Genomic DNA, 46661 nt, shown 5'->3' with positions numbered 1-46661 from the left:
CCACGTTCTTGCAGAACTGGATCGAACGACAGGATCAGCAAGAAATGGCAGCATGAGGACGACCGCTTGGAAGGCGGAAAACGTAGGGCACCTCAGTTTGGTTTGCTTGCCTTTCGCGGTCGCTTTGCCGAGCTCGGCGCGATAGGCAAGAACGTCCGCCTTGGAGATCTGGCCGACCTCCTTCTCCCCAAACTTAGGGATCAGCGCACGGTCGAGCTCCCGGCGGATCGTCGTGCGGTACGAGCGACGCCACTCCACCTCTTTCTCGGCGAACCAGGTCTCGGCGAAGTCCTTGAAGAGCGGCGTGCTCGGGACGCTGGGCGCTGTCGGCGACACCGCAACGCCGACAGCGGAGACCGTCTGTGGCGCTCCGATCGCCCCCGCAGGAGCTGGATCGAACTTGGCGGCGTTCTTGCTTCCGGGGAAGAAGCGACGGTAGTCGAAGGCGCCGGCGGCGATGTCGGCTTCGATACGGTCGAGCACCTTCTGCAAGCGCTTGCGGTTGGCTGCGGTGTCTTTCAGGGCGGTCTGCTCGCGGCAACGCTTACCTGCGTAATAAAAGTCGAGGATCAGGCAACCCGTCTCCTTCCTTATCTGGATGCTAGCCATGGCACACCTCACCGTTGGCCATAGGGATCGCGAAGCTGGAGCCCTCCACGCGCATATCCCGCTCAATGACCTCCCAGATGTAGAGGATCTTGCGGCCACCAAAGGGCCGGAAGTAATGGCGCCCCTCAAGCAGGACGCTGTCCTTCAAACGCTCGCGAATCGTCCTCGGGTCATACTTGATCTTCGCCGACAGCTCCTCGGTTGTAAGATAGGTGTGTTCCATGATCTTCTCCGTTAGATACACATTAAGTTCAAGTGATACTTAAACGCATCACTTAAAGCCTAGTATAGGCATGAAATGAAGCCTGTCAAGAGCTTCTGATAAAATTAAGCATCACATGCAGCCAGGAAGGCAGCGATGCTTAGATTTCGACTGAAGGAGCTGCTTGCGGAGAAGGAGTACCGCGAGGACCGGGTGATCACCCTGGTCGAGGTAGCTGAGGCGACCGGCATCCACCGTATGACCCTGTCGAAGATTGCGAACCGTCGCGGCTACAACCCAACGGCTGACGTCCTCGATCGCCTGTGCAGCTACTTCGGCTGCAGGATCGAGCAGTTGGTCGAGCACATCCCCGACAGCGTGGTCACGGAAGGCAAGAGTCAAACGGGGGCGAAGACGGAGTGACGTCACACTGGCTTGGTCACAGGGTGGTCACGGTTTGGTCACAGGGTGGTCACAAAGAACAATGGGCTAGGTCCGCGAAGACCTAACCCATTGAAAAATATGGCGCGCCCGAGACGATTCGAACGTCCGACCCCTGCCTTCGGAGGGCAGTACTCTATCCAGCTGAGCTACGGGCGCCAAGCTGTCCGGCGAAATCCAGAACAAGGCGGGGAAGGATAGCGGTGTTCGAGGGCAAAGTCCATGACACGATGCCACAATGGTTCTTACGTGGCTATAATTCGCACTTTAGATTCAGTCTTGCGTCACTCCTCGTCAAAGGATCCAAGCATGTCGAACCAACGCACACTGCGCCCCACCCGCTTCGCTCTGCCCGCCGTCGCGATCATCACCGCAGCCTTGGTGGCTGGCTGTGGGGATCAAGGCAAGATCGATCCGGAGCTGACCGCATCGCTGATCCAGCCGGTCGCGCGCGTGGAACTCAAGGTCGTCACGGTCGCGCCCGGCTCGCGTACCGGTGAGCAGATCGTCAAGTCCATCTGCGCAGGCTGTCACGACTCGGGCGCCGTGGGTGCACCGAAGACGGGTGATGCGGGCGAGTGGGCGCCCCGCCTGGCACTTGGCTATGACGCACTGACGGCGTCGGCCATCGCGGGCAAGGGTGCGATGCCCCCGCGTGGCGGCGGTAGCGATCTGACCGATACCGAGGTGGCACGTGCCGTGGCCTATCTGGCCAACCTGGCCGGTGCCGGCTACACCGAGCCGCCGGTCGAGCAGTAACCCCGCTGCGAATGCGCGGCGACGGACGAGGCAGCCTGCGGGCTGCCTTTTTCGTGCGCGCTCGCCGCACACGCTGCCGTCACGTGCTCCGCGTGCGCGACGCCACGCGGATCAGCCCTTGTCGCGGTTCTCGAACATCGCCATCAGGTTCGCCAGGCGCACCTTGCCCTCTTCCTTCGACACCGGCGCGGCGGTCTTGCGGTCGTTCATCTTGATGTCGTCGCCCATCTCGGCGATGAAGCGGCTCGGTTCGCAGGGGCGGAACTCCCGACCCGACTTGCGGCGCTCGCACCAGGTGATGTTGAGGCTGCGCTGCGCGCGCGTGATGCCGACGTACATCAGCCGGCGCTCTTCCTCGACCTTGTCCTCGTCGATGCTGCTCTGGTGCGGCAGCAGGCCTTCCTCCACGCCGACCAGGAACACGTGCGGGAACTCCAGCCCCTTCGAGGCGTGCAGCGTCGCCATCTGCACGCCGTCGAAATCCGGGTCTTCCTTGTCCAGCATCGACATCAGGGCGATGGTCTGGGTGAGTTCGATCAGGTTCTTGCCGTCCTCCTCGCCCTTGCGCCCCAGCCAGCCGACAAAGTCGCGCACGTTGTTCCACTTGGATTCGGCCTCGCGCGTGTCGCAGTGCTCGAACAGCCAGGCCTCATACTGGATGGCGGCCAGCAGGTCCTCCAGCAACTGCGCCGCCGGCTCGCGCGGGGCCCGGTACTGCAGGCGGTTGATGAAGCCGGCGAACTCCTGCACGCCGTGCAGCTGCTTGGCGTTCAGGTGCTGGGTCAGGCCCTCCTCGAACACCGCCGCGAACAGACTGATGTGACGACGGCCGGCGTAGGCGCCCAGCGCCTCGAGCGTGGTCGGCCCGACGCCGCGGCGCGGCGTGGTGATGGCGCGGATGAAGGCGAGGTCGTCGTCTTCATTCACCAGCAGGCGCAGGTAGGCGATCAGGTCGCGGATCTCGGCCTTGTCGAAGAAGCTCTGCCCGCCCGACATCACGTAGGGGATGCGGTTGTTGCGCAGCTGCTGCTCGATGATGCGCGCCTGGTGGTTGCCGCGGTACAGGATGGCGTAGTCCTTGAAGCGCGTGCGGTGCTCGAACTTGTGCGCGGCGATCTTGGTGGCCACCCACTCGGCCTCGTGCTCGGCGTCGCGGCAGTTGGTCACGACGATCTGGTCGCCCGTGCCGTGCTCCGACCACAGCCGCTTGTCGAACAGCTTCTCGTTGTTGGCGATGACGGTGTTGGCGGCTTCCAGGATGCGGCGCGAGGAGCGGTAGTTCTGCTCGAGCTTGATCACCTTGAGCTTGGGGTAGTCCTGCTGCAGCAGCTTCAGGTTCTCGACGTCCGCGCCGCGCCAGGCGTAGATCGCCTGGTCGTCGTCGCCCACCGCGGTGAAGGCGCCGCGCACGCCGGAGAGCAGCTTCAGCAGCCGGTACTGGGCGCGGTTGGTGTCCTGGTATTCGTCCACCAGCAGGTAGCGCAGCTTGTTCTGCCAGCGCTCGCGCACCTCGGGGTGCTCGTCGAACAGGCGCACCGGCAGCGAGATCAGGTCGTCGAAGTCCACCGCCTGGTAGGCGCGCAGGGTGCGCTCGTATTCCTTGTAGAGCTTGGCGGCGACCGAAGCGATTTCGCTGTCGGCGAGCTGCGCGGCCTCCTCGGGCGTGACCATCGCGTTCTTCCACGACGAGATCTGCCACTGCATCTGCTTGGCGATACCCTTGTCGCTGTCGCCGGCGACATCCGAGACGATCTGCACGGTGTCGGAGGCATCCAGGATCGAGAACTGCGGCTTCAAGCCGCAGTGCTTGGCCTCCTGGCGGATGATGCGCACCCCCAGCGCGTGGAAGGTGCACACCGTGAGCCCGCCCGGCACGCGCCCGCCCATGATGTGGGCGACGCGCTCCTGCATCTCCTTGGCGGCCTTGTTGGTGAAGGTGATCGCGGCGATGTTGTTGGCGCTGATGCCGCACTCGTTGATCAGGTGCGCGATCTTGTGCGTGATCACCCGCGTCTTGCCGCTGCCGGCGCCGGCCAGTACCAGGCAGGGGCCGTCGAGATAGCGGATCGCTTCGCGCTGGGGCGCGTTGAGGAGGGCGGACATCGTGAACTGGATCGCAGAAAAGCAAAGCCGCCCGGCCGGGCGGCGTGGACGTCGATTCTAGCCGATCGCGCGTCCGGGTCGGCGGACACGGGCCGGACCACGCCGAGGGCGGGGCGGCGTGCGCCCGGCCGGCGAGGCGCTCAAAGATGTTCCTTGCGCCGCAGCACCAGCGGACGGCCGTCGTGCGACTTCTTCACCAGCCAGGTAGCGAGCGCCGAGTCCATGTAGTCGGCGTGCCCGGGGAACCAGTCCATCAGCGCCTGCGCGAGCTCGCGGGCGATCGCCACCTCGCCCTTGGCGACGAGCTCCTGCACCTCGCGCACCGAGGCCATCACCTTGGCGTGCTCGTCGATGTGGCACTCGCCGCCGTTGGGGAAATCGGGCGCGGCCAGCCACTGGTCCTCCTGCGCGAAGTGCGCCTCGGCGTGGCGGGCGAAGGCGTCGAGCGCGGCGGGGATCTCCGCGTCGCTGGCGCGCAGCAGCGCATCCACGCAATCGACGAACTCGCGGTGAGTGTCGTCGATCGTGCGGTGCCCGAGCAGGAAACGGTCACTCCAGGTGAACACGGGCGGGTTGGTCATTGCGGTCTTACCTCGGCTTGAACAGGAGCAAAAAACGGGGCCGGGACCTTGGTCGCAGCGCCCTGATGAATCAAGTCTAGCAAGACCGGGCACCTTTGCAGACAGCGTCTGTCCGACAGCGCAAGGGTGACAAGCCTCGGTGGCTCGCTCAAAATCGCCCGCAAAGCGCCTGCCGCCGCGCACTTCAACCGTTCCGGACCTTGCCATGAAGCTCAAGATCGCCGCCGCCGTCGCGGTCCTCGTCCTCGCCGTCGCCGGCTTTTTCGTGTTCACCCAGAAGCCGGCCGCACCCGACGTGACCTTCTCCACGCTGCAGGGACAGAGCTTCCGCACCGCCGACCTGCGCGGCAAGGTGGTGCTGGTGAACTTCTGGGCCACCACCTGCACCAGCTGCATCAAGGAGATGCCGGCGCTGAAGGCGACCCAGGAGAGGTTCGAGGCGCGCGGCTACCGGACCGTGGCGGTGGCGATGGACTACGACCCGCCCGCCCAGGTCGCCGCCTTCGTCGAGCGCAGCGCGCTGCCCTTCACCTTCGTGCTCGACCGCGACGGCAGCATCGCGCGCGGCTTCGAGGGCGTGCGCCTGACGCCGACCAGCTACGTCCTCGACCGGCGCGGCCAGATCGTGCAGAAGATCCTCGGCGAGCCCGACTTCGACAAGCTGCACGGCCTGCTCGAGCAACTCCTCGCCGAACCCGCCTGACAGGAAAGCCCACGCTCCCCATGCCCATGATCCGCGCCACGCTGCACGCAGCTCTTTCGGCCAGTCTCCTGCTCGCCCTGCTCCCGCCTGCCCACGCCCAGCGCAGCGGCAACATCGGCGGCTGCGACATCCGCCGCGGCACCCTGTGCACCAACCTCAACCTCAACGGGGCGAACCTCGAAGGGGTGAACCTGGCCAACTCGCAGTTCACCCGCTCGGACCTGTCCGGCGCCAACCTGCGCGGCGCCACGCTGAACGAGGCGAACTTCTCCCAGGCCGAGATGGCGGGCGCGACGCTAGACGGCGCCTCGATGCTGCGCACCAACCTGCGCGGCGCACGCCTGACCGGCGCCAGCTTCAAGGAAGCCGACCTGCGCAACGCGATCCTGCAGAACGCCGACCTGCACGACGCCGACCTCTCCGCCGCCAAGCTCGGCGGCGCCGACCTCACCAACGCGCGCGCCGAGCGCAGCCGCTTCGACGGCGCCGAGCTCACCCGCAGCAACCTGCGCGCCGCCAAGCTCGCGGGCGCCTCCTTCGCGGGCGCCAACCTGCAGGGCGCCAACTTCACCCGCGCGCAGCTCAGCAACGCCGACCTCACCGGCGCCAACCTCGACCAGGCGATCTTCCTCAACGCGCAGACGGACGGCTGCAAGGGCTGCCCCTGATCGACCATGGGCGGCGGGCATGCGCCGGGGGAGGCCTGCCCGGCGTCGCCCGCGCCCGCCGCCATGTTCCAGCAGCGCGTGCTCGGGTCGCGCGGCGCGCCCTACTCGAGGCCGAACTGGAAGGTGCTGACCACGCGCAGGCGCTTGCCGATCGTGCGCGACGTGTCCATGTCGGAGTCGTCGTCGTCGGTGATGCGGATCGCGCCCTGGTTTGCGCTGCGCAGGGGGCCCAGGCGCGCGCCCGCATCGGCCGCGAACTTGCTGGCCAGTTCGCGCGCACTCAGGGTCGCCTCTTCGAGCAGGATCGGCTTGATGTCGTTGAAGCCGCGCAGCTGATAGCGCGGCGTGCCGTCACCACTGTCGCCACCGAGCTGGACGCCCGCCTCGACGAGTGGATCGACACGATTCGATGCCGCAGCCACGAGATCGACGCGGGCCGATTTCACCACCACCAGTCCCTGTCCGGTGAAGCGTAAGGCCACACGATCCGAGCCATACTCGCGCGCCAGCAGATCCTGCACCTGCACCGGGCGCACCTCGATCTCTTCATCGTTGAAACCCTGCTCGCGCAGAAAGGCGATCACCCGCTCGCGATCGGCAGTGAGCGCCTGCTGCACACGACCGAAGTCGTTCTCCGCGCGACGGAACGGAAGGGCCCACACGGCGAAGTCGCTCTTCACGTCGCGTTCGGCAAGCCCCTTCACGGTGAGGGTACGATCGGCCATCCGGAAGCGCTCGACCCCCTCCGCCACCTGCATCCCCGCAAAACCGATGCCGGCGGCAAGGATCAAAGCGGGAACGACCCCGATACGGCTCTCGGCCATGATCACACCACCCCGGCGCCGTGCGCCTGCTGGTCGGCCCAGTAGCTGGAGCGCACCATCGGGCCGCAGGCGGCGTTCTTGAAGCCCATCTTCAGCGCCTCGGTCTCGAACATCTTGAAGGTGTCCGGATGTACGTAGCGCAGCACCGGCAGGTGACCGCCCGAAGGCTGCAGGTACTGGCCGATGGTGAGCATCTCGACGTCGTGCGCGCGCAGGTCGCGCATGACCTCGAGGATCTCCTCGTCCGTCTCACCCAGACCCACCATGAGGCCGGACTTGGTTGCAACCTCGGGATGGCGGGCCTTGAACTGCTTGAGCAACTCGAGCGAATAGGCGTAGTCCGAGCCCGGGCGCGCCTGCTTGTACAGACGCGGCACGGTCTCGAGGTTGTGGTTCATCACGTCGGGCGGGGCGGCGTCGAAGATGTCGAGCGCGATCTCCATGCGGCCGCGGAAATCCGGCACCAGCACCTCGATGCAGGTCTTCGGCGACGCCGCGCGGGTCTCGCGGATGCACTCGACGAAGTGCTGGGCGCCGCCGTCGCGCAGGTCGTCACGATCCACCGAGGTGATCACCACGTAGTTCAGCCGCATCGCCGCGATCGTCTTGGCGAGATCGGTCGGCTCATCCGGGTTGAGCGGTTCGGGGCGGCCGTGGCCGACGTCGCAGAACGGACAGCGCCGGGTGCAGATGTCACCCATGATCATGAAGGTCGCCGTGCCCTTGCCAAAGCATTCGTGGATGTTCGGGCAGGAGGCCTCCTCGCACACGGTGTGCAGCTTGTGCTCGCGCAGCGTGGACTTGATCTCGTTGAAGCGCTCGGCCTCCATGCCCGCGCCGAGCTTGATACGGATCCAGTCGGGTTTCTTGAGGCGCTCGGCGGGTACGATCTTGATGGGGATGCGGGCGGTCTTGTCGGCGCCGCGCTGTTTGCGCGCTGGGGTTTCCATGGTCGCTGTTCTCTGTGGGTTCCGGGTGGGGAAGGGCGCTGTCGCGATTATGGCGCGCGGGCGGGCGTTGCGGCAGCCAGCCCGGCCGGATTCGAGGCATCTGCCGCGGAAAGGGGCGGCAGCAGGCGCTCAAGGTGGCCGAGCAGGCAGTCACCGACCTGATCCACGCTGGCGTCGATGCCGAAGTCCTTCATGCGAATCGTCCTGAGGCCTTCGTAGCCGCAGGGATTGATCCAGCCGAAGGGGGTCAGATCAGCGTCCACGTTGATCGCCAGACCGTGGTAGCTGCAGCCGTTCCTGACCCGCAGACCAAGTGCGGCGACCTTGTCGCCGTCGATGTAGACGCCGGGTGCGCCATCCTTGCGCTCGGCGGCAAGGCCGAAATCGGCCAGGGTGTCGATGATCGCCTGCTCCATCAGCTTGACCAGTTCACGCACCTTGAGCCGGCGCCGTGGCAGATCGATCAACAGGTAGGCCACGAGTTGGCCGGGCCCGTGATAGGTAATCTGGCCACCGCGGTCGATGCGCTCCAGCGGGATGCCGGCCGGATTCTGCAGCAGATGTTCCGGTTTGCCGGCCTGCCCGAGGGTGTAGACCGGCGGGTGCTGCAGCAGCCAGATCTCGTCGGCTGTGTCGTCCTGACGCCCAGCGGTGAACACCCGCATCGCCTCGAGCGCCGGCGCGTACTCCACCAGGCCGAGGCGTTTGACGATCACAGCACCACCTTGACCATCGGATGGGCGGTGAGCTCGCGGTACAGCGCATCGACCTGCCCCTGAGACAAGGCGCGGAAGGTGCAGGTCACCGCGAGGTAGTTGCCCTTGCTGGAAGGACGCATCTCGGCGCCAGCGGGCTCGAAGTCGGGCGCGTGACGCAGCACCACCTCGATCACCGCTTGGGCGAAGCCATCCACCCGCGCGCCCATCACCTTGATCGGGAAGTCGCAGGGGTATTCGATCAGCGTCTGGCGCGTCTGCGCGCCCGGTGTATCGGCCATGTCGATTCCCCGCGCTTACAGGCTCTTGAAGAACATCACGATCGCGTCCCACAGGCGGCCGAAGAAACCGGCCACCGGCACATCCTGCAGCGCCACGACCGGGTAGCGGCCGATCGCCTGCCCCTCGGCACTCAGGGTCAGCGTGCCGACCTCCTGGCCCTTCTCGATCGGTGCGACCAGCGGCTGGCGGCTCTCGAGGGTGGCCTGAATCTTGTCCGCGGACTCCTTGGGCAGAGACAGCGTGAAGTCGCTGGTGAAGCCCACCGGCAATTCGTTGAGCTTGCCCTTCCACACGCGGAACTGCGACAGGGCCTCATCGGCCGAGTACAGCTTCACCGTGTCGTAGAACTGAAAGCCGTAGTTCAGCAGCTTGAGCGACTCCTGCGCACGCACGGTATCGGAGGCGGCACCGAGCACCACCGAGATCAGCCGGCGCGGGCCGCGCTGGGCGGTCGACACCAGGCAGTAGCCCGCGCTGCTCGTGTGGCCGGTCTTCATGCCGTCCACCGTCGGATCCATGTACAGCAGACGGTTCCGGTTCGGCTGCTTGATCTCGTTGTAGGTGTACTCCTTGAGCGAATACAGGCTGTAGTACTCGGGAAAATCTCGGATGATCGCGGTCGCCAGACGCGCGAGATCATTGCCGGTGGTGTAGAGCTGCGGATCGGGCAAGCCAGTGGAATTGGAGAAGTTCGTATTGGTCATGCCAAGGCGCTGCGCCTCGCGGTTCATCAGCGCGACGAAGGCCTCCTCGCTGCCGGCGATGGTTTCGGCGAGCGCGACGCAGGCATCGTTGCCCGACTGCACGATGACGCCATGGATCAGTTGTTCGACCGTGACCGGTTTGTTGGGCTCGATGAACATGCGCGAGCCTTCCATGCGCCAGGCCCGCTCCGATACGGGCACCTGCTGATCGGGGCTCAGCGTGCCCGCCTTGAGCGCCGAGAAGGTGACGTAGGCGGTCATCAGCTTCGTCAGCGAGGCCGGCTCGATGCGGGCGTCGGCGTCCTTGCCGGCCAGCACCTGACCGGTGGCGTGATCGACCAGCACCCAGGCATTCGCAGCCAGCGCTGGCGGCGGCACCGACTGCGCAAGCGCAGCGAACGAGAAAAGCGACACGAATACGGCGATCAGGAAACGCATGAGAACAACCCGGGGAATTTGAAGAAGGGGAGCGCCCGATTATAGGCGCCGCCCCGAAGCAGACCAAAAAACGAAAGCCTTTGTTTCAACCCTTGCAGCCATCCGCGGCCTTCAGCGCACCACGACGAAGGGCTTGAGCTTGAGCATGGTGCCCATGCGCTCGGCTGCGTTGCGCGCCGCATCGACCGAGTCGTAGGGCCCCGCATGGAGGCGGAAACGCTCGCCGTCGGCGAGCAACTCGAAGCGCTCGGCCAGCGTGGAGGCCTGGCTCTGCACAGTGTCACGAAAACCCTCGGCATTCGCGTACGAGGAAAACGCCCCCAACTGCAGGAAGATGCCCGCGCTGGCCGATGCAATCGGAGGCGCCAGCCCCGCCGCTGCGCCGCACACCGCCGCGTCCGCACATTCGCCCACCGCTGCGCTCGCGATGCCCGGGGCCGGTTGCGCCGCCGCACGGGCCAGCGGCGCCAACGCGCGCGCGGCCGGAAGTTCCTCGCCCGCGGCGGCGGCAACCGCGCCTTCACCGGCACGCGCCGGCAGGGGCGGCACCGGGCGGGTGGCGATCATGGGTGCTTCGCCCGGCAGGATCTGCTCCACCTCGACCTCGGCGCTGCCGGTGTTGATGTAGCCGAGTTTGTGCGCGGCCGCATAGGACAGATCGATGACGCGCCCGCGCAGGAAGGGGCCGCGGTCGTTCACCCGCACGACCACCGAGCGCCCGTTGCCCAGGTGCGTCACACGTACGTAGCTCGGAATCGGCAGCGTGGGGTGCGCCGCGGTCATGCCGTACATGTCGTAGGGCTCGCCGCTGGAAGTCGGCTTGCCGTGGAAGCGCCGCCCGTACCAGCTTGCATGGCCGCGCTGGCGGAAGGCTCGCAGCTCGGTGACGGGCACGAAGCTCTGCCCCATGACGTGATAGGGCCGGTTGGCAAAACGGTGTAGCGGCTCGACCCGCGGCTCGGCATCCGGAATGTCATCCAGCCCGGCGGGAATCATGTCATCCGGACCATCGTCCTTGTAGTAGCCACCACCGCGCGGGGTGCTGACCCTGGGCGCAGGAGAGGTCGAGGGCGCTTCGGCGCGCGGCGCCTCGCGCGCAGGCTGGGAGCCGCAGCCTGTCAAAACGAACCCCGCGACCAGCGCCGCAAGCAGCGGCAGCCGGGCGAGGAAGCGCGAGCACGCGGACCTTCGCGGAGCAGCTATGGTACGGGCGCCAATGCCTGGCGCGGGAGGCGGGAGGTTGTGAATCACGTCGGACCTTCAGTTCTTGTCGGCAAAGCGGCTGCGCTGGATGCTCATGAGGATGCCGATCCCCAGACAAAGCGTGACGAGCGCAGTTCCCCCGTAGCTGATGAAGGGCAGCGGCACGCCCACCACCGGCAGGATGCCGCTCACCATGCCCATGTTAACGAAGGCGTAGGTGAAGAAGATCATCGTGATCGCACCCGCAAGCAGACGCGAGGCGTGCGTGGGTGCATTCGCGGCGATGTGAAAGCCGCGCAGCAACAGGATGACGTAGGCGACAAGCAGCGCCAGTGCGCCCACCAGACCGAACTCCTCGGCCAGCACCGCGAAGATGAAGTCTGTGTGGCGCTCGGGCAGGAAGGCGAGATGGGTCTGCGTGCCGTCCATCCAGCCCTTGCCGGTGAGCCCGCCAGAGCCGATCGCGATCGTGGACTGGATGATGTGGAAGCCCTTGCCGAGCGGGTCGCGGGTGGGGTCGAGCAGCGTGCATACGCGCTGCTTCTGATACTCGCGCAGCACCTGCCAATCGACCTCCGGCTCGCACAAGGTGTCGCCAAACGCGACGATGGAGCCGAGGCCGATCACGACGGCGACCACCAGTGGCACGATCAACTTCCACGACAGTCCGGCGAAGTAGATCACGTACAGCCCCGACGCAGCCACGAGCAGACTCGTGCCCAGATCCGGCTGAATCACGATCAAACCCACCGGCACCGCAAGCATCACGCCCGCAACAACGAAGTCAGAAAAGCGTGTCTGCCCCTCCCGCTTCTGGAAGAACCAGGCGAGCATCAGGGGCATTGCGATCTTCATCAGCTCGGAGGGCTGGATGCGGGCCACGCCAAGATCGAGCCAGCGCTGCGCCCCCTTGGACACCTCGCCAAAAAGCTCCACACCGAGCAACAGCAGCACGCCCAGCAGGTAGAGCGGCACGGCGAGCGCGAGCAAGCGCTGCGGCTTGAGCAAGGCGAGCACCCACATGCCCGCGAGCGCGACACCAAAGTGCATGAATTGGGCGTCGAGCCGCTCGGGGGACGCACTCTTCATCAACAGATGCGCGGCACCGAGCAGGACCGTGAGCAGCAGTATCAACCACGGATCGATCGGGCGGAAGAAGCTGCGCACCAACACCAGCGGGTTGAAGCGTTTCTCCATCAGCGTACACCCCTCGCCGCGGCCTGCACCGGCCGGATCTGCGCAGGAGCCGGAGGCGCTGCATGCGGAGCGCCCGCAGCCTCGCTCTCGACGCCATCCGTGCTCTCCACGCCCTCTGCGTCCTCTGCTGCCGGTGCATCGGCCTCACGGTGGAGCAGGTAATAGTCCAGCACCTGGCGTGCGATGGGCGCAGCCGATTGCGCACCGAAGCCGCCATTCTCCACCAGCACGGCAAGCGCGATCTGAGGGTTCTCTGCCGGCGCGTAGGCGACGAACCAGGAATGGTCGCGCAGGCGCTCGCGCACATTGTCCTTGTCATAGCGCTGACCACGCAGCGAGTACACCTGCGCCGTGCCGGTCTTGCCGCCCACACTGTAGGGGGCATCCTTGAATACGCGCTTGCCGGTACCGCTCTGGTTTACGTCCACCATGGCATCGAGCACGGCTTTCAGGTGCGCCTGCTGCAGCGGAATCTGGCGCAGCGGCTCAGGCTCGATCACACGCCGCTCACCCGTCTGCGAATCGACTACGTACTTGACCACGTGCGGACGGTACAGCCTGCCCTCGTTGACCAGCGCCGCGAGCGCATTGGCGAGCTGCAGCGGGGTATAGGCGTTGTAACCCTGGCCGATGCCAACGGAGATCGTCTCGCCCGCATACCAGCGCTGCTGCTCTGGCTTGCTGAAACGGCGCATCTTCCACTCCGGCGAGGGCAGCACACCACTGGCTTCGCCCGGAAGGTCGATGCCCGTTCGCTCACCGAAGCCGAAGGGCGCCATGAAGCTTGAAATGCCACCGATGCCGAGATCGGCTGCGAGTTGGTAGTAATAGGTATTGCACGACACGACGATGGACTTGTGCAGGTCGACCATGCCGTGCCCCCCGACCTTGTCGTCCATGAAACGATGACCGCCAAAAACGAAATGGCCGGGATCGGCGATCTCCTTGTCAGCCGTGATCTTGCCCAGCTCCAGTCCAGCCAGCGCCATGAAGGGCTTGAAGGTGGACCCGGGGGGGTAAGCGGAATAGATCGCACGATGCAGCATCGGATGGTCGGGGGACTCGTTAAGCGCCTTCCAGTCCTGCGTCGAAATGCCATCGACGAACAGGTTGGGATCGTAGGACGGCGTGGACACCAGTGCCAGTACCCCTCCGGTGGCCGGTTCGATGGCCACCAGCGCGCCACGGCGGCCGCCGAAGGCCTGTTCGGCAAGCTTTTGCAAGCCGATGTCCAGCGTCAGCTCCAGATCGTTGCCGGGCTTTGCCGGCGTATTCGACAGGGCGCGCACCGCCCGGCCACCTGCATTGACCTCGACCTGCTCCACCCCGGTCGTGCCATGCAGTTCGCTTTCATAGGACAACTCCAGCCCAGCCTTGCCGATATACAGGCTGCCACGGTAGTTCGCCGTCTCGCCCGTCTCGTCGATGCGCTCCACGTCGCGCTGGTTGATGCGTCCGATGTACCCGATCACATGGGCGGCTGCGGCGCCGTGCGGATAGTCGCGCAGCAGGCGCGCCTTCACATCCACCCCCGGCAAGCGGTAGCGCTGTGAGGCCACGCGCGCGACTTCCTCATCACTCAGGCGGTTTCGCAACGGCACGCTCTCGAAATTGCGGCTCTCCTCGACCAGCTTCCGGAAGCGGCGCCGGTCGCGGGCCTCAACGGGAACGAGCTTGGCGATCTCGTCCAGGGTGGCCTCCAGATCCTTCACTTGCGACGGCGTGATTTCGATCGTATAAGTCGCATAGTTGCGCGCAAGCACCACCCCCTTGCGATCGACAATGGTGCCGCGGTACGGGACCACCGGCAGCAAGGCGATGCGATTGTCCTCTGCGCGGGTGAGAAAGTAATCGTGCTGGCGCACCTGCAGGAAATGGAAGCGTGCGGCAAGAAGACCCAGGCAGATCAGCACGAACAGTGCCGCAACCACGACGCGAAGCCGGAAACCGGCCAGTTCGGCTGCAGGCGCACGGAACTCGGTCATCGCACGCCGACCTCAGATCGGACGATTGTCATCGCGCTCCACCGGCTGGTACTGCGGGAGCAGCAGCAGCAGCGAGACCGGCCACCACAGCACTGCACTGGTGAAGCTCGAAAGGAAATAGGACCAACCCGGGAACTCGCCCCCCGCAAGCAGGCGCACCCCCATCATCAGCCCCTGCGCGATCAGCAGGACCGGCAGCACCTGCAGCGCCTGCTGCCAGCCCGGAAACCACAGCACCCTGCGTGCGATGCTGGTGCACAGGTAGGCCAGCACGACATAAGCGAGCGCGTGCTGCCCCATCGCCGCGCCAAGACCCACATCGAGCAGCAGGCCGAACACAAAGCCCGCCCCCATGCCGATGCGCAGGGGCTCGCGCACGCACCAGATCGACAGCACCATCGCCACCCAGTCGGGCAGACCCGGGGTGCGTCCAGTGGGGATGTACTCGAGGCCGAGCGCGAGGAAGAGGCTCAGGTAGACGAACCAGAGCTTGACCGGCAACAGGATGCGCCGCGAACGGTGGGTCGGCTGCATGGTTCAGCGCCCTCCCGCTGCGTCGGGCGGCGGTGGCGGATACGACGCGCGCCCCACGACGAGCACCTGGACGCTGCGCTCGATTGCAGCCAGCGGCTCGCAATCGATGCGCGCGAAGGCACCCGCATCGCGGTCCACACGGGTGATCCTCGCCACCGGCAAGCCGGGCACAAAAACCCCGTCCAGCCCCGAGGTCACCAGCAGGTCGCCGGGCTGGACATCCACGTCTGCCAGCACGTGGCGCATCTCCAGCATGCTTCGCCCGATGCCGTAGAGCACCCCGCGCACACCGCTGCGCACAACGCTCACCGGAACCGACTGGTTGCGGTCGGTGAGCAGGGTCACCTCGGACTGCACCGGGTGCACCCGCGTGACCTGCCCGATCACGCCCCGGGCATCGACGACGATCAGCCCCGCCTCGACGCCCTGTTGTGCGCCGCGATCGAGGATGACCTTGCGCGCGAAGGGATCCGGGGCGTTGTAGAGGATGTCGGCCGCGATGCTGCGTGTCTGCACGCGCTGCGACATCTCGAGCAGGCCGCGCAGTTCGGCGTTCTCGCGCTCGAGCAGATCGAAGCGCAACAGACGCTCCCCGGCATCGAGCTGGATGCGGCGCAGCTCGGCATTCTCGCGCTGAACGTCGATCAAGGTGCCGAAGTAGCGCGAAGCGTTGCGCGCCACGTCCGCAGGCGCGGACGCGGCCATTTGCAGCGGGTAGGTCACCACCGACAGCCCGTTGCGCAGCACTTCCAGGTAGCGGAAGCGCAGGTCTGCCACCAGCAGCACCAGGCAGATGGCGACGAAGCCGAACAGGCGCGCCGGCGCTGCCGGGCCACGCTTGAAGATCGGAGGAGGCTGATGGCCGACGAGAGACATCCGCGAAAAAGCACAGGCCGTCAGGAAGCGCACGCCCCGGCATGCGGGCCGGGGCTATGCATCAGTCGGAGGTGAAGATGGACGCGAGCTTGTCCATCTTGTCGAGCGCCATGCCGCAGCCGCGCGCGACGCAGGTCAGCGGCTCCTCCGCCACGACCACCGGCAGGCCGGTCTCTTCCATCAGCAGGCGGTCAAGGTCACGCACCAGCGCGCCACCGCCGGTCAGCATCATGCCGCGCTCGGCGATGTCCGCGCCGAGCTCGGGCGGGGTCTGCTCGAGGCCAATCTTGACCGCAGACACGATCTGGTTGAGCGGCTCGGTCAGCGCCTCGAGGATTTCGTTGGACGAGATCGTGAAGCTGCGCGGAATACCCTCCGCCAGGTTGCGGCCCTTGACCTCCATCTCACGCACCTCGGAGCCGGGGAAGGCCGAGCCGATCTCCTTCTTGATGTTCTCGGCGGTGGTCTCGCCGATCAGCATGCCGTAGTTGCGGCGAATGTAGTTGACGATGGACTCGTCGAATTTGTCGCCGCCGACCCGCACGCTGCCCGCATACACCATGCCGCCGAGCGAGATCACACCGACTTCGGTGGTGCCGCCGCCGATGTCGACCACCATCGAGCCGGTCGCGTCCGACACCGGCAGGCCTGCGCCGATCGCCGCCGCCATCGGCTCCTCGATCAGGAACACCTGCGATGCGCCCGCCGCAAGGGCCGCGTCACGGATCGCACGGCGCTCGACCTGGGTGGAACCGCAGGGCACGCAGATGATGATGCGCGGGCTGGGCGACAGCAGGCGCGAGTCGTGCACCTTCTTGATGAACTGCTTGATCATCTGCTCGGTGACGACGAAGTCAGCGATCACGCCGTCCTTCATCGGGCGGATCGCGGTGATGTTGCCGGGGGTCTTGCCGAGCATCTGCTTTGCAGAGTGGCCGACTGCCTGGATGGAGCGCTTGGCGTTGGGACCGCCTTCGGTCCGGATCGCAACCACCGAGGGCTCGTCCAGCACGATGCCCTTGCCGCGCACGTAGATCAGGGTGTTGGCCGTGCCGAGGTCGATCGCGAGATCGTTGGAGAAATAGGAGCGCAGGAAACCGAACATGAAACCTTCCGAAACCGGTGGAGGAGGTCTGACCGCGCAAGGCGGCAGACAGGCGCGCCGCAATGCGAAAACCCCGCCCGTCGCCGCAACGCGGCGCAGCCCCGGGCGGGGCAAAGGCACTTATGATAACCTACAAACCTTTGTGGATTAAGCAGGTTTTGTTACGCCATGTCGCTCTCCAATGACCAGGTCGGGCACATCGCCCGCCTCGCTCGCATCGCCCTTTCCGAGGCCGAAATCGAGGCCACGCGCGACAAGCTCAACGGCATCTTCGGCCTCATCGAACAGATGCAGGCGGTGGACACCACCGGCGTCGAGCCGATGAGCCACCCGCAGGAACTCGCCACCCGCCTGCGCCCCGACCTTGTCACCGAGGCCGACCGCCGCGACGCCTTCCAGAAGGTCGCGCCGCAGACCGAGGCGGGCCTCTATCTGGTACCGAAAGTCATCGAATGATCCGCATTGCGCCGCTTGCAATGCCCACACTCCCGCCCAGCCCATGATCAACGCTTCCCTCCCGGAACTGCGCCGCGCGCTCGACGCGCGGCAGATCTCCAGCGTCGAACTCGCGAGCCTGTTCCTCGACCGCATCGACACACTCAATCCCGAGCTCAACGCCTTCATCACCGTTGATCGCGACGGTGCGCTCGCCGCGGCCCGCGCCGCCGACGAGCGCATCGCCACCGGTACGGCCGGCGCGCTCACCGGCATCCCGCTCGTGCACAAGGACGTGTTCTGCACCGAAGGCGTGCTGACCACCTGCGGCTCGAAGATGCTGTCGAACTTCGTCAGCCCCTACGACGCCCATGTGGTGAGCCTGCTCAAGGCCGCCGGCGCGGTGAGCCTGGGCAAGGCCAACATGGACGAGTTCGCGATGGGCTCGTCCAACGAAAGCTCGTACTACGGCGCGGTGAAGAACCCGTGGAACACGGCTCACGTGCCCGGCGGCTCGTCCGGCGGCTCAGCCGCCGCGGTCGCGGCGCGCATGGCGCCGATCGCCACCGGCACCGACACCGGCGGCTCGGTGCGCCAGCCGGCGGCCTTCTGCGGCATCACCGGCATCAAGCCGACCTACGGCCTGGTGAGCCGTTTCGGCATGATCGCCTACGCGTCCTCGCTGGACCAGGGCGGCGCCTTCGGTGCCAGCGCAGAGGATTGCGCGCTGTTGCTATCGGCGATGACCGGCTTCGACGAGCGCGATTCCACGAGCCTCGAACGTCCAACCGAGGACTACGCCGCCGCGCTTGCCGCACCGGCTGCGGCGAAGCCGCTCGAAGGCCTGCGCGTCGGCCTGCCACGCGAGTTCTTTGCCGAAGGCATGGCCGACGACGTGCGCGCCGCGATCGACGCCGCAATTGAACAGTACCGCGCGCTCGGCGCCACCACGGTCGAGGTCTCCCTGCCCAACGCAAAGCTGGCGATCCCGGCCTACTACGTGATCGCGCCGGCGGAGTGCTCGAGCAACCTGTCCCGCTTCGACGGCGTGCGCTACGGCCACCGCGCCGCCGACTACGGCGATCTCGCCGACATGTATGCAAAAAGCCGTGCGGAGGGCTTCGGCGCAGAGGTCAAGCGCCGCATCCTGGTCGGCACCTACGTGCTCTCGCATGGCTACTATGACGCCTATTACCTGCAGGCCCAGCGCCTGCGCCGCCTGATCGCACAGGATTTCCAGGCCGCGCTGCAGCACTGCGACCTCATCGCCGGCCCGACCACGCCTCGCACAGCCTGGGCGCTCGGCGCGATGGCAGACGATCCGGTGCAGATGTATCTGTCTGACATCTACACCATTGCGGTAAACCTCGCCGGCCTGCCCGGCCTGTCGCACCCCGCCGGCTTCGGTGCAGGCGGGCTGCCGGTGGGCCTGCAACTGATCGGCAACTACTTCGCCGAGGCCCGCCTGCTCGAGGCGGCACACCGCTTCCAGCAAGCCACCGACTGGCACGCCCGCCGCCCAGGCTGCGCAGCCTGACGCCGAACGCAACACGAGAAAGAAGATGAGCCGATCCGATTGGGAAGTCGTCATCGGGCTGGAAGTTCACGCCCAGCTCAACACCACCAGCAAGATCTTCTCCGGCGCCAGCACCGCCTTCGGCGCCGAACCCAACCGTCAGGCAAGCGCAGTGGACATCGCCCTGCCCGGCGTGCTGCCGGTGCTCAACCGCGGCGCAGTCGAGCGCGCCATCCGCTTCGGCCTGGCGATCGGCGCGCACGTCGCAGAGAAGAGCGTATTCGCGCGCAAGAACTACTTCTACCCCGACCTCCCCAAGGGCTACCAGATCAGTCAGATGGACCTGCCGGTAGTGGTCGGCGGCGCGATCACCATCCGCGTCGGCGAGGGCGAGCAGGCCTACGAAAAGACCGTGTGCCTGACCCGCGCCCACCTCGAGGAAGACGCGGGCAAGAGCCTGCACGAGGACTTCCACGGCATGACCGGCATCGACCTCAACCGCGCCGGCACGCCGCTGCTCGAGATCGTCTCCGAGCCCGACATGCGCTCGTCGGCCGAGGCCGTGGCCTACGCCCGCACACTGCACGCGCTGGTGCGCTGGATCGACATCTGCGACGGCAACATGCAGGAAGGCTCGTTCCGCTGCGACGCCAACGTCTCGGTGCGTAAGAAGGGGGCGACCGAGTTCGGCACCCGGCGCGAGATCAAGAACCTCAACTCCTTCCGCTTCCTGCAGCAGGCGATCGACTACGAGGTGCAGTGGCAGATCGACACCATCGAGGACGGCGGGCGCATCCAGCAGGCCACGGTGCTGTTCGACCCCGACACCGGCGAGACGCGCATGATGCGCAGCAAGGAAGACGCCCACGACTATCGCTACTTCCCCGACCCGGACCTGCTGCCGCTGGTGATCGCATCAGAATGGAAGGCGCGCGTGCAGGGCGAGATGCCCGAGTTGCCCGGGGCGATGAAGGCGCGCTTCATGGATGAATGGGGCCTGTCGGCCTACGACGCCACCACGCTTACGGCATCCAAGGAAGTCGCCGACTTCTACCAGGCCGCCGTATCTGCCGCGGGCGCCGCACTCGCAAAGCCTTGCGCCAACTGGGTCATGGGTGATCTCGCCGCACGCCTGAACAAGGCCGAGCTCGACATCGTTGCATCGCCGGTGTCGCCCGCGCAGATCGCCGGGCTGGTCGCGCGCATCGCCGACAACACCATCTCCAACGCCATCGCCAAGAAGGTGTTCGAGGCGCTGTGGAACGGTGAAGGCGCCACGGCGGACGAGGTCATCGACAAGCAGGGGCTCAAGCAGGTCACCGACACGGGCGCCATCGAGGCCATGATCGACGGGGTGCTCGCCGCCAACCAGAAGTCGGTGGACGAATTCCGCGCCGGCAAGGAGAAGGCCTTCAACGCGCTGGTGGGCCAGGTGATGAAGGCGAGCAAGGGCAAGGCCAGTCCGGCCCAGGTCAACGAACTGCTGCGCAGGAAGCTCGAGGGCTGAGCCCGCCCCCCTCCGTCCGGAACACAAAGCCCCAAACCTGGACACATTCTTATATTCTCTTCCTCTAAACAAGCCGGCAGATCCATGCCGGCGCAGGAGGAGACATGGAAACCGTGGCCCGGATCCTCGACCAGCTCGGAGAGGACACGACGCTCGCGCTCGGCGGACTCGCCATCGGGGCGCTGTTCGGCTTCTTCGCCCAGCGCGCGCGCTTCTGCCTGCGCGCTGCGGTCATCGAGGTGGCCCGCATGCAGGCGGGGCCCCGACTCGCGGTCTGGCTGCTGGCCTTTGCCGCAGCGCTGGTGCTGACCCAGGGGCTGATCCTCGCCGGTGTGTTCGACACCGCAAACGTGCGCCAGCTCTCCAGCCCCGGCAGCCTGTCGGGGCCGATCATCGGCGGGCTGCTGTTCGGTATCGGCATGGTGCTCGCGCGTGGCTGCTCAAGCCGGCTGCTGGTACTCGCCGCCAATGGCAATCTGCGCGCGCTGCTCTCAGGACTGATCTTCGCGGTCACGGCCCAGGCTTCGATGGACGGCATCCTGTCGCCATGGCGCGAAGCGCTCGGCACGCTGTGGACCATCGAAGGCGGCAGCGCCCGCGACCTGCTCGCCCTCAGCGGTCTGGGTAACGGCGGCGGACTGGCGTTCGGTCTTGTCTGGCTCGTCGCCGGGCTGTGGCTCGCCCGCCGCAGCGGTATCGGCGCGCGCATTTCTGCGGGCGCGATCGCCGCCGGGCTGATGGTGGGCTGTGCCTGGCTATTCACGTTCCAGCTCTCCACCGTCAGCTTCTCGCCCACACCGGTACAGAGCCTGTCCTTCACCAGTCCCTCGGCCGACGTGCTGATGCTGGTGCTGTCTCCACCCGGCGAACCGCTGAACTTTGACCTGGGCATGGTTCCCGGCGTGTTCCTGGGTTCCTTCATCGCTGCGGCCCTGGCGCGCGAGCTCAAGCTGGAGGGCTTCGAAGGCGGCCACGCGATGAAGCGCTACATTGCCGGTGCGCTGTTGATGGGCTTCGGCGGCATGCTCGCCGGCGGCTGCGCAGTGGGTGCCGGCGTATCGGGTGCAGCCGTGTTCGCGCTCACCGCTTGGCTGACGTTGAGCGCAATGTGGGTGGGCGCAAGCCTGACCGACCGCCTCATCGACCACCCCGGATCGGCCGCGGCGCGCGCACGGGACAGCACAAGCCCCCCGTGAGCGTATTCGCCCCCGGAGGACTGATTCGCCCCTGGATGAGCCGGTCACTGCACCGCGCAGGCCCATGGGTATACTGCATGCGTCCTTCCTGCGGAGCTCGATGATGTGCCAGCTCATGGGCATGAACTGCAACGTTCCAACCGACATCTGCTTTTCCTTTGCCGGCTTCCGCGCACGCGGAGGGCGTACCGATCACCATGCCGACGGCTGGGGGATCGCCTTCTTCGAGGGCAAGGGAGTACGCGTGTTCCTGGACCCCGCCCCGAGCGCCCGATCACCCGTCGCCGAACTGGTCCGCCAGTATCCGATCCGGTCGCTCAACGTCATCGCACACATCCGCAAGGCGACACAGGGCGATGTCCGCCTGGAGAACACTCATCCCTTCCAGCGCGAACTGTGGGGCCGATACTGGATCTTCGCCCATAACGGCAACCTGAAGCCGTTCGCGCCGCCGCTCTCGGGCCGCTTTCAGCCCGTCGGCAGCACGGATTCCGAGCTCGCCTTCTGCCACATCCTCGACGTGCTCGCCGCACGCTTCCCGCACGGCATGCCTGCAGCCGACGCGCTGCATGCGGCCCTGCGCGAACTCGCCTGCGAGATCGGCAGCCTCGGCGAGTGCAATTTCCTCCTCTCGGACGGTGACTGGCTGTTTGCACATTGTTCTTCGCGCCTGTGCTACATCATCCGCCAGGCGCCATTCACCGTCGCCCGCCTGGCCGACGAGGATCTGGAACTCGACTTCCGTCACGTGACGACACCCGACGACCGTGTGGCGGTCATCGCGACCACCCCGCTCACCGACAACGAAAGCTGGATTCAGATCCCGCCCGGCAACCTGGTCGCATTCAGGGAGGGCGCCCCCGTCGCCCTGGGAGAAACCGGAACCGTGGCGCAAAGCCCACCCCCAGCACGAACCCCCTGACCAGCACAAGTGCAAAGGCGCCGGAAAGTGCGTAACAGTTCCTCCCCCGCAGTGCGTTGCAGGATTTAAACTGCATGTCGGATTCTGCACCCACCCTGCCCGAGAGCAACCATGGATTGCCCGCTTTGCGCCCTGCCGCCGGAACAGATCGTCTGGGATGACGGTCGCTGCTGTGTCCTCCGCGTGGAGGACGAAGCCCACCCGGGGTTCTGCCGCGTGGTCTGGAAGGAGCACATCGCCGAGATGACCGACCTCTCGGCGGCAGACCGCATGCATCTGTTCGAGGTCGTCCTGGCCACCGAATCGGCGTTGCGCTCGGCACTGCATCCCGACAAGATCAACCTCGCGAGCTTCGGGAACATGGTGCCGCACCTGCACTGGCATGTGATCCCCCGCTACCGGGACGACCGGCACTTTCCCGAATCGGTGTGGGGGCACGCACAGCGCGAGGGGCAGGTCCACGCCGCAGCGGACCCGGTCATTCTCGCGCGGGCCATCGACGCGGCGCTCAACTGCACCAGACCGGACTGACCGGAGCGGACGCCCATGGACTACGCACAACCCGCCTTCTGCCTGGAACTCCTGCAAAAGCTGCATCCGATCGATTTCCGTACCACCCACGCAACCCTGGTCCGCATCATCGACGGGCTCCTGCATGCCCGGCCGGCGCCCAACCAGCACCTGGAGGTGCTGGAGGCCGCACGTGAAACCTTGAGCTTCGTCCAGGGAGAACTGGCACGCACCTACTGCACCCGCCCGCTGCCCCCCAATCAGGACGAGAACAACGACTTCGGCCGGGTCACCGGGCTGTGGAAGGCGATGGCAAAGTCATACGCGCGTCTTGCCGAAGCCAGCAGCCCTGTAGGCCTGCTTGACGACCAGCGCGCACTGCTGGCCCAGCGCTGCCTGTTCTATGAGGGTCAGGCGCTGATCGAGCACTTCCGTGCCCACCGCGGGGTGTCGGCGGGCACCTGGCAGGCCGTTCATGCCGCGTACGCAGCTGCCGTGCACAACGGTGTCGCGCGCGTGCGGGTCGGAGAGCCACTCAACGAGATCTGGCGCGCACAGAGCCCGCACGAGGCCTACATCTCCACGCTGCTGGTGGAGTTGGCGAACCCCTATGGCCGCAGCGAACGAGAACTGAACTGGGTGGTGCGCTGGGCACAGCGCTTCGCACCCTACTGCACCCTCGACCGCAGCTTCGACGGACAGAAGCCCACCGCCTATGGCATCGACACCGAACACGATTGCGGCCTCAAGCCCCTCGGTCTGATGCAGCGCACCGACTCGCTGCTGCGCTTCGACGGCAGCGCGCTGGCCAGCCAGATCCAGGCCGTGCTGACGCAGTTCAAACGTGGTGTCAAACCCGCTTCACTCGGCCTGGGCGAAGACTGTCCGACCAATGCGTGCGCGCGCTTGCTGCTGTCCCTGTACCGCCCTTGGGGTCTGGCCTCTTCCGGGCGACGCTTCCCACGCCGCAGCAAGAGCGGCGAGATTGGACTCACGGGGGACTGGCTTGCGATCGGCTTCGCAATCAAGGGCGAACTGTTCCAGCAACCTGCAACCGAAGCGCCCAAAGGCAAGCTGCGCGACGACATCTCGCTCTTCACCTTCGGTGAACGGGTTCCGATGGCGGACAATCCGGACAAGGCGCAGCAACGCCGCCAGGAACAGGCGATGAACCTGGGCTTCGATCTGGAGAGCTGGGATCTGCTCGACCAGTCGGTGGGCGGGTTCCGCCTGCAGAGCCGGGGAGATGCAGCCCGGCTCGAGCACCACCAGCTCATCGGCATCGACCCGCACGACGGTGAGAAGATCCTCCTCGCCGACCTGAGCTGGCTGATGTACCGCGAGGACAGCACACTTGAGATCGGCATCAATATCCTGCCGGGAATTCCTCGCGTCGTGGCGGCCCGCCAGCTAGCGCCGGGCGGGCGAAACCCATTCCATCAGGCCTTCATGCTGCCGGCCTCGCCGGCACTCAAGACACCGGCATCCCTCGTGCTGCCTTCGATGTGGTTCCAAGCCGACCGCGGCATCGAGATCCGGGACGGAGACCAGATGCGCCACCTGAAGCTGTGCAAGCTGTTGCTGCGCGGCACCAACTTCGACCAGTGCAGTTTCGACGCCGTGGACCAGCCGCTCAGCCAGACTTGAGACGCGAAGCCGGGAACAGGATCGCAAACCGGCTTCCCGCGCCCGGCTGGCTTTCGATCTTCAGCTCACCCTGGTGGCGGGTGACGATGTGCTTGACGATCGCCAGCCCCAGACCGGTGCCCCCCGTCTCCCGCGAGCGGCTCCGGTCCACGCGGTAGAAGCGCTCGGTGAGACGCGGGATGTGCACCAGATCGATGCCGATGCCGTCATCGCGTACCCAGTACTCGCCGCCCCCCGCGCCCGCTCGCCAGCCGATCTCGATGTGCCCCCCCGCAGGCGTGTAGCGCACCGCATTGCTCGCCAGATTGGAGAACGCACTGTGCAGCTCCTTGCGACTCCCGAGCAGTTCGCCCCCCCCATCGAGCGCGAGACGAATCTCGTGACGACCCGCCGACAGCAGCTCGGTTTCCCGGAACACTTCGTCCACCAGTTCGGATACATCCACCGGCGCCTCGCCCACTCCTGGCGCACCGGTCTCGAGCGCGGACAGGGTGAGCAGTTCCTCGATCAGCCGCTGCATGCGGGTGGATTGCTCGCTCGCAAGGGTCAGGAAGTGAACGACATCCTCACGCGAGAAATCGTCCAGGCCGTCTATCAGCGTCTCGAGGAAGCCGCCGACCACCGTAAGCGGAGTGCGCAACTCGTGCGACACATTGGCGACGAAGTCCCGCCGCATGTTCTCCAGACGCTCGAGCTGTGAAACATCGCGCGAGAGCACCATGCGTCGCCCCGCCGCGAGCGGAACCACCTCGATCTGCAGGCTGCGGTCGCGTCGCCGCGCCGGGTGCATCACCAGCGGCTCGGCCGGATGACGGGACCGGAGATAAGCAACGAATTCAGGCTGACGCACGAGGTTCTGCAGCGGCGCGCGCAGGTCGTTGCGGCGGTCGAGGTCGAAATGCTGTTCGGCCATCGGGTTCATCCACTCGATGAGGTCGTCCTCGCCCAAGTAGATCACACCGTCCGGCATCGCCATCGCGGCCTGCTGGAACCGCCCGAGCTCGGCGGACAGGCGCTCCTTGACCTCGCACTCACGCTGGATGCGACCACCCAGCTCGGCAAAAACCTGCCCCCACAGGCCCTCGCCCTGCGGCGCCGGGGTGCCGACGGGCTGACGCGCCCACGCCACCAGCAGTCGCAGGTTGCGTGCGAGCATGATCGATGCGCCGAGGAAGCCCACGAAGATCAGGGCCAGCGCTGCATCGGCGCCGCGATAGAGCCCGGCGAGCGCGGCGAGCCCGAAGAGCGCAACGACCGGCGTGGCAACGCCAAGGGTGACGAAGCGGAGGGAGAGCCGGCTCATGGGCATCGCGGGCGGCGGCCTCGGCCTCAGGCAGGGGTGGCGGGGTTCGCCACCTGGACCGAGAAGCGATAGCCGCTGCCGCGCACGGTCTGGATCAGCCCGTCATGACCGCTGGCCTCAAGCGCGCTCCGCAGCCGGCGGATATGGACATCGACCGTACGCTCCTCGACGAATACGTGGTCGCCCCAGACCTGATCCAGCAACTGGGCACGCGAATGGACCCGCTCCGGATGCGTCATCAGGAAGTGGAGCAGGCGGAACTCGGTCGGCCCGAGCGACAGCGCAGCCTCTCCTGCGGTGACGCGGTGGGTGGCGGGGTCCAGACGCAGCCCACCAAGTTCGACCGCGTCCTCGGTGACCTGCGGCGCGCGGCGCCTCAGCACCGCCTTGATGCGCGCGACGAGTTCGCGCGGGCTGAACGGCTTGGTCACATAGTCATCGGCACCGATCTCCAGACCGGTGACCTTGTCCTGCTCCTCACCGCGTGCGGTGAGCATGATGATCGGCAGCTCGCGCGTGCGCTCGTCGGCACGCAGGCGGCGTGCGAACTCCACGCCCGAGGCACCGGGCAGCATCCAGTCCAGCAGGACGAGATCGGGCAGCGCCTCGCGCACGATGCGCTGTGCGGTTTCGGCATCGGCGGCGCGCACCACATGGTGACCGGCGCGCGCCAGGTTGGCGGCGATCAGCTCCTGGATCGCAGGCTCGTCTTCCACGAGAAGAATGTTCGCTGGCATGCCTGAACTCCCTGTTGTCGGCAGGCGCAGTGTATTGCAGGTCCTTGACGCTTTGATGACAGGTCATGGAAGCGAAACAGACCCGCGCCCGACTGGCCGGAAACCAGCTCCGGCGATTCGGGTATGATTGTGGCCCCTGAACCGGGATTGACGCCATGGCCGGACTCGACGAAACCACTCCGATCCCTACCGAGATCACCCTGCACAGCCTGTCGAAGCTTCTCGAGATTGCCTTCGACGACGGCAGCCGCTTCACGCTTCCCTTCGAGTTCCTCCGCGTCTATTCGCCGTCGGCCGAAGTGCGCGGACACGGTCCTGGGCAGGAAACCCTGCAGCAAGGCAAACGCGACGTGGACATCGTCGACATCCACCCTGTCGGCAACTACGCGATCAAGCCGGTGTTCTCCGACGGCCACGACAGCGGGCTGTATTCATGGGACTACCTGTACTCCATCGCCAGCCACCAGGAAGAACTCTGGAGCGCGTACCTGGAGGCGCTGGAGCGCAACGGTGGCACGCGCGACCCCGCCAAGGTCCCTACTCCGCCTGCCCGCGCCAAGGGCGGGTGCGGCCATCAACACTGAGCAGATCATGCGTGACAAGACGACCCATTTCGGCTTCGAGACCGTCGCCGAGGAAGTGAAGGAAAAGAAGGTGGCCGAGGTCTTCTCCTCGGTGGCGCAGAAGTACGACGTGATGAACGATCTCATGTCCTTCGGACTGCACCGTCTGTGGAAGCACTTCACCATCCAGATCTCGGGCGTGCGGGAGGGCGACCGCGTGCTCGACGTCGCCGGCGGCACTGCGGATCTCTCGCTTGCGTTCGCACGCAAGGTGGGCCGCAGCGGACAGGTGTGGCTGACGGACATCAACCACGCCATGCTTTCAATCGGCCGAGACCGCATGGTCGACCGCGGCTACGCCATGCCCGCAGCACAGTGCAATGCCGAGAAGCTGCCCTTCCCGGACGACTGGTTCGACTGTGTCACGGTCGCCTTCGGCCTGCGCAACATGACCCACAAGGACGCAGCCATCGCGGAGATGCGGCGCGTGCTGCGTCCGGGCGGCCGCCTGCTGGTACTCGAGTTCTCGCGCGTCTGGAAGCCGCTGTCGCCGATTTACGATCTGTACTCCTTCAAGCTCTTGCCCTGGATGGGCGCGAAGGTGGCAGACGATGCGGACAGCTATCGCTATCTGGCGGAATCCATCCGCATGCACCCCGGTCAGGAAGAATTGAAGGCGATGATGGAACAAGCCGGCCTCGGCCGGGTCGACTACTTCAACCTGACGGCAGGCGTCGTCGCCCTGCACCGCGGTTACAAGATCTGAACCTGGAGACAAACGCACAATGAAGCACCTTCTCATCACGCTGCTGGTTGCCGTCGTATCGTTCGGCTTTGCGGTTCCCGAAGCCGAAGCCAAGCGCCTTGGGGGCGGCAGCAGTTTCGGCATGAAGCGCAACGCCACCCCGCCGGCGCAGCAACCACGTCAGCCCGCCGCCACGCAGCAGCAGGCCCCAACCGCTGGCGCGGCCGCGCAGCCCAAACGCTCGTGGATGGGCCCGATCGCGGGCCTCGCAGCGGGTCTCGGTCTCGCCGCGCTGTTCTCGCACCTCGGCCTCGGCGAGGGCTTTGCGAACTTCGTGATGCTGCTCCTGCTCGCTGCGGCAGCCTTCTTCCTGTTCCGTCTGATCTTCCGTCGCGGGGGCGCATCCAGCCGCCAGGGTGGCCTGCAGTACGCAGGCGCACAGGCGGGCAGCGGCGCACCCGCTGCCTTTCAGGCACAACAGCCGCTGACGTCGGGCGCCCCGGCCAACACCGGCCTTGAACGGGCCCGCGCGTCCGGCTTCGACGCCGACGGCTTCGCCCGCCAGGCCAAGCTCAACTTCATCCGCCTGCAGGCGGCCAACGACACCGGCAACCTCGACGACCTGCGCGAGTTCACCACCCCCGAGGTGTTCGCGGAGCTCGCCATGCAGATCAACGAGCGTCGCGGGGCAGAACAGCGCACCGACGTGGTCGAACTCGATGCAGAGGTGATCGACGTGGCCGAAGAGGACAGCCGCTACGTGGTCAGCGTGCGCTTCAGTGGTCTGCTTCGCGAACAGACGGACGCGGCGCCGGAAGCCTTCAGCGAAATCTGGCACCTTACCAAGCCGCTTGCCGGCAGCGGCGGCTGGCTGATCGCTGGGGTCCAGCAGTCTCAGTAAGCCGGCGGGCGCTGTGACGCGGCTCGCGGGCCGCTCGTACGCACGCGACGGCTGAAGGTCACGATCGCGCCTCAGGGCGCGATCCTTTTTTCATGCCGGAGTCTGCCCAGGTGGTCGCTACGCCAAGGCCAGCCAATGCATCGCCCGCCGTCCCCAGAAAAGGCTTGAACCATGCTTTCCAGCGTCTTTCTCTCCGGCACCAACCATCTCCTCTCCCAATCTGGCTGGGCACGTCAGCGCCTGCAGCCTCACGCCGGACGCACCGCACGCCTGGCGCTTGCGCCGCTCGGGGAGATCAGCTTCTGCATCGCGGCCGATGGGCATCTTGCAGAGTGGGCGGGCGAATGCGAGCCCGAAGTCACGCTCCGCTTCGCACTCGCGGAACTGCCGCAACTGCTTGCCAGTGGCCTCGGCTCGGCGATGCGCCATGTGCGCATCGAAGGTAACGCCGAGTTTGCCGAGGCGCTCGGCTTCGTGTTCCGCCATCTGCGCTGGGACGCAGAAGAGGATCTGTCCCGCCTGTTCGGGGACATTGCCGCGCACCGGATTGTGGGCAGTGGACGCAAGGTGCTCGATGAAGGCAAACGCTCGATGGAGCGTGCTGGCGGCAGCCTTGCAGAATACCTGACCGAGGAGGCCTCCGTGCTGACTCCCCGTGCCTTCCTTGTTCCCTTCACGCAGCAGCTCATCGCCTTGCGGGACGACCTTGCACGTCTGGAAAAACGCGTCACGAAGCTGGAACGGAAGCACTGACGGGTCGCGCGCAGAACATCTGAAAAAAAAGCAGCCCGTAGGCTGCTTCTTTGCTGCTAGCGGCTGCGATCAGTGGCCGCGCTTACGCAGACGCTGGATTGCGGCCAACTGCGCAACCGCCTCCATGAGCTCAGCCTGGGCCTTGGCGTAGTCCAGACGTGCGGTCTGGTTCGCCATGGCTTCCTCTGCCTTGCGCTTGGCTTCGAGCGCCTTTGCTTCGTCCAGATCCTTGCCCCGAATCGCGGTATCGGCAAGCACCGTCACCAGACCCGGTTGAACCTCCAGCAGGCCACCCGCGACGAAGACGAGTTCCTCTTCAGTCGCATTCTGGGCACGCACCCGCACCGCACCCGGTTTGATCCGGGTCATCAGCGGCATGTGTCCAGGCAGGATGCCGAGTTCACCCGTCTCGCCAGGCAGCGCGACGAATTCCGCCAGCCCGGAGAAGATCTGCTCTTCCGCGCTGACGATGTCGACGTGAACCGTCATAGCCATGTCGTTTCCTTTTCAAATCCGCGCGGCACCGAGGTACCGCGCGGGCGGACGAATTACTGCAGCTTCTTCGCCTTCTCGATGGCCTCGTCGATGTTGCCGACCATGTAGAAGGCCTGTTCCGGCAGACTGTCCAGTTCGCCGCTGACGATCATCTTGAAGCCCTTGATCGTATCCTTCAGCGAGACGTACTTGCCGGGCGAACCGGTGAACACTTCCGCCACGTGGAAGGGCTGCGACAGGAAGCGCTGGATCTTGCGCGCACGGGCCACGGCGAGCTTGTCTTCCGGCGACAGTTCATCCATGCCCAGAATCGCGATGATGTCGCGCAGTTCCTTGTACTTCTGCAGGGTCTGCTGGACCTGGCGGGCGACACCGTAGTGCTCTTCACCCACGACCAGCGGATCCAGCTGGCGCGAGGTGGAGTCGAGCGGATCGACTGCGGGGTAGATACCCAGCGCGGCGATGTCACGCGACAGCACCACGGTGGAGTCCAGGTGCAGGAAGGTGGTCGCAGGCGACGGGTCGGTCAGGTCGTCCGCCGGCACATACACTGCCTGGATCGACGTGATCGAGCCCACCTTGGTGGAGGTGATTCGCTCCTGCAGACGGCCCATTTCCTCGGCCAGCGTCGGCTGGTAACCCACCGCGGAAGGCATACGGCCCAGCAGCGCGGACACTTCGGTACCGGCCAGGGTGTAGCGGTAGATGTTATCCACGAAGAACAGGATGTCACGGCCTTCGTCACGGAAACGCTCGGCCATGGTCAGGCCGGTCAGCGCCACGCGCAGACGGTTGCCCGGGGGCTCGTTCATCTGGCCGAACACCATCGCGACCTTGTCGAGAACGTTGGAGTCCTTCATCTCGTGGTAGAAGTCGTTACCCTCACGAGTACGCTCACCCACGCCAGCGAACACCGACAGACCGGAGTGCTGCTTCGCGATGTTGTTGATCAGCTCCATCATGTTCACGGTCTTGCCAACGCCGGCGCCACCGAACAGGCCCACCTTGCCGCCCTTGGCGAACGGGCAGATCAGGTCGATCACCTTGATGCCGGTTTCGAGCAGCTCGACCGACGGCGACAGCTCGTCGAACTTCGGCGCCTTCTGGTGAATCGCGCGCAGCTCGTCGGTCTCGATCGGGCCGGCCTCGTCGATCGGGCGACCCAGCACGTCCATGATGCGGCCCAGCGTGCCGTGACCAACCGGAACGGAGATCGGCTTGCCGGTGCCGGAAACCTTCATGCCGCGGCGCAGGCCGTCGGAAGAACCCAGCGCGATGGTGCGCACCACGCCGTCGCCGAGCTGCTGCTGGACCTCGAAGGTCAGGCCAGCTTCGGCGAAGGAGTCGGCAGCGTCCTCGAGCTTCAGGGCGTCATACACCTTGGGCATCGATTCGCGCGGGAACTGGATGTCCACCACGGCGCCGATGCACTGAACGATCGTACCTTGACTCATCGTCATATCCTTAAATCAATAATCCGTTACACCGCGGCGGCGCCGCCGACGATTTCCGACAGCTCCTTCGTGATTGCGGCCTGGCGGGTCTTGTTGTAGACCAGCTGCAGTTCGCCAATCACGTTCTTGGCATTGTCGGAAGCGGCCTTCATTGCCACCATGCGCGCGCTCTGTTCGGATGCCATGTTCTCGGCCACGGCCTGATAGACCAGCGCCTCGACGTAACGTACCAGCAGCTCGTCGATGACAACCTGCGGATCCGGCTCGTAGAGATAGTCCCACGAGCTGTCGGGCGTGCCCAGCTTCTCGCCGGTGAGCGGGAGCAACTGCTCAAGCACCGGTTCCTGCTTCATAGTGTTCACGAAGCGGGTGTAGGCCAGGTAAACCGCGTCGAGCTCGTCGTTCTGGAACGCGTCGAGCATGACCTTGACCGGACCGATCAGCTTTTCCAGGTGCGGGGTGTCACCCAACTGGGTGACGTTCGACACCACCTTGGCGCCCATGCGCTGCATGAAGCCCAGACCCTTGTTGCCGATTGCGCAGGCACGGATCTCGGTCACGCCCGAGGACTCCCAGTCCTTCATCGCGTTGAGCGCGATACGCTGGACGTTGGTGTTGAGGCCACCGCACAAACCCTTGTCGGTGGTCACCAGGATCAAGCCCACCCGCTTGACCTGGTCCTTACGGACCAGGAAGGGGTGCTTGTAGTCGGTCACATTGGCCTGGGACAGGTTCGCGGCGAGTCGGCGGATCTTTTCGGCAAAGGGGCGGGCAGCACGCATCCGGTCCTGCGCCTTGCGCATCTTGGACGCAGCCACCATCTCCATGGCCTTGGTGATCTTGCGCGTGTTTTGCACGCTCTTGATCTTGGTACGGATTTCCTTACCGCTAGCCATATTCCGTCTCCCTCGCCGGCCTTAGGCCCAGCTCTTCTTGAACTCGGCGATCGCAGCAGCCAGGGTCTTTTCGCCGTCGGCGTCCAGTTCCTTCTTGCTCAGGATCGAAGAGACCAGAGCAGCCTGCTTGGTCTTGACGAACTGCAGCATCGCAGCCTCGAAGGCCAACACGCGACCCACGTCAACGTCGTCGAAGTAGCCGTTGTTCACCGCGTACAGCACGATGGCCATGTCGGCGATCGACATCGGCGAGTACTGGGCCTGCTTCATCAGTTCGGTCACGCGGCGGCCACGCTCGAGCTGCTTGCGGGTCGCATCGTCCAGATCCGAGGCGAACTGGGCGAACGCGGCGAGTTCGCGATACTGCGCGAGGTCGGTACGGATACCGCCGGACAGCTTCTTGACGACCTTGGTCTGCGCGGCGCCACCGACGCGGGACACCGAGATACCGGCGTTGATCGCGGGACGGATACCGGCGTTGAAGAGGTCGGTTTCCAGGAAGATCTGACCGTCAGTAATCGAGATCACGTTGGTCGGCACGAAGGCGGACACGTCGCCGGCCTGCGTCTCGATGACCGGAAGAGCGGTCAGCGAACCGGTCTTGCCCTTGACTTCGCCGTTGGTGAACTTCTCAACGTAGTCTTCGTTGACGCGCGCGGCGCGCTCGAGCAGGCGGGAGTGCAGGTAGAACACGTCACCCGGGTAGGCTTCACGGCCCGGCGGACGACGCAGCAGCAGCGAAACCTGGCGGTAGGCCCAGGCCTGCTTGGTCAGGTCGTCATAGACGATCAGCGCATCCATGCCGCGGTCGCGGAAATACTCGCCCATGGTGCAGCCGGCGTAGGCGGCCAGATACTGCATGGCAGCCGATTCCGACGCGGTGGCGGCGACGACGATGGTGTATTCCATCGCGCCGTTCTCTTCCAGCTTGCGCACGACGTTGGCGACGGTCGAAGCCTTCTGGCCGATGGCCACGTACACGCAGTACATGTCCTGGCCCTTCTGGTTGATGATCGCGTCGACCGCGACCGCAGTCTTGCCGGTCTGGCGGTCACCGATGATCAGCTCGCGCTGGCCACGGCCGATCGGCACCATCGAGTCGACCGACTTCAGGCCGGTCTGCACCGGCTGCGAAACCGACTTACGGGCGATGACACCCGGAGCGACCTTCTCGATCTTGTCGGTGAGCTTGGCGTTGATCGGGCCCTTGCCGTCGATCGGCTGACCCAGCGCATTCACGACGCGGCCGACCAGCTCGGGGCCGACGGGCACTTCGAGAATGCGGCCGGTCGCCTTGACGATGTCGCCTTCGGTGATGTGCTCGTACTCGCCGAGGACCACCGCGCCGACGGAGTCACGCTCGAGGTTGAGCGCCATGCCGTACGTGTTGCCGGGGAACTCCAGCATTTCGCCTTGCATGACGTCGGTCAGACCGTGAACGCGGCAGATACCGTCTGTGACGGAAACCACCGTGCCCTCGTTGCGCGACGTGGCAGCGAGCTGCAGGTTCTGGATCCGGCTCTTAATCAGATCACTGATTTCAGAGGGGTTGAGTTGCATGTATGTATGCTCCTAGTTCTTAAGCGCAGCGGCCATGTTCGCGAGCTTGCCGCGGACCGAGGCGTCGATCACTTCGTCGCCCACGGCGATGCGGACCCCACCGATGAGTTCGGGGTCGATGCTGACATTGACATTGACGGCGGCCTTGAAGCGGTCTTCGAGGTCTGCCTTCAACGCTGCCAGCGCGGCATCGTCGAGCGGGAAGGCGGAGGCGATTTGGGCCTCCAGGACGCCTTCGTGTTCGTTCTTCAGTTGAACGAACAGGTCACGGATCTCCGGAAGCACCAGCAGACGGTCGTTGTCCACGAGAACACGAACGAAATTCTGCTGCTCGGCGGTCAGGTCCCCGGCAACGCCGAGCACCAGCTCATGGAGCTGGCTCGACGACAGACTGGGGTCGCTGAAACACGCCTTCATGCCGGAGTCGGCCGCCACGAAGGCAAGCCGGTCCAGCGCTTCCGACCAAGGCCCCAGCGCATCTGCCCCGCGAGCCAGCTCGAAGGCGGCATCCGCATAAGGGCGCGCGATGGTGACGTTCTCGGCCATGACTTAGTGCAGTTCCTGTTTCAGGTTGGCAAGCAGTTCAGCATGCACCTCGGCATTGATCTCGCGGCGCAGGATCTTCTCTGCACCTGCGATCGCCAGATGAGCGACCTGGTCGCGCAGGGCTTCCTTGGCACGCTGGGTGGCGGCGCCGGCTTCGGTCTCGGCGGCCTCACGGGCGGCGGAGATGATGCGGCTGGCTTCGGCGCGGGCTTCGTCGATCAGCTGGCTCGCCTGCTTTTCAGCGGAGGCGCGCACGTCACCCGCGGATTCGCGGGCCTTGCGCAGTTCCTCGACGACCTTCTTTTCGGCGAGCGCCAGATCGGCCTTGGCCTTGTCCGCAGCTGTCAGCCCGTCGGCGATTTTCTTCGCACGCTCATCCAGTGCCTTCACGATGGGCGGCCACACGAATTTCATCGTGAACCACGCCAGAATGAAGAACACAACGAGCTGGGCTATCAGGGTTGCGTTCAAATTCACGGTTCTTGGCCCTCAGGTTGGTTCAAAAAAGGATGAACTCGAACCGATCAGAGCTGGAACGGGTTGGCGAAGGCGAACATCATGGCGATACCAACGCCGATCAGGAACGCGGCGTCGATCAGGCCGGCGAGCAGGAACATCTTGGTCTGCAGCGCGTTCATCAGCTCGGGCTGACGGGCCGAGGCTTCGAGGTACTTGGAACCCATGATGCCGATACCGATACAAGCACCGATGGCACCCAGACCGATGATCAGACCAGCAGCCAGAGCAACAAAACCCAGAACGTTTTCCATGACGACTCCTTAGTGGGGAAGTGAGTTTAAAAACCAGGTACTGCGTTGAAGATGAAACCGGAACTTAGTGGCTTTCGTGGGCCTGACCGACATACACCAGCGTCAACATCATGAAGATGAAGGCCTGGAGCGTGATGATCAGGATGTGGAAGATCGCCCACACGGTGCCTGCGACGACATGGCCCAGGAAGCCGAAGACCGTGGCCGTACCACCGAGCAGCGCGATCAGGATGAAGACCAGCTCGCCTGCGTACATATTGCCGAACAGTCGCATGCCGTGCGAGACCGTCTTGGCGACGAACTCGATGATCTGCATCGCGAAATTGACCGGGTAGAGCAGCGGGTGGCTGCCGAAGGGCGCAGTGAAAAGCTCGTGAACCCAGCCACTCACGCCCTTGATCTTGATGTTGTAGTAGAGGCACAGCAGCAGCACGCCGGTCGACATGCCCAGCGCCGCGGAAAGATCCGCAGTTGCGACGACGCGCATGTAGGCGTGGGCCGGATCACCACCGCCGGCGGCGTACACACCCTCCCAGATCCGCGGCAGAAGATCGACCGGCAGCAGGTCCATCGCGTTCATCAGGAAAATCCACACGAACACCGTGAGCGCGAGCGGGGCAACGAAGCGGCGCGATTCCGCGCTATGGACGATGCCCTTGGCCTGGTCTGCGACCATCTCGACGAGCATCTCGACGAAACCCTGGAAGCGTCCGGGCACACCCGAGGTGGCCTTGCGGGCTGCTAGCCACAGCAGAAAAACGGTGAGCAGGCCGAGCGAGATCGAGTAGAACATCGAGTCGATGTTGATCACGCTCCAGTCGACGATGTTTTCTTGCGCGTGTCCGGTGTTGTTGAGGTGCGTCAGGTGGTGAATGACGTACTCGGATGCGGTGGGGGCGTGCCCTTCTGTAGCCATGGTCAGGTCTTTACCAAAAATGCAAACAAATTCGCCTTAAGTGCCAGGATCAGGCCGACCAGCATGCCCCCCCAATGGAGGTCAGGGTAGACGGCCCACACGAGCACCAACAATCCCACTATCGAGGCGATCTTGATGAACTCGCCTGCGACGAAGGCGGTCACAGTCGCCGAACCGGTCTTGCGCGTGATGGCCGACAAGCGCATCGCGAACATCCAGCTTGGCAGCACGCATGCCAAACCTGCCCCTGCGGCGGAGATCGCACCAGCAACGCCGAACAGCGCGCCCGAGAGCAGCACTGCAACGAGTGTTGCGACCAACTGCAGTATGACAGCTTTAAGCATCGGTGTTGTCGCGTCAGCGCGCACGGCGCTGGCGACCGCCCAAAATCCCGCGGATGGTAGGGGTTAACCGCAGCAAAGTCAAACTTCCGGTGCAATGCAGCATAGTACAGGGAACGTGGTTTTGTATCTTATACAAGACGGAGGGCTCAGCGTACCACTTGACGACGCCTGAACGCGGCAGGAGGATCCATTTCAGCGCGCTCCAGGGAAGCAGGATGATCAGAACCCGCAAGGCCAGCCGCCGTGAGATCTTCGGCTGGGCCATGTTCGATTTTGCGAACCAGGCCTACACGCTGCTGATCATCACGGTGGTGTTTGGCGACATCTACACGCGCATCGTGGTGGGCGACGCACCCGGCTACCGTCTGGGCAACCTGCTGTGGAGCGCGGCGCTGTGCCTGAGCTACGCCATCGTGGTGGTGAGCGCCCCCCTGCTCGGGGCGGTAATGGATCACGCGCAGGCGAAGAAGCGCCTGCTCTTCGCGAGCTACGTGCTCACGGTAGCCAGCACCGGCATGCTCTACTTCGTCGAGCCCGGCCACGTCTGGCTTGGCTTCGTGCTGATCGTGCTCTCCAACGCCGCGTATTCCGCCGGCGAGTCCTTCATCGCGAGCTTTCTACCCTTTCTTGGCGACAGCACGGAGCTTGGGCGCATCTCGGGCTATGGCTGGGCGCTCGGCTACGCAGGCGGGCTGGTATCGGCCGGATTCGTGCTCGCCTTCCTGGGCGAGGTCAGCGCGGAGAACTTCGAGCGCATCCGCTGGGTGGGCCCCTTCGCAGCTGCATTCTTCCTGCTCGCCGCCATCCCGACCTTCATCTGGCTGCGCGAACCGGCCTGCGGTCGACATCGCACACTGCAGCCCGCGGTGATCTTCAGCGCCTACGGGCGCCTGCTGCGGACAGTCCATTCGGTGGCAGAGTTTCCCGATCTGTTCCGGCTGTTCATCTCCATCCTGTTCGCGATGGCCGGCGTTTATGTGATCGTGGCCTTCTCGTTCATCTACGGCGCGCAAGTGATCGGCTGGAGCGAAGCCACCCGCGCGCAGATGTTCGTGATCGTCCAGATCACCGCCCTTCTCGGTGCGCTCGCTTTCGGCGCGCTGCAGGACCGCATCGGCGGTCGCGTCACGTATGCGCTCAGTCTGCTTCTGTGGGTGTTCGCAATCCTCGCGATCTACTTCGTGGAAGCGCTGACGGCAACCCTCAACGCCACGCTGGGGCTGACGCTGGAGGCGGAGCGGGTGTTCCTCTTTGCAGGATTGCTTTCGGGGCTGAGCCTGGGTTCGAGCCAGTCGGTCGGACGGGCACTGGTCGGAATGTTCGCCCCGGAGAGCCGCGCCGCCGAATTGTTCGGTTTCTGGGGTCTGTTCAGCAAGCTGGCGGCGATCTTCGGCATCTTCGCCGTAGGCCTGCTGCAGTGGCTGTTCGGGCTTCAGGGCGCAGTGCTGTTCTGCATCGCGCTTTTCGCCGCGGCACTGGTGCCGCTGGCCGGGGTCGACGAAGCACGCGGCATTCGCACGGCACGGCAAAACAAATGAAGCCGCGGAGGCTCAGCGCAACCGACCGAGCAGTCCGTCGAGCTGGTCCAGGCTGCCGAAGCGGATCGTGAGCTCGCCGGCCCCTTTCTTGCTGGTCTTGATCTTCACCGTGGCGCCAAGCGCGTCCGAGACTTCCTCCTCCAGCCGCAGCAGGTCGCGGTCGGGCGGGGGTGCGGGCTTCTTCTGGCGCGGGTTAAGGACCTGCTGCACCAAGCGCTCGGTATCGCGTACCGAAAGCTGGCGCGCAGCGACCTGGTTCGCGAGCTGGATCTGGCCGGCCCCATCAAGCGGCAGCAGCGCGCGCGCATGACCCATATCGATGTCCCCCGCCATCAGCAACTCCTGTACCGGCTTGGCGAGGTTCAGCAGGCGCAGCAGGTTGGACGCGGCCGGGCGTGAACGGCCGACAGCGTCGGCTGCCTGCTGGTGGGTCATCTCGAACTCGTCGATCAGGCGCTGGATGCCGCCGGCCTCCTCGAGCGGGTTCAGGTCCTCGCGCTGGATGTTCTCGATCAGCGACATCGCCAGCGCGGCTTCGTCGGGGATGTCGCGCACCAGGCAGGGCACCTCGGCCAGGCCGGCGATCTGCGACGCCCGCCAGCGGCGCTCACCCGCAATGATTTCATAGGCGTCATCGCCCACCGGACGCACCATGATCGGCTGCATGATGCCCTGCGCCTTGATCGAGGCAGCGAGCTCTTCCAGCGAGCCCGGGTCCATGCGCGTGCGCGGCTGGTACTTGCCCGGCTGCAGCGCGATTGTGGGCAGCATCTGCAGCTCGCCCTTCTCGGCTTCGTCTTCCTGATTGGCCGCCAGCAGCGCATCGAGTCCGCGGCCGAGGCCCTTGAGTCTGGGTTTGTTCATGGTCTTGTCCGGGTTCAGAAGGTCTTGGCGCGCTCGATCATTTCGTGAGCGAAGGCCATGTAGGCCTGGGCGCCCTTGGCGGCCTTGTCGAACACCACGCCCGGGATGCCGTGACTGGGCGCTTCGGCCAGGCGCACGTTGCGCGGCACGATGGCGCGGAACACCTTATCGCTGAAATGGCCCTCGAGCTGCGCCGAGACCTGTTGCTGCAGGGTCACGCGCGGGTCGAACATCACACGCAGCAGACCGATGATCTTGAGGTCGCGATTGAGATTGGCGTGCACCTTCTTGATGGTGTTCACCAGGTCGGACAGCCCCTCGAGCGCGTAATACTCGCACTGCATCGGGATGATGACGCCGTTGGCGCAGCACAGGCCGTTGAGCGTCAGCATCGACAGCGAGGGCGGGCAGTCGATGAGGACGAAGTCGTAGTCGGCATCGAAGGCGGCCAGCGCATTGCGCAGACGCTTCTCGCGCTGGTCGAGGTTCACCAGTTCGACCTCGGCGCCGGCCAGGTCGCGGTTGGCGGGCAGTACGTCATAGCCGCCGGTCGGCGAGGTGACGCGCACCCCGGCCAGATCGACCAGACCGACCAGCAAGTGGTAGATCGAACTCTTCAGGCTGCGCTTGTCGATGCCGCTGCCCATCGTCGCATTGCCCTGCGGATCGAGATCGATCAGCAGCGTGCGCTGCCCGGCCTGCTGCAGCGCAGCGGCGAGGTTGACGCAGGTGGTGGTCTTGCCCACCCCGCCCTTCTGGTTGGCAACGCAGAAAATCTTGGCCATGGTCGAATCAGGCTATTCCATTTGCAGGGACCGCGCGCATCGCGCGAAACCCGGAGTGTACTTCAATGCGGCGGCGCATCAGCCGGAGTGACGCACATCATCACCCCCGCGCAGTGTCACGCGCGACGGATGACGAGCAGATGACGCTCCGCGTCCAGCCCCGGCACGGTCAGCGCATGGGTCTCCGTCACGGTCCAGCCTGCGGGCAAGGCAGCAACCTCGTCGGCCGGATTGACGCCCTTCATCGCGTACAGCGCGCCACCCTCCGCAACGAGGTGGCCGGACAGGTTCACGAAATCCGCCAGGCTGGAGAAGGCGCGCGAGATCACGCCGTCGGCCGCGCCGCCGGGCAGGGCGTCGGCCTGCACCTGCTCGACGCGTTTGTTGAGGACGCCGAAGTTGCCCAGGCCAAGTTCGATCTTCGCCTGCTGCTGGAAGCTCGCCTTCTTGCCCACGGTCTCGATCGAGGTGACGATCAGCCCGGGATGCACGATGGCCAGCACCACACCGGGCAGCCCGCCACCGGAGCCGATGTCGGCCAGCCTGTTCACTGCGCCCAGATGCGGCAGCACCGCCAGCGAGTCGAGCAGGTGGTGGGTGATCACCTCCTGCGGATTGCGGATCGCGGTGAGGTTGTAGACCTTGTTCCACTTCAGCAGCAGTTCGCCGAAGGCGAGCAGGCGATCTACGGTTTCCTGCGGCAGGGCGAGGCCGAGCGCGGCAATGCCCTCGCCCAGCTGGCCCGCGTAGGCCTGCAGACGTCCGCTCATGCCGCCGGCCTCCGCACCACCTCATCGCTCGCTGCACCACCGGCCCGGGCCGCCAGGTCGCGGCGCTTGAGCCACACGAGCAGCAACGAGATGGCCGCCGGAGTCACACCCTGGATGCGGCCGGCCTGACCGACGGTTTCGGGTTTATGCAGGTTCAGCTTCTGCTGCACTTCCTTGGACAGGCCGCGCACCTGCGCGTAGTCCAGATCAACCGGCAGGCGGGTGGCCTCGGCCTGCGCCTGCTTGGCGACCTCTTCCTGCTGGCGGTCGATGTAGCCCTGGTACTTGGCAGCGATCTCGATCTGCTCGATGACCTGCGCATCGGTCTCGCGTTCTTCCGGCGCGCCAGGCAGGCTCATCAGCGATGCGTAGCTGGTCTCGGGCCGGCGCAGCAGCTCGAAGTAGCGCTGCTCGCGCTCGAGCGCCTTGCCGAGCACGCGCTGCTGGTCGTCGGCGGGAATCGCCTCGGGTCGCGCCCACGCGGCCTTCAACTGCGCGGTGCCGCGCTCGATCGCCTCGCGCTTGGCGCAGAAGGCGGCCCAGCGTTCGTCATCAACCAGGCCCAGCTCACGGCCCTTCTCGGTCAGACGCAGGTCGGCGTTGTCCTCGCGCAGGGAGAGGCGGTACTCGGCGCGGGAGGTGAACATGCGGTAGGGCTCGGACACGCCACGGGTGATCAGGTCGTCCACCAGCACGCCGAGGTAGGCCTCGTCGCGGCGCGGGCACCAGGGTTCGCGGCCCTGCACCTGCAGCGCGGCGTTGGCGCCGGCCAGCAGGCCTTGCGCGGCGGCCTCCTCGTAGCCGGTGGTGCCGTTGATCTGGCCAGCGAAGTACAACCCGCCGATCGACTTCGTCTCCAGGCTGGACTTGAGGTTGCGCGGGTCGAAGTAGTCGTACTCGATCGCGTAGCCGGGGCGCAGGATGTGGGCGTTCTCCAGGCCGCGGATGCTGCGCACGATCTGCAACTGCACGTCGAAGGGCAGCGAGGTCGAAATGCCGTTGGGGTAGATCTCGTGCGTTTCCAGCCCTTCCGGCTCGAGGAAGATGTTGTGGCTGTCCTTGTCGGCGAAGCGGTGGATCTTGTCCTCGATCGACGGGCAGTAGCGCGGCCCGACGCCCTCGATCACACCGGAATACATCGGCGAACGGTCGAGGTTGGCGCGGATCACGTCATGCGTGCCTTCATTGGTCTGCGTCATCCAGCACGGCAACTGGCGCGGATGTTGCTCGGGACGACCGAGGAAGCTGAACACCGGCACCGGGTCGTCGCCCGGTTGCTCGGTCATCACCGAGAAGTCGATCGTGCGCGCATCCAACCGTGGCGGGGTGCCGGTCTTCAGCCGCCCCTGCGGCAACGCCAACTCCTTGAGCCGCGCGCCGAGCGAGATCGCCGGCGGGTCGCCCGCTCGCCCGGCGGAATAATTCTGCATCCCCACATGCACCAGACCGTTGAGGAAGGTGCCCGCGGTCAGCACCACCGCCGGGGCCTCGAAGCGCAGGCCGATCTGGGTGACCACGCCGGTCACGCGGTCGCCAACCACGGTGAGGTCGTCCACCGCCTGCTGGAACAGCCACAGGTTCGGCTGGTTCTCCAGCCGGCGGCGGATCGCCGCCTTGTACAGCACGCGATCGGCCTGGGCGCGGGTGGCGCGCACCGCCGGCCCCTTGGAGGCGTTGAGGATGCGGAACTGGATGCCGCCCTCGTCGGTGGCTGCGGCCATCGCGCCGCCGAGCGCATCGACCTCCTTGACCAGGTGGCCCTTGCCGATGCCGCCGATCGAGGGGTTGCAGCTCATCGCGCCGAGCGTCTCGATGTTGTGGGTGAGCAACAGCGTGGCCGCGCCCATGCGCGCCGCGGCGAGCGCGGCCTCGGTCCCGGCGTGACCGCCGCCGACCACGATGACATCGAAACGGGTGGGGTAGAGCATGAGGCGCTCCGTGCTGCGAGGCGTGAACAAGGGGCGTAATTTTACGCCTTCAGCGCCCGTGCGAACAGGTTCCGCGCCAGTGTTTCACGGAATTTCACATTTTAAACAGCAGCTTACCCGGGCAAGAAAAACTGTGCCGCCGCACCGCGGGCGCGGCGGCGGGCATGGCTCAGCGCTTCTGCGCGGCCAGCATGCGATGCACCGCCTCGAGGTGCTCGGGCTCGTTGTGACACATGCCTTGGAAGGCCGCACACAGGTCGAGGAAGTCCTTCAGCTCCATGCGCTGCGCCATCTTCATCAGGCGCTTGGTCAGGCGCAGGGCCTTGGGCGGCTGGGCGGCAAAGCGCGCGGCCAGGGCCCGGGCGCGTGGCAGCAGCTGCTCGGGCTCGACTACGTCGAGCACGATGCCCAGCGCCTTCGCCTCTTCGGCGCCGACGATGCGCCCGGACAGCGTGAGCTCGAAAGCCTGCTGGTAGCCGATCAGGCGCTGCATGAACCACGCACCGCCGTCGCCCGGGATGATGCCCAGATTCAGGAAGGTCTCGCCGAACTTCGCCTTCGTCGAAGCGATGCGGATGTCGGCCATGTTGGCGAGATCGAAGCCGGCGCCGATCGCCGGCCCGTTGACCGCGGCGATGATCGGCACCTCCACCGCCTGCAGCGCGAGCGGGATACGCTGGATGCCGCGGCGGTAGCGGGTGGCGACCTCGGCCACGTCACCGGCGAAGTCGCCGCCGCGCTCGGCCATGTCCTTGACGTTGCCGCCGGACGAGAAGGCCGCGCCGGCGCCGGTCATCACCAGCACCGAGACTTCTTCGCAACCGTTGATCCAGTCGGCCACGGCGCAGAGGTCGTCGATCAGCGCCGAGCCGGTGAGCGCATTGCGCAGATCATCGCGGTTGAAGGTGAGGGTGGCGACGCGATTGTCGACGTCGAGCAGCGCGTCGGTGAGCTGGGGCAGGTTCATGGACGGTCCTCTCAGGGGTTGAGCACGCTGCGGTTGGTGATGATGCGGGCATCGACCACGGCGTAGCCCTCAGGGTAGGCGATGACCGGGTTGAGGTCGAGCTCGGAGAGCTGCGGGTAGGCGGTGACGATGCTCGACACCTTGAGCAGCAGCTCCACCAGCGCGGCCTTGTCGACCGGCGGCTCGCCACGCACGCCGGCGAGGATCTTGCGCGCCTTGAGCTGCTCGACCATGGACTCGGCGTCGCGGCGCGACAGCGGGATGGCGCGGAAGGCCACGTCCTCGAGGATCTCGACGAAGATGCCGCCGAGGCCGAACATCAGCACCGGACCGAAGATCGGGTCGCGCACCACGCCGACGATGACCTCCGTGCCCTTCTTCGCCATCGGCGTCACCAGCACGCCGCGGATGTCGGCGTTGGCGTCGTAGGCGCGGCAGCTCGCCATGATCTGCTCGAAGGCCTCACGCAACGCGGCCTCGCCGACCAGGTTGAGCTTGACGCCGCCGGCGTCGGACTTGTGCAGGATGTCCTTGGAGACGACCTTCATCGCCAGCGGTTGCTCGCCGAACGCGTCCACCGCCGCGGCGAGCTCGTCGGGCGTGCGCGCCACGACCTCGCCCGCCACCGCCACGCCATGGGTGCGCAGCAGGGTCTTGGCCTCGTACTCGTACAGGTCGCGGCCTTCGGTCTGCGCGCGCGAGAACATGGCCTGCATGGTCTCGTCGGGCGCCACGCTTTCCTGCAGCGGCTGGCCGTGCTGCCAGGCGAGGTACTGGCCGCGCTCACCCAGCGCCTGCAGCACCTTCACCGCGTATTCGATCGATGCATACACCGGCACGCCGGCCTCGTGCAGGCGGCGCAGCGCGGGCGGCTTGACCGGCGCGTACAGGCTGTAGATCACCAGCGGCTTGTCACCGCGGCGGGCGAACTCGATCATGGATTCCGCCGCGCGCATCTCGCCGCCCAGCAGCGACTCGGCGAAGCGGGTGTGGTAGCCGCCGAACATGCCGACCAGGAACACCGCATCCACGTTGTCGTCGTCGGCCACGATCTCCACGCAGCGCGCGAGCACTTCGGGGTCGGCGTCCGAACTCCCCGCCACGTCCACCGGATTCACCAGCGAGGCTTGCGGGAACAGGACTTCAGCCAAGCGCTTGCGTGTAGCCTCGGAGAGCTCGGCCAGCGCCAGCCCGGCCTCGGACAGGCGATCGGAAGTAATGGTCGCCTGACCGCCGCCGTCGGCGATCACCGCAATGCGCTTGCCGCGCGCCTGCTGCATCAGCGCCAGGCCTTCGGCCACGGGCAGGATCTCGTCGGAGTTGTGCACCACGCTCACGCCGACCTGGCGCAGCAGATCCACCGTCATCGCGTAGCTGCCGGCGAGCGCGCCGGTGTGCGAGCTGGCGGCCTTCTTGCCGAGCTCGGTGGCACCGGACTTGTACACCACCACCGGCTTCACCGGCGTGATCTCGCGCGCCGCCTGCAGGAAGCGCTGGCCGTCGCGGAAGCCCTCCACGTAGAGCGTGGCCACGCGGGTGTGCTCGTCCTCGCCCAGGTAGCGCAGGTAGTCGTTGAAGCCCACATCGGTCTGGTTGCCCGGGCCGACGTAGGTCGAAAAGCCCACGTGGCCGTTGTACTCGGCCTCCAGCACCAGCGACAGCAGCATGTTGCCCGACTGCGAGATGAAGCCGATGTCGCCCGGCTTGGCCGTGCGCAGGTCGAGCAGGTTCACGTTCTTGTGCAGGTTGAACATGCCCGAGGTGTTGGGACCGATGATGCGCACGCCGCCGGCACGCGCGGCGTCAAGCACCTCCTGCTCGAGCTTCGCGCCCTCGGGGCCGGTCTCGCGGAAGCCGCTGGCGAGGATCACAGCGCCTTTCACCCCCTTGCGCCCACATTCCGCCATCAGCCCGGGCAGGGTCTTGGCCGGCGTGCAGATCAGCGCCAGGTCGATCGGGCCGGGCACATCGTCGAGCGAGGCGCAAGTGGGCACGCCGAGGATCTCGGACACCTTGGGGTTGATCGGGTAGACCTTGCCGCGGTAGTTGCCCTTGATCAGACCGACCATGGCCTTGTAGCCGCGCTTGGTGGGGTCGGTCGAGGCGCCGATGATGGCGATAGCGTCGGGCGCGAGAAAGTCGTGCAGGGCGCTCTTGTGGGCGGGTGCGGTCTGGATTGTCGTCTCGGTCATCGTGTCATTCCCCCTTGAAGACGGGTGCGCGCTTCTCGGCAAAGGCATCCACGCCTTCTTGCCAGTCCTTCGTCGTACCAACGAACATCATGCCCTCGAGCTCGGCGGTGAGGCAGGCGTCGAGCGTGCGCTCGGCCGACAGGTTGAGCTGCTTCTTGGCCAGCGCCATCGAGAACGGCGCCTTGCCCGCCACCTTGCGCGCGAACTCGCGCGCGGTATCGAGAAAGCCTTCGTCTGCGAACACGCGGTTGGCCAGCCCGATGCGCACCGCCTCCTCACCCTGGATGCGCTCGCCGAGGAAGACCAGCTCACGCGCCTTGGCCAGCCCTACCAGGCGCGGCAGCAGCCAGGTCACACCCCCGCCGAGGAAATTGCCGATCGAGATCTCGGGCAGGCCGATCTGCGCACTCTCGGCCATGAGCAGGAAATCCGAGGCGATCGCGATCTCGGCGCCGGCCCCCAGCGCGTAGCCATTCACCGCGGCGATCACCGGCTTGTCCAGGTGCAGCAGGCGGTGGCAGGCGTCCTGCTCGCCCTTCAGATACTGGCGGCGGTCGAAGGCGGTGCGGCCGGCCTTGTGCGCCTTGAGGTCGGCGCCGACGCAGAAGGCGCGGCCCTCGCCGGTAATCAGCACCACACGCGCGTTGCCGTCGCGCTCGGCACGGGTGAGCGCATCGTTGAGCTCGTCATAGAGCTGCTGAGTCACGGCATTGAGCCGCTGCGGACGGTTGAGGCGGATCTCGGCGATGCCATCGCGCAGTTCATAAAGGATGGTTTCGTAGCGCATCGGGGTCTCCTGTCGGGGGTGGGAGGAAAGGCTGTTCGGTGAGGGCTGGTCAGTATGGACGGATCAGTGGCTCAGGCCTGCGTGCGCTCATCGGCGAGCGCCGCGGCGCGTTCGGCCGCACGCCTGCGCTGGCGGGGCTTCTGCATCGCCCACACGAGCGCAATCAGCGCGAAGGCGGGCAGGTACATCCACTCCTTGTCGGGCCGCTCGGCCGCGGGCAGCTCGATGCTGGCG

Annotated in this window: 50 protein-coding genes and 1 tRNA gene; 16 read left to right on the top strand and 35 right to left on the bottom strand. The window is 65.8% G+C overall.

Going from position 1 to position 46661, the window contains the following annotated elements:
• Together ACPT9U_RS14170 and ACPT9U_RS14165 are read right to left on the bottom strand one after the other, a co-directional pair.
• Positions 1–609, bottom strand: a 609-nt coding sequence (locus ACPT9U_RS14170) for an Arm DNA-binding domain-containing protein (protein ID WP_435751386.1), incomplete at its 3' end; no start/stop codon positions are given.
• Positions 602–832: a hypothetical protein gene (locus ACPT9U_RS14165; protein WP_435751385.1), complete on the bottom strand. Its 231-nt coding sequence runs from the start codon at positions 830–832 to the stop codon at positions 602–604. The genes ACPT9U_RS14165 and ACPT9U_RS14170, both read right to left, overlap by 8 nt.
• A gap of 135 nt (positions 833–967) precedes the next feature.
• Here ACPT9U_RS14165 and ACPT9U_RS14160 point away from each other — a divergent pair, with 135 nt between their 5' ends.
• On the top strand, positions 968–1234 hold the full coding sequence (locus ACPT9U_RS14160; RefSeq protein WP_435751384.1) for a helix-turn-helix domain-containing protein: 267 nt from the start codon (positions 968–970) through the stop codon (positions 1232–1234).
• A gap of 100 nt (positions 1235–1334) precedes the next feature.
• Here the strand turns inward: ACPT9U_RS14160 and ACPT9U_RS14155 are convergent.
• A tRNA-Arg gene (locus ACPT9U_RS14155) sits at positions 1335–1411 on the bottom strand.
• A 150-nt stretch (positions 1412–1561) separates the two neighbouring features.
• Between ACPT9U_RS14155 and ACPT9U_RS14150 the strand changes: the two genes are divergently transcribed.
• The gene (locus ACPT9U_RS14150) at positions 1562–2011 is read left to right on the top strand and encodes a c-type cytochrome (protein WP_435751383.1); all 450 of its coding nucleotides are present in this window, start codon (positions 1562–1564) and stop codon (positions 2009–2011) included.
• Positions 2012–2122: 111 nt separating this feature from the next.
• Here the strand turns inward: ACPT9U_RS14150 and ACPT9U_RS14145 are convergent, their stop codons facing one another.
• Complete coding sequence (locus ACPT9U_RS14145; RefSeq protein WP_435751382.1) at positions 2123–4114, bottom strand: UvrD-helicase domain-containing protein; 1992 nt, start codon at positions 4112–4114, stop codon at positions 2123–2125.
• Between the two features lie 140 nt (positions 4115–4254).
• On the bottom strand, positions 4255–4695 hold the full coding sequence (locus ACPT9U_RS14140; RefSeq protein WP_435751381.1) for a bacteriohemerythrin: 441 nt from the start codon (positions 4693–4695) through the stop codon (positions 4255–4257).
• A 205-nt stretch (positions 4696–4900) separates the two neighbouring features.
• On the opposite strand from ACPT9U_RS14140, the gene ACPT9U_RS14135 reads away from it, so the two are divergent.
• Positions 4901–5398, top strand: a complete 498-nt coding sequence (locus tag ACPT9U_RS14135; protein WP_435751380.1) for a TlpA family protein disulfide reductase — start codon at positions 4901–4903, stop codon at positions 5396–5398.
• A gap of 20 nt (positions 5399–5418) precedes the next feature.
• Positions 5419–6066 (top strand): pentapeptide repeat-containing protein, encoded by a 648-nt coding sequence (locus tag ACPT9U_RS14130; protein WP_297314858.1) that lies wholly within the window; start codon positions 5419–5421, stop codon positions 6064–6066.
• Positions 6067–6167: 101 nt separating this feature from the next.
• On the opposite strand, the gene ACPT9U_RS14125 is transcribed toward ACPT9U_RS14130, so the two are convergent.
• The 11 genes from ACPT9U_RS14125 to ACPT9U_RS14075 form a co-directional block, all read right to left on the bottom strand.
• Positions 6168–6890 carry an SIMPL domain-containing protein gene (locus ACPT9U_RS14125; protein WP_435751379.1) on the bottom strand — a complete coding sequence of 241 codons (723 nt, stop codon included), beginning with the start codon at positions 6888–6890 and terminating at the stop codon, positions 6168–6170.
• Positions 6891–6892: 2 nt separating this feature from the next.
• Positions 6893–7840, bottom strand: a complete 948-nt coding sequence (gene lipA, locus ACPT9U_RS14120; protein WP_418364407.1) for a lipoyl synthase — start codon at positions 7838–7840, stop codon at positions 6893–6895.
• Between the two features lie 47 nt (positions 7841–7887).
• A complete protein-coding gene (gene lipB / locus ACPT9U_RS14115; RefSeq protein WP_418364406.1) occupies positions 7888–8556 on the bottom strand; it encodes a lipoyl(octanoyl) transferase LipB in 669 nt (222 codons plus the stop codon).
• Positions 8553–8837 (bottom strand): YbeD family protein, encoded by a 285-nt coding sequence (locus ACPT9U_RS14110; protein WP_418364405.1) that lies wholly within the window; start codon positions 8835–8837, stop codon positions 8553–8555. Before ACPT9U_RS14110 ends, lipB begins: the two co-directional genes overlap by 4 nt.
• 15 nt (positions 8838–8852) lie before the next feature.
• Positions 8853–9980: a D-alanyl-D-alanine carboxypeptidase family protein gene (locus tag ACPT9U_RS14105; RefSeq protein WP_418364404.1), complete on the bottom strand. Its 1128-nt coding sequence runs from the start codon at positions 9978–9980 to the stop codon at positions 8853–8855.
• Between the two features lie 111 nt (positions 9981–10091).
• Positions 10092–11228, bottom strand: coding sequence for a septal ring lytic transglycosylase RlpA family protein (locus tag ACPT9U_RS14100; RefSeq protein WP_418364618.1), 1137 nt, complete (start codon positions 11226–11228; stop codon positions 10092–10094).
• Positions 11229–11240: 12 nt separating this feature from the next.
• Positions 11241–12383, bottom strand: a complete 1143-nt coding sequence (gene rodA, locus ACPT9U_RS14095; RefSeq protein ID WP_418364617.1) for a rod shape-determining protein RodA — start codon at positions 12381–12383, stop codon at positions 11241–11243.
• On the bottom strand, positions 12380–14365 hold the full coding sequence (gene mrdA, locus ACPT9U_RS14090; RefSeq protein WP_418364403.1) for a penicillin-binding protein 2: 1986 nt from the start codon (positions 14363–14365) through the stop codon (positions 12380–12382). Before mrdA ends, rodA begins: the two co-directional genes overlap by 4 nt.
• 12 nt (positions 14366–14377) lie before the next feature.
• Entirely contained in the window at positions 14378–14899 is a 522-nt protein-coding gene (mreD, locus tag ACPT9U_RS14085; RefSeq protein WP_418364402.1) for a rod shape-determining protein MreD, read from the bottom strand.
• Positions 14900–14902: 3 nt separating this feature from the next.
• A complete protein-coding gene (gene mreC, locus ACPT9U_RS14080; RefSeq protein WP_435751378.1) occupies positions 14903–15775 on the bottom strand; it encodes a rod shape-determining protein MreC in 873 nt (290 codons plus the stop codon).
• Positions 15776–15836: 61 nt separating this feature from the next.
• The gene (locus ACPT9U_RS14075) at positions 15837–16880 is read right to left on the bottom strand and encodes a rod shape-determining protein (RefSeq protein WP_418364400.1); all 1044 of its coding nucleotides are present in this window, start codon (positions 16878–16880) and stop codon (positions 15837–15839) included.
• A 168-nt stretch (positions 16881–17048) separates the two neighbouring features.
• On the opposite strand from ACPT9U_RS14075, the gene gatC reads away from it, so the two are divergent.
• From gatC to ACPT9U_RS14040, 7 genes are all read left to right on the top strand, one after another.
• Positions 17049–17336: an Asp-tRNA(Asn)/Glu-tRNA(Gln) amidotransferase subunit GatC gene (gatC, locus tag ACPT9U_RS14070; protein ID WP_435751377.1), complete on the top strand. Its 288-nt coding sequence runs from the start codon at positions 17049–17051 to the stop codon at positions 17334–17336.
• Positions 17337–17379: 43 nt separating this feature from the next.
• Positions 17380–18852, top strand: coding sequence for an Asp-tRNA(Asn)/Glu-tRNA(Gln) amidotransferase subunit GatA (gene gatA / locus ACPT9U_RS14065; protein ID WP_435751376.1), 1473 nt, complete (start codon positions 17380–17382; stop codon positions 18850–18852).
• 25 nt (positions 18853–18877) lie between these two features.
• A complete protein-coding gene (gatB, locus tag ACPT9U_RS14060; protein ID WP_435751375.1) occupies positions 18878–20338 on the top strand; it encodes an Asp-tRNA(Asn)/Glu-tRNA(Gln) amidotransferase subunit GatB in 1461 nt (486 codons plus the stop codon).
• 104 nt (positions 20339–20442) lie between these two features.
• Positions 20443–21534 carry a YeeE/YedE family protein gene (locus ACPT9U_RS14055; protein ID WP_418364396.1) on the top strand — a complete coding sequence of 364 codons (1092 nt, stop codon included), beginning with the start codon at positions 20443–20445 and terminating at the stop codon, positions 21532–21534.
• Positions 21535–21637: 103 nt separating this feature from the next.
• On the top strand, positions 21638–22456 hold the full coding sequence (locus tag ACPT9U_RS14050) for a class II glutamine amidotransferase (RefSeq protein ID WP_435751388.1): 819 nt from the start codon (positions 21638–21640) through the stop codon (positions 22454–22456).
• 111 nt (positions 22457–22567) lie between these two features.
• Positions 22568–22987, top strand: coding sequence for an HIT family protein (locus ACPT9U_RS14045; RefSeq protein ID WP_435751374.1), 420 nt, complete (start codon positions 22568–22570; stop codon positions 22985–22987).
• Positions 22988–23002: 15 nt separating this feature from the next.
• Positions 23003–24613 carry a hypothetical protein gene (locus ACPT9U_RS14040; protein ID WP_435751373.1) on the top strand — a complete coding sequence of 537 codons (1611 nt, stop codon included), beginning with the start codon at positions 23003–23005 and terminating at the stop codon, positions 24611–24613.
• On the opposite strand, the gene phoR is transcribed toward ACPT9U_RS14040, so the two are convergent.
• Both phoR and phoB read right to left on the bottom strand, forming a co-directional pair.
• Complete coding sequence (gene phoR / locus ACPT9U_RS14035; protein ID WP_435751372.1) at positions 24600–25916, bottom strand: phosphate regulon sensor histidine kinase PhoR; 1317 nt, start codon at positions 25914–25916, stop codon at positions 24600–24602. The two genes, ACPT9U_RS14040 and phoR, sit on opposite strands and share 14 nt — an antisense overlap.
• Before the next feature lie 26 nt (positions 25917–25942).
• Entirely contained in the window at positions 25943–26653 is a 711-nt protein-coding gene (gene phoB / locus ACPT9U_RS14030; protein ID WP_435751371.1) for a phosphate regulon transcriptional regulator PhoB, read from the bottom strand.
• A 155-nt stretch (positions 26654–26808) separates the two neighbouring features.
• On the opposite strand from phoB, the gene ACPT9U_RS14025 reads away from it, so the two are divergent.
• The 4 genes from ACPT9U_RS14025 to ACPT9U_RS14010 all read left to right on the top strand — a co-directional run bounded on the left by ACPT9U_RS14025 (position 26809) and on the right by ACPT9U_RS14010 (position 29615).
• Complete coding sequence (locus tag ACPT9U_RS14025; protein WP_435751370.1) at positions 26809–27237, top strand: gamma-butyrobetaine hydroxylase-like domain-containing protein; 429 nt, start codon at positions 26809–26811, stop codon at positions 27235–27237.
• Positions 27238–27244: 7 nt separating this feature from the next.
• Complete coding sequence (ubiE, locus tag ACPT9U_RS14020; protein WP_418364390.1) at positions 27245–27982, top strand: bifunctional demethylmenaquinone methyltransferase/2-methoxy-6-polyprenyl-1,4-benzoquinol methylase UbiE; 738 nt, start codon at positions 27245–27247, stop codon at positions 27980–27982.
• 19 nt (positions 27983–28001) lie between these two features.
• On the top strand, positions 28002–28862 hold the full coding sequence (locus ACPT9U_RS14015; RefSeq protein ID WP_418364389.1) for a Tim44 domain-containing protein: 861 nt from the start codon (positions 28002–28004) through the stop codon (positions 28860–28862).
• 171 nt (positions 28863–29033) lie between these two features.
• Positions 29034–29615, top strand: a complete 582-nt coding sequence (locus ACPT9U_RS14010) for a ubiquinone biosynthesis accessory factor UbiJ (RefSeq protein WP_435751369.1) — start codon at positions 29034–29036, stop codon at positions 29613–29615.
• Between the two features lie 69 nt (positions 29616–29684).
• On the opposite strand, the gene ACPT9U_RS14005 is transcribed toward ACPT9U_RS14010, so the two are convergent.
• The 9 genes from ACPT9U_RS14005 to ACPT9U_RS13965 form a co-directional block, all read right to left on the bottom strand.
• Positions 29685–30110: a F0F1 ATP synthase subunit epsilon gene (locus ACPT9U_RS14005; RefSeq protein ID WP_418364387.1), complete on the bottom strand. Its 426-nt coding sequence runs from the start codon at positions 30108–30110 to the stop codon at positions 29685–29687.
• Positions 30111–30163: 53 nt separating this feature from the next.
• Positions 30164–31564: a F0F1 ATP synthase subunit beta gene (gene atpD / locus ACPT9U_RS14000; protein ID WP_418364386.1), complete on the bottom strand. Its 1401-nt coding sequence runs from the start codon at positions 31562–31564 to the stop codon at positions 30164–30166.
• Positions 31565–31590: 26 nt separating this feature from the next.
• A complete protein-coding gene (atpG, locus tag ACPT9U_RS13995; protein ID WP_094269682.1) occupies positions 31591–32460 on the bottom strand; it encodes a F0F1 ATP synthase subunit gamma in 870 nt (289 codons plus the stop codon).
• 21 nt (positions 32461–32481) lie between these two features.
• Entirely contained in the window at positions 32482–34020 is a 1539-nt protein-coding gene (atpA, locus tag ACPT9U_RS13990; protein WP_418364385.1) for a F0F1 ATP synthase subunit alpha, read from the bottom strand.
• Positions 34021–34032: 12 nt separating this feature from the next.
• The gene (locus ACPT9U_RS13985) at positions 34033–34566 is read right to left on the bottom strand and encodes a F0F1 ATP synthase subunit delta (RefSeq protein WP_418364384.1); all 534 of its coding nucleotides are present in this window, start codon (positions 34564–34566) and stop codon (positions 34033–34035) included.
• Between the two features lie 3 nt (positions 34567–34569).
• Positions 34570–35043 carry a F0F1 ATP synthase subunit B gene (locus ACPT9U_RS13980; RefSeq protein WP_418364383.1) on the bottom strand — a complete coding sequence of 158 codons (474 nt, stop codon included), beginning with the start codon at positions 35041–35043 and terminating at the stop codon, positions 34570–34572.
• 47 nt (positions 35044–35090) lie between these two features.
• On the bottom strand, positions 35091–35336 hold the full coding sequence (gene atpE / locus ACPT9U_RS13975; RefSeq protein WP_002925444.1) for a F0F1 ATP synthase subunit C: 246 nt from the start codon (positions 35334–35336) through the stop codon (positions 35091–35093).
• A 64-nt stretch (positions 35337–35400) separates the two neighbouring features.
• Positions 35401–36252 (bottom strand): F0F1 ATP synthase subunit A, encoded by an 852-nt coding sequence (gene atpB / locus ACPT9U_RS13970; RefSeq protein WP_418364382.1) that lies wholly within the window; start codon positions 36250–36252, stop codon positions 35401–35403.
• A 2-nt stretch (positions 36253–36254) separates the two neighbouring features.
• Complete coding sequence (locus ACPT9U_RS13965; protein WP_418364381.1) at positions 36255–36596, bottom strand: ATP synthase subunit I; 342 nt, start codon at positions 36594–36596, stop codon at positions 36255–36257.
• A gap of 215 nt (positions 36597–36811) precedes the next feature.
• Here ACPT9U_RS13965 and ACPT9U_RS13960 point away from each other — a divergent pair, with 215 nt between their 5' ends.
• A complete protein-coding gene (locus ACPT9U_RS13960; protein WP_435751368.1) occupies positions 36812–38134 on the top strand; it encodes an MFS transporter in 1323 nt (440 codons plus the stop codon).
• A gap of 12 nt (positions 38135–38146) precedes the next feature.
• Here ACPT9U_RS13960 and ACPT9U_RS13955 read toward each other — a convergent pair whose 3' ends face one another.
• The 8 genes from ACPT9U_RS13955 to ACPT9U_RS13920 all read right to left on the bottom strand — a co-directional run bounded on the left by ACPT9U_RS13955 (position 38147) and on the right by ACPT9U_RS13920 (position 46648).
• Positions 38147–38998: a ParB/RepB/Spo0J family partition protein gene (locus tag ACPT9U_RS13955; RefSeq protein ID WP_435751367.1), complete on the bottom strand. Its 852-nt coding sequence runs from the start codon at positions 38996–38998 to the stop codon at positions 38147–38149.
• Positions 38999–39012: 14 nt separating this feature from the next.
• Positions 39013–39783: a ParA family protein gene (locus ACPT9U_RS13950; protein WP_435751366.1), complete on the bottom strand. Its 771-nt coding sequence runs from the start codon at positions 39781–39783 to the stop codon at positions 39013–39015.
• Between the two features lie 116 nt (positions 39784–39899).
• A complete protein-coding gene (gene rsmG / locus ACPT9U_RS13945) occupies positions 39900–40553 on the bottom strand; it encodes a 16S rRNA (guanine(527)-N(7))-methyltransferase RsmG (RefSeq protein ID WP_435751365.1) in 654 nt (217 codons plus the stop codon).
• Positions 40550–42481 carry a tRNA uridine-5-carboxymethylaminomethyl(34) synthesis enzyme MnmG gene (mnmG, locus tag ACPT9U_RS13940; RefSeq protein WP_435751364.1) on the bottom strand — a complete coding sequence of 644 codons (1932 nt, stop codon included), beginning with the start codon at positions 42479–42481 and terminating at the stop codon, positions 40550–40552. The genes rsmG and mnmG overlap by 4 nt, the downstream gene beginning before the upstream one ends.
• Positions 42482–42650: 169 nt before the next feature.
• A complete protein-coding gene (locus ACPT9U_RS13935; protein WP_435751363.1) occupies positions 42651–43448 on the bottom strand; it encodes an enoyl-CoA hydratase-related protein in 798 nt (265 codons plus the stop codon).
• Between the two features lie 11 nt (positions 43449–43459).
• Positions 43460–45640 carry an acetate--CoA ligase family protein gene (locus ACPT9U_RS13930; RefSeq protein ID WP_435751362.1) on the bottom strand — a complete coding sequence of 727 codons (2181 nt, stop codon included), beginning with the start codon at positions 45638–45640 and terminating at the stop codon, positions 43460–43462.
• A gap of 4 nt (positions 45641–45644) precedes the next feature.
• Positions 45645–46427 (bottom strand): enoyl-CoA hydratase/isomerase family protein, encoded by a 783-nt coding sequence (locus tag ACPT9U_RS13925; protein ID WP_435751361.1) that lies wholly within the window; start codon positions 46425–46427, stop codon positions 45645–45647.
• 71 nt (positions 46428–46498) lie between these two features.
• Positions 46499–46648, bottom strand: coding sequence for a DUF3394 domain-containing protein (locus tag ACPT9U_RS13920; protein WP_435751387.1), 150 nt, complete (start codon positions 46646–46648; stop codon positions 46499–46501).
• Between the last annotated feature and the right edge of the window lie 13 nt (positions 46649–46661).

Origin of the sequence: Thauera sp. AutoDN2 (assembly GCF_051280715.1) — a bacterium.
GTDB lineage: Bacteria > Pseudomonadota > Gammaproteobacteria > Burkholderiales > Rhodocyclaceae > Thauera.
The sequence above is the reverse complement of the archived record's forward strand: the minus strand, read 5'-3'. Positions and strand labels throughout refer to the sequence as shown.

Bases quoted from the DNA above. Each gene is read 5' to 3' on its own strand.
- ACPT9U_RS14165 (WP_435751385.1), bottom strand. From the start codon at position 832: ATGGAACACACCTATCTTACAACCGAGGAGCTGTCGGCGAAGATCAAG.
- ACPT9U_RS14160 (WP_435751384.1), top strand. From the start codon at position 968: ATGCTTAGATTTCGACTGAAGGAGCTGCTTGCGGAGAAGGAGTACCGC.
- ACPT9U_RS14150 (WP_435751383.1), top strand. From the start codon at position 1,562: ATGTCGAACCAACGCACACTGCGCCCCACCCGCTTCGCTCTGCCCGCC.
- ACPT9U_RS14145 (WP_435751382.1), bottom strand. From the start codon at position 4,114: ATGTCCGCCCTCCTCAACGCGCCCCAGCGCGAAGCGATCCGCTATCTC.
- ACPT9U_RS14140 (WP_435751381.1), bottom strand. From the start codon at position 4,695: ATGACCAACCCGCCCGTGTTCACCTGGAGTGACCGTTTCCTGCTCGGG.
- ACPT9U_RS14135 (WP_435751380.1), top strand. From the start codon at position 4,901: ATGAAGCTCAAGATCGCCGCCGCCGTCGCGGTCCTCGTCCTCGCCGTC.
- ACPT9U_RS14130 (WP_297314858.1), top strand. From the start codon at position 5,419: ATGCCCATGATCCGCGCCACGCTGCACGCAGCTCTTTCGGCCAGTCTC.
- ACPT9U_RS14125 (WP_435751379.1), bottom strand. From the start codon at position 6,890: ATGGCCGAGAGCCGTATCGGGGTCGTTCCCGCTTTGATCCTTGCCGCC.
- lipA (WP_418364407.1), bottom strand. From the start codon at position 7,840: ATGGAAACCCCAGCGCGCAAACAGCGCGGCGCCGACAAGACCGCCCGC.
- ACPT9U_RS14110 (WP_418364405.1), bottom strand. From the start codon at position 8,837: ATGGCCGATACACCGGGCGCGCAGACGCGCCAGACGCTGATCGAATAC.
- ACPT9U_RS14105 (WP_418364404.1), bottom strand. From the start codon at position 9,980: ATGCGTTTCCTGATCGCCGTATTCGTGTCGCTTTTCTCGTTCGCTGCG.
- mrdA (WP_418364403.1), bottom strand. From the start codon at position 14,365: ATGACCGAGTTCCGTGCGCCTGCAGCCGAACTGGCCGGTTTCCGGCTT.
- mreD (WP_418364402.1), bottom strand. From the start codon at position 14,899: ATGCAGCCGACCCACCGTTCGCGGCGCATCCTGTTGCCGGTCAAGCTC.
- mreC (WP_435751378.1), bottom strand. From the start codon at position 15,775: ATGTCTCTCGTCGGCCATCAGCCTCCTCCGATCTTCAAGCGTGGCCCG.
- ACPT9U_RS14075 (WP_418364400.1), bottom strand. From the start codon at position 16,880: ATGTTCGGTTTCCTGCGCTCCTATTTCTCCAACGATCTCGCGATCGAC.
- gatC (WP_435751377.1), top strand. From the start codon at position 17,049: ATGTCGCTCTCCAATGACCAGGTCGGGCACATCGCCCGCCTCGCTCGC.
- gatA (WP_435751376.1), top strand. From the start codon at position 17,380: ATGATCAACGCTTCCCTCCCGGAACTGCGCCGCGCGCTCGACGCGCGG.
- gatB (WP_435751375.1), top strand. From the start codon at position 18,878: ATGAGCCGATCCGATTGGGAAGTCGTCATCGGGCTGGAAGTTCACGCC.
- ACPT9U_RS14055 (WP_418364396.1), top strand. From the start codon at position 20,443: ATGGAAACCGTGGCCCGGATCCTCGACCAGCTCGGAGAGGACACGACG.
- ACPT9U_RS14050 (WP_435751388.1), top strand. From the start codon at position 21,638: ATGTGCCAGCTCATGGGCATGAACTGCAACGTTCCAACCGACATCTGC.
- ACPT9U_RS14045 (WP_435751374.1), top strand. From the start codon at position 22,568: ATGGATTGCCCGCTTTGCGCCCTGCCGCCGGAACAGATCGTCTGGGAT.
- ACPT9U_RS14040 (WP_435751373.1), top strand. From the start codon at position 23,003: ATGGACTACGCACAACCCGCCTTCTGCCTGGAACTCCTGCAAAAGCTG.
- phoR (WP_435751372.1), bottom strand. From the start codon at position 25,916: ATGAGCCGGCTCTCCCTCCGCTTCGTCACCCTTGGCGTTGCCACGCCG.
- phoB (WP_435751371.1), bottom strand. From the start codon at position 26,653: ATGCCAGCGAACATTCTTCTCGTGGAAGACGAGCCTGCGATCCAGGAG.
- ACPT9U_RS14025 (WP_435751370.1), top strand. From the start codon at position 26,809: ATGGCCGGACTCGACGAAACCACTCCGATCCCTACCGAGATCACCCTG.
- ubiE (WP_418364390.1), top strand. From the start codon at position 27,245: ATGCGTGACAAGACGACCCATTTCGGCTTCGAGACCGTCGCCGAGGAA.
- ACPT9U_RS14015 (WP_418364389.1), top strand. From the start codon at position 28,002: ATGAAGCACCTTCTCATCACGCTGCTGGTTGCCGTCGTATCGTTCGGC.
- ACPT9U_RS14010 (WP_435751369.1), top strand. From the start codon at position 29,034: ATGCTTTCCAGCGTCTTTCTCTCCGGCACCAACCATCTCCTCTCCCAA.
- ACPT9U_RS14005 (WP_418364387.1), bottom strand. From the start codon at position 30,110: ATGGCTATGACGGTTCACGTCGACATCGTCAGCGCGGAAGAGCAGATC.
- atpD (WP_418364386.1), bottom strand. From the start codon at position 31,564: ATGAGTCAAGGTACGATCGTTCAGTGCATCGGCGCCGTGGTGGACATC.
- atpG (WP_094269682.1), bottom strand. From the start codon at position 32,460: ATGGCTAGCGGTAAGGAAATCCGTACCAAGATCAAGAGCGTGCAAAAC.
- atpA (WP_418364385.1), bottom strand. From the start codon at position 34,020: ATGCAACTCAACCCCTCTGAAATCAGTGATCTGATTAAGAGCCGGATC.
- ACPT9U_RS13985 (WP_418364384.1), bottom strand. From the start codon at position 34,566: ATGGCCGAGAACGTCACCATCGCGCGCCCTTATGCGGATGCCGCCTTC.
- atpE (WP_002925444.1), bottom strand. From the start codon at position 35,336: ATGGAAAACGTTCTGGGTTTTGTTGCTCTGGCTGCTGGTCTGATCATC.
- atpB (WP_418364382.1), bottom strand. From the start codon at position 36,252: ATGGCTACAGAAGGGCACGCCCCCACCGCATCCGAGTACGTCATTCAC.
- ACPT9U_RS13965 (WP_418364381.1), bottom strand. From the start codon at position 36,596: ATGCTTAAAGCTGTCATACTGCAGTTGGTCGCAACACTCGTTGCAGTG.
- ACPT9U_RS13960 (WP_435751368.1), top strand. From the start codon at position 36,812: ATGATCAGAACCCGCAAGGCCAGCCGCCGTGAGATCTTCGGCTGGGCC.
- ACPT9U_RS13955 (WP_435751367.1), bottom strand. From the start codon at position 38,998: ATGAACAAACCCAGACTCAAGGGCCTCGGCCGCGGACTCGATGCGCTG.
- ACPT9U_RS13950 (WP_435751366.1), bottom strand. From the start codon at position 39,783: ATGGCCAAGATTTTCTGCGTTGCCAACCAGAAGGGCGGGGTGGGCAAG.
- rsmG (WP_435751365.1), bottom strand. From the start codon at position 40,553: ATGAGCGGACGTCTGCAGGCCTACGCGGGCCAGCTGGGCGAGGGCATT.
- mnmG (WP_435751364.1), bottom strand. From the start codon at position 42,481: ATGCTCTACCCCACCCGTTTCGATGTCATCGTGGTCGGCGGCGGTCAC.
- ACPT9U_RS13935 (WP_435751363.1), bottom strand. From the start codon at position 43,448: ATGAACCTGCCCCAGCTCACCGACGCGCTGCTCGACGTCGACAATCGC.
- ACPT9U_RS13930 (WP_435751362.1), bottom strand. From the start codon at position 45,640: ATGACCGAGACGACAATCCAGACCGCACCCGCCCACAAGAGCGCCCTG.
- ACPT9U_RS13925 (WP_435751361.1), bottom strand. From the start codon at position 46,427: ATGCGCTACGAAACCATCCTTTATGAACTGCGCGATGGCATCGCCGAG.